This is a genomic window from Flavobacterium sp. C3NV (genome assembly GCF_046825355.2).
GTDB lineage: Bacteria > Bacteroidota > Bacteroidia > Flavobacteriales > Flavobacteriaceae > Flavobacterium.
Genome location: NZ_JBKQBJ020000014.1, coordinates 1 through 57,671 on the forward strand (window position 1 = coordinate 1; position 57,671 = coordinate 57,671).

The following is a 57,671-nucleotide window of genomic DNA, read 5'->3' on the forward strand; positions in this document are numbered from 1 at the left end:
AGTATCCTGTACGAGATTAAAAATGTAGTATTTTATACTTAATTTTCTGGTTTTTAAAAACTTAATACATTCAAAAAAGCTTCAAAAACGTCTAATACTGACTAATTTAAAATCAGATATGTAATTCCCAGATTATAAATGACTTTCTGAAATTATAAATTTTTATAAGAAAAATAATAGCAATTGTACCAATAGGAAAATAAGGGATTAGGGACGAAAAAAGTATGAGATTTGTAAAATTTTCGCATAAAAGCTTAATTGTTAGTTATTTACTACAAATATTTTCTTATTTTTATTGTGTTAATATTTATTAGAAAAAAATAGATCAGCTATTATTTTATCTGTATTCAGTAGAATTATTATGGGATAATGCCCGCAAAGGGCTAGTAATCTGTAAAACTCTCATCTTAAAAAGAATGCAATTTGCTATTTGTTGAAACTGCTTGATTTTTAGGTGGTTATTGTTTGTTGGTATTAAGGATAAGAATGTCTTTTAATATGATATATATCATATTTTGTAAGAATCTAACGGTCTAATTTTGCTTTATAATTGAGGAAGTAAGTACTCATTAATAATTAAAATTAGATATTTTAATATTTTTATATGAATAATCTATCTCAATCTCACAAAATTTTATTTTTAAATACACTGGCTTTTTCAGTGTGTTTTGCCTGTTGGACACTAAATGGTGTTCTGGTTACTTATCTTGTAGATAAAGGAATCTTCAACTGGACGGTTGTCGAAACAGGCTGGTTACTAGGAATCCCTATTTTATCAGGTTCTGTTTTTAGACTTCCCATTGGAATTTTAACAGATAAATATGGTGGTAAAATTATATTTTCTGTGTTGTTGTTATTATGTTCCATTCCGCTTTTTCTTCTTCCTTTCGCTAACTCTTTTTGGAGTTTTGCTGTTCTAAGTTTTTTCTTCGGCTTAGTAGGTACAAGCTTTGCTGTCGGAATTGGATATACCTCTATATGGTATCCCAAAAATTGGCAGGGTAGGGCTTTAGGTATTTTTGGAATGGGAAATGCAGGTGCTGCAATTACCACTTTTATTGCGCCCACTTTATTAAATAATTTTTCAGAGACAGATCCTGTTAATGGCTGGAAAATGCTACCGGTTATTTATGCCTCTGTATTAGTACTTATAGGATTGCTTTTTATTGTTTTTGCTAAAAACAAAGTCAATACCGGTGTTTCAAAAACAATGACAGAGTTAATGTCTCCCCTTAAAAACATGAGAGTTTGGAGATTTGGAGCTTATTATTTTTTAGTCTTTGGATGTTTTGTGGCGTATTCGCAATGGCTAGTGCCAAATTTCATGAACGTTTATCATACTTCACTAGTGATGGGAGGAATGTTTGCAACCATGTTTAGCTTACCATCCGGAATTGTGAGAGCATTTGGAGGATATTTATCAGACAAGTTTGGAGCACGAAAAGTAATGTATTGGGTGTTGGGATCATCAATAGTGATTAGTTTTTTACTAATGTTCCCTAAAATGGAAATCTTTACGGCAGGACCCGGAGTTCTGGCAACTAATAATGGAGTAGTGACTGAAATTGCTGCAGATGCCATAGTTGTAAATGGTAAAGTGCATAAAATCAATCAAAAAGAAACTTCAGAAGATCACGAAACAGCTATTTTCCCAGTAAAAAACTCATGGCAGGAAATTGTTGTAAAACAAAATCAGGAAGTAAAAAAGAAAGAACTATTAGCTCAGGGTATAACACAAATCAAATTTAGCGCTAATCTATGGGTGTATGTTATTTTGGTAATTCTCATTGGTATTTCCTGGGGAATTGGTAAAGCGGCTGTTTACAAACATATACCGGAATATTTTCCCAATGAAGTAGGTGTAGTAGGAGGAATGGTTGGTTTAATAGGTGGTTTGGGCGGATTTGTAGGTCCTATCATCTTTGGTTACTTACTTAATTATACTGGCCTCTGGACCAGCTCATGGATATTTATTTTCGTCATTTCTGTTCTTTGTTTGCTTTGGATGCACAGAACAATTATAAATGTAATGCGAACAAAATCTCCCAATTTCAACAGACATATAGAAGACAATCATTAATAACAAATAATTTAATAAATATACAAATATGAAAACTTGGTTAGACAAATGGGACCCCGAAGATGATGTATTTTGGAGTTCTACCGGAAGTAAAATTGCCTGGAAAACTTTAACAATCACAACAATAACATTATTACTATCATTTGCCTCTTGGTTTATGATGAGTGTAATAGCCGTTAAATTGCCAGGACTAGGATTTAATTTTTCTAAAGATCAACTTTTTTGGTTAACAGCAATTCCTGGTTTATCAGCAGGTTTTCTGAGAATCATACACACTTTTATATTGCCAATTTTTGGTACGCGACATGTAGTTTCTTTTGCTACAGCAATTAAATTAATTCCTGTAATAGGTATTGGTTTTGCCGTTATGGATGTAAATACTCCGTTTTGGGTATTTGCAGTATTAGCTTTTACAACTGGTTTTGGTGGAGGGGATTTTTCTTCTTACATGCCAAGTACAAGTTTATTCTTTCCTAAAAGACTTAAAGGTACAGCACTTGGAATACAAGCCGGAATTGGAAATTTTGGGGTTTCAGTAGCTCAGTTTGTTACTCCACTTGTTCTTAGTGTTGGTATTTATGGAGCAGCTTCAGTTTTTACAAGCATTGATCCTAAAGAAACAATAACTGTTTTCCAAAATACAAGTATCGAAAAACAAAAAGAAGTTTTTGCAGCTCTTAATGCCGAGGTTCAGACTAAGATTTTATCAAACGTAAAGAAAAACGTAATTGACTCAGTTACAACATCAATACAATCTGATGATAAAGTAGCTCTTTTTACCGCATTGCCAGTAAAAGCTAAGGCTAAAGCGATTGCAAATGCAAACCCAAAAATGGCTGAGAAAATATTAAATGATCTTAGTCCTGATAATACTGCAGTTAAAAACAAAGAAATATACTTGCAATCTGCAGCATTCTGGTTTGCGCCATTTTTAATTATATTATCTATTATAAGTTGGTTCTATTTAAGAAGTATTCCAATGAAAGCTTCTATTAAAGAACAAATGGATATTTTCTCTAATAAACACACTTGGTATTGTACGATTACTTATGTAATGACTTTTGGAACATTTGCAGGTTTATCTGCAGCTTTTCCTTTGATGATTAAGTTCTTGTACGGAGATTTCCCTAATGCACCGGATCCTTTAGTATATGCATTCTACGGTCCTCTTATTGGATCTGCAAGTAGAATTGCTTTTGGTTTTGTGGCTGATAAAGTTGGTGGAGCTATCCTTACTACCATTACTGGTTTAGGAATTTTAGCAGGTTCAGTTCTTTTAGTTACACAAGGATTGGTAGCCCCAACAAGTATGGATCAGTTCCCGATGTTTGTAGCTGTAATTTTGGGAATGTTCTTCTTTACAGGAATTGGAAATGCGGGAACATTTAGACAATACCCAATTATTTTTGCTGAAAACCAACGTCAGGCAGCTGGAGTTATCGGATGGACAGCAGCAATTGCAGCATTTGGACCGTTTATATTCTCTAAACTAATTGGAAATAATCTTTCTGCTAATGGTACTGTAAATCAATTCTTTATTGGTGTTGCTATTTTTACTATATTAGCTACAGGTATCAATTGGTGGTTCTATAATCGTAAAGGTTGTGAGAAACCAAGTTAAGAAGTAATCATTAAATAAAAATTAAGGATGAAAAATAAAACATTTAATACCAAAGCTTTACTTGTTGCAACTCTTGTATCTGCATTAACTATAGTGCTTGTGTTTTACGGATCCCGACAATTGCAAAATTTTGATGCGGCTCTTGTAACTTATCTATTCGGAACTGTATTTGCTTTCTTCGGGATAGTGTATCGTTACTCTGTTTGGCTGCAGCGTCCGCCAACATGGATGTATTTCAAACGTAGTATTAAATTTCTGTTTACGGGAAAAATATTTTCTCATATGTGGTTTTTAGGTAAAGAAACTGTTGGGAATATTGTAGTGCAAAAATTCATTTATCCCAGAAGTAAATACCGTTGGGCAGCACACTTTTGTATTGCGTTAGGCTGTTTATCTGCCTTTGCAATAACAATCCCGCTTACGTTTGGATGGATTCATTTTACATTGGCACAAGATTCAATATCGGTTTATGAAGCTCATTTTTTTGGATTTAAAATGATGGATTTCCAAATTGGATCTGTAATGGCTTTTTTGATTTTTCACGCCTTAAACTGGTCTTCATGGCTGGTGATATTCGGATCTGTTTATTATTTAAGAAGAAGATTGACGAATCCAGGTTTAATCGCAACCCAAACCTTTGAAGGAGATTTATTGCCTCTAATTTTATTGATTGCAATATCAGTTACCGGATTGTGTCTTACTTATTCTTATCAGTTTATGAAAGGATTTGCGTATGACTTCTTAGCTGTAATTCATGCTGTAACGGTAATTATGTTTTTGATCTGGATTCCGTTTGGAAAATTCTTCCACATCATTCAGCGTCCGGCACAGATTGGAGCGCATATTTATAAAAAAGAAGGAATGAAAATGGGAATGGCAGTTTGTCCTCATACAGGAGAAGAATTTGCGACCAAACTTCATATTGATGATTTAAAAATTGTGACCAAACAATTAGGTTTTGATTTTACACATGAAGATGGTACATCACACCTTGATTTAAGTCCTGAAGGAAAAAGATCACGCTTAGCTAAAGCACACCTAAAAGCAAGATTAGATAGTGGCGGAAGCTTATTTGGATAAAAAATAGAAAGTTTTCAGTCTCAGTTTTTCAGTCACAGTAAAACTTGAAACCTGAAACAAAAGAAACTTGAAACAAAATAAAGACATGGCAAAATTACCCGTATCAACCGAAAAGATTATTGAAGATTTTGGACCGCATTTAAATTATGCACCAAAAGATGGTTACGTAGGTAGAGACGAACCAGATGACGTAGTAAAAACACATTGTTGTTTTTGCGGAATGCAATGTGGTATTCAATTATTGGTGAAAGAAAATAAAGTAGTAGGTTTCGAACCCTGGATGGAGTTTCCTTTTAATGAAGGACGTTTATGTCCAAAAGGGGTACAGCGTTATCTGCAAAACAATCACCCTGACCGTCTTTTACATCCTTTAAAAAGAGTAGAAGGAAAAGGTTTTGAGAAAACTACCTGGGATGAAGCAATGGACAAAACCGTATCTGAAATCAAAAGAATTCAGGAAAAATACGGTAAGCATGCGTTTGGAATGCTATCAGGAGTATCGCTAACAAATGAAAAAAGTTATCTGGTAGGAAAATTTGCCCGTGTTGCATTAAAAACTAGAAATCTGGATTATAACGGAAGACTTTGCATGGTAAGTGCGGGTGCCGGAAATAAAAAAGCTTTTGGTTTAGATCGTGCTTCAAACAATTATTCAGATTTAGAACATGCTGAGGTAATTATAGTTGCCGGAGCAAATATTAGTGAAACTTTTCCAACATTAACACATTGGATCTGGAAAGCCAGAGATCGCGGAGCAAAATTAATTGTTATCGATCCAAGGATGATTCCACTGGCAAGAACTGCTGATATTCACCTTGATGTAAAACCCGGAACAGATTCTGCTTTATATGGTGCTATGCTTAAATATCTCGTAGATCACGATATGCTGGATCACGATTTTATAGACAATTATACTTCAGGTTTTCAGGAAACAATTGATGCTGTAAAAGACAACACTTTAGAATGGGCAGAAGAAATTACGGGTATTGATAAAGAAAAGATTAAAGCTGCTGCCGAATTATGGGGGAAAGCAAAAACGAGTTTCTTACTTCACGCACGCGGAATCGAACAACATACTAAAGGAGTTGATAATGTAGTAGGCTGTATCAATTTAGTTCTGGCAACAGGCAGATTAGGTAAACCGTATTGCGGATATGCCACAATAACAGGACAAGGAAACGGACAAGGAGGAAGAGAGCACGGACATAAGTGCGATCAATTGCCTGGTAACAGAGATATCGAAAATCCGGAACATCGTAAATACATATCAGATGTTTGGGGTATCGACGAAAAAGATTTGCCTGGAAAAGGCCTGTCGGCTTATGAAATTATTGATGCCATTCATCGAGGAGAAATCAAAGGTTTACTTTCTATTTGTTTCAACCCGTTAGTATCATTACCTAACAACAGTTATGTGCGTGAAGCACTTGAAAAACTGGAATTTTATGTTTGTATTGATTTCTTTTTGAATGAAACTGCCCGCCATGCAGATATTGTTCTTGCAGGATCTTTACAGGAAGAAGAAGAAGGAACGACAACTTCAGCAGAAGGACGTGTGATTCGAATTCGTCAGGCTGTTACTCCTCCGGGAGATGCCAGAACAGATACCTCTATCTTTTTAGAATTAGCTAAAAGATTGGGAGAAGAAGATAAATTTACATACGAAAATAGTGAAGCGATATTCAATGAATTACGTGTCGCTTCTAAAGGTGGAACAGCAAATTATTTTGGAATATCTTATAAAAAGATAGAAGATAATATGGGTGTTTTCTGGCCATGTCCTACAGACGATCATCCGGGAACACCTAGATTATGGGAAGACAAAGTATTTTGTACTCCGGATAAGAAAGCGCATTTTAATCCGGCACCTTACAGATTGCCAAGTGAGGTTACAGATGACGAATACCCAATAACCCTTACTACGGGACGCGTTGTTTCTCAATATTTAAGCGGAACACAAACCCGAAGAATTGGTAAACTCGTAGATCAGTTTCCTGAACCAATGGTAGAAATTCATCCCGAACTTGCTGCTAAATACGGAATCAAACAACGAGAATTAGTTCGTGTCGCAACAAGAAGAGGTGAAGGTCTTTTCCCAGCGAATATTGTTGAAACTATACGAAAAGATACCGTTTTTATTCCTTACCACTGGCCAGGGATTAAATCGGCAAATCAACTAACAATAGGCACTTTAGATCCGGTTTCTAAAATGCCGGAGTTTAAAGTTTGTGCGTGTGCATTACATCCGCAAGGAACAATAGCACCGCCATCTAATGAATCTGAAGCTTATGCAAGTGTTTAATCTATAAAAAAATGACACGATGAATTTAACTAATTTCAATAAAAACGAAGAGTTTTTTGTAGACCTGCAACGCTGCATTGGCTGCAAAGCTTGTGAAATGGCTTGTGCAGAATGCGAAACGAATGGACAGGAATCATTAATAAGCGTGAATTATGTAGAACGTTCTTCAACAATTCAGACAACTGTACAGGTTTGTATGCATTGTGAAGATCCGGTTTGTGCCAACGTTTGTCCTGCTGACGCTATTTCTCAGGACGAATTTGGAGTTGTTCATACGGCAAATACAGAAAGATGTATTGGTTGTTCAAATTGCGTAATGGCATGTCCGTTTGGAGTTCCTAAAAAAATGGAAGAGTACGATTTGATGATGAAATGTACCATGTGTTACGATAGAACAAGTGTGGGCAAAAAACCAATGTGTGCAACTGTTTGTCCTAGTGGCGCTTTGTTTTACGGAACAAGAGCAGAAATCGAAGAAATGAGACCCAATAGTTCGCCTGTCAATACATTTATTTTTGGTAAAGAAACAGTCAATACCAAAGTGAATATTATGATGCCTAAAGGAAGTAAAGAATTAAGAATATATTAAATCTATATCCATGTCAAAAGAAGATAATTTAAATGAAAACTGGAAAAAAGATTTCCCAATAAAAAAACTCGAATCTACTCAGGTAAGCCGACGCGATTTTGCTAAGTTCCTGACCTTTGTTTCAGGAGGATTAATGGTAGGAAGCGGATTCGTTGCTGCCAAAGCTTATTTGTTACCAAAAGAAGGTGTTCAGGGAGAACATTTTATTTGTAATAAAGATGAAATTCCAGTAGGAGGAACAAGAGGATTCGTAATCGAAGGAAGTACAATTCCGTACATATTGATTCATTTAGAAAGTGGAGATTTCAGGGCTTATGAGCAAAAATGTACGCATCTTTCCTGTTCTGTATTTTACAAACCGGGAACAGGAATCATTCATTGCCCATGTCATGAAGGTTCATTTGATGCCATGACCGGAGATGTAATTGCCGGGCCACCGCCAAGAGCGTTACCGCAACTGGAAGTGTTTTTTAAAGACAATGCCGTTTATGTAAAAGCAATGGTAGAAAAAAAAGACATTTATTTATAACCCTAAATTCAATAAGCTATGAGTACTTTTAGAAGAAGTCAGAATCGCGCTAATCCTAATAAGCTTAATAACATACTTTCGACACTCATTTTTGTTTTAATTTTAAATGTGAGTATTCAAATATGGTTACTTTATGCTTCCCTGAATAACGCTTTAGATAATAATAAAGAGATTTTATTACCTGCTTTTATAGCTTCTGCAGTCCTGTTTTTTATCGGATTTGCATGGATGTATTATTTGCCATCCGGAAATTTTAAAAGAAAAATAACGAAATAAAATTTATTAAACAGAATAACAAAGCTATTTGTCGTTTTTTCTGGAAGTATATGAAGAATTAAGCTTAAATTTATATTCTTTTAAAATTTTAGATTACTAATGATTTAAACTAAGTAAAAATACTTATATTTGTAATAAGTATTTTTTGCTTATATACAAAATAGCCAACATGATTCAAGTCGAAGAAGCCTTATCAATTATTGCAGAAAATAGCACGAACATGCCAGTTCAGAAAATTCAGGTGAGTAAATCACTGGGATATATTTTGGCAGAAACAGTTTATTCTCCAATTGCAATGCCGCCATTTCGTCAATCGGCAATGGATGGTTATGCATTTATTCATAGCGAAAAACATCAATATGATGTGGTAGGTATTGTACAGGCCGGAGATCATTCAAAAATAAAACTGAAAGAAAATGAAGCGGTGAGGATTTTTACAGGTGCTCATGTACCTGATAATGCCGATACTGTAATCATGCAGGAGCACGTAATGGCTACTGAAAGTTCCATTTTAATTACCAGAATGCCGGAACAATTTACTAATGTTCGGAATAAAGGAGAGCAAATTGGCGAAGAAGAAGTTGTTTTTAAGGCGAATACTTTAATTACACCTGCGGCTATTGGTTTTTTAGCCTGTTTAGGAATAACTGAAGTTGAGGTATATCAAAAGCCCAAAGTGGCAATTTTAGTAACCGGAAACGAATTAGTAAAACCTGGTAAGAAATTATCTAAAGGAAAAATTTACGAAAGCAATTCGGTGATGTTACAGGCTGCTCTTCAGACAATCGGAGTGAAGAAAACAAAAGTTTATAAAGTAAAGGATAATCTTAAGGCTACTAAAAAAGCATTAAAAGAAATTTTAAAGAAATACGATATCGTTTTAATATCAGGAGGAATCTCTGTTGGAGATTATGATTTTGTTAAAGAAGCGTTATTAGAAAACGGAGTACAGGAACTTTTTTATAAAATCAACCAGAAACCCGGAAAACCAATGTTTTTTGGATCTAAAAATGACACTTTAGTTTTTGCTTTACCCGGTAACCTGGCTTCATCATTAACTAATTTTTATATTTATGTATATCCTGCAATCAAAAACAGAATGGGATTTTCAGACATTCATTTAAAGAAAATGCTTCGAAAATTGAATGAGAATGTTACCAATACAACCGGAAAAACATTATTTTTAAAAGCTCTGTATGATGAAACCCATGTTACCGTTTTAGACGGACAGAGTTCAGCAATGCTAAATACTTTTGCAATCGCTAATAGTTTGTTGGTGGTTCCAAATGATGTAGAAAGTTTGAAAAAAGGGCAATTAGTTACTCTTTTGCCAATAGATTAGGTTTAGAGAATAGAATAAAGAGAATAGAATAAAGAGAATAGAGTAAAGAGAATAGAGTAAAGAGAATAGAGTAAAGAGAATAGAGTAAAGAGAATAGAATAAAGAGAATAGAATAAAGAGAATAGAATTTAGAAATTGATTAAAAAGTTTGAAATGCAGTATGTAAATTTAAACATACAGCATAAACCTGAAACAAGGAAAACTGGAAACTTTAAACAAAAAATAAAACCTGAAACAAAAATTATGAACCTTCTTAGTTCCGAAAATATTGTATTATTCAGCTTCGCTTTAATTGTGATTGCTTTTTTGTATTCTAGTGTAGGACATGGCGGCGCATCGGGTTATTTGGCTTTGATGACCATTTTTGCTTTTCCGGTGGCTATTATGAAACCTTCGGCGTTGCTTTTGAATTTATTCGTATCCAGTATTTCGTTTTTCTTTTATTACAGAATGAATTATTTCAAGCCAAAGCTTTTTTATCCGTTTGCGATTGCCTCGGTTCCGGCTGCATTTATTGGTGGTTTTGTGACTTTGGATAACACGATTTACAAAATCATTTTAGGCCTTGTATTAGTATTTGCTGCATTCAGATTGTTTGGATTATTTAGTTTTAAAGAAAAAGAAGTAGTTGAGATTAAATTGCCTTTTGCATTGGCAATAGGATTTATAATAGGTTTATTGTCTGGAATGTTAGGAATTGGCGGTGGAATTATTCTGAGCCCAATTTTATTATTTTTAGGTTGGGCAACGGTAAAAGAGTCTGCAGCAATATCAAGTTTATTCATTTTTGTGAATTCATTTGCTGGTATGTTAGGCTTCTTTTTAGGAGGAAAAACAATCCCGATGGAGAGTTTTTATTTGGTTCCGATTGCAGTTATTGGAGGAGTTTTAGGCGGATTTTACGGTAGTGGATATTTCTCTAATAAAACATTAAAATTTGTTTTAGGAACCGTGATTTTAATGGCAAGTATAAAATTGATTTTTCCATAAAAAAAATAAGTAACAATGGTAAAACCTGAAATGTAAAACAAAAAATTAACCGCAAAGTACGCAATGTTCTTTTGCCTAAGTAATTTATTGAAAACAGCAAAGTTCGCAAAGCTTTGTATTGATTCAGCTTTGTGAACTTTATTTTAAACTCAATAGAAAATAAAATCTTGGCGCTCTTTGCTGTAAAATTTTTATCATTTTAACCTGAAACAAAATTAGTCATGGAAGCTTTAACAGTATTTATTCTTTGTGGAGGAAAAAGTTCCCGAATGCAAGCTGAGAAAGGTTTAGTCCTGTTTCAGAATAAACCATTTATTGAGCATATTATTAAAGCAGTTTTACCCATTACATCGACTATAAAATTAATAACGAATAATAAAGAATACGATTATTTATTGTACCAAAAAATACCCGACATAATAACTGATAAAGGACCTTTGGGAGGAATTTACACAGCGTTGACCAATTCTGAAACAGAATTCAATTTGATTCTGAGTTGTGATATTCCGTTAATTTCGACCGAATTATTATTAGAATTAATTTCGAAACACAATCAGGAAGCTGAAATTACCGTTTTTTCTTCGGAAAGCAGAATGCATCCCTTAATTGGAATTTATTCTAAGAAAGTATTACCCATTATCAAAAGCGCAATTGATAATGACGATTTAAAAATGATGAATTTAATAGCGAAAATTCCGCATCAAATCATCACGATAGAAGAGAGTGAAAATTTTCATTTGACTAACATTAATTCTGTTGACGAATTAAACGACCTGAATATCAATTTAAGTTAAAAACTATGCGAAATTTAAAAACACCAAAATTAACTGTTGTAGGCGCAGGTCCTGGCGATGCCGAATTAATTACATTAAAAGCAATAAAAGCTTTAGAGAATGCTGATGTTGTTTTATACGATGCGCTTGTCAATGAAGAGTTATTACAATATGCAACAAAGGCAGAAATTGTTTTTGTGGGTAAAAGATTAGGCTGCCACGCTTATACGCAGGATCAGATTAACGAATTGATTGTTTCGATGGCAAATCGTTATGGTCATGTAGTACGCTTAAAAGGCGGTGATCCGTTTATTTTTGGAAGAGGAAGTGAAGAAATAGAATATGCAGAACAATTTGGGTTAGCAACCAATATTGTTCCGGGAATTTCATCTGCTCTTGGAGTTCCGGCTTCGGTTGGAATAAGTCTGACGCAACGACAAATTGCCGAAAGTTTTTGGGTAATTACAGGAACAACTTCTAATCACGAATTGTCTAAAGATGTTCATTTAGCTTCAAAATCGAATGCGACGGTGGTTATTTTGATGGGAATGCATAAATTAGAGGAAATCATTGCGATCTATCAGCAAAATAGGGAAGACGATTTGCCTATAGCGATTATTCAGAACGGTACTAAAAATACCGAACAAAAAGTAGTAGGAACGATAAGTTCAATTAGTAAATTAGTAGCTGAAAATAAAATTTCGTCGCCGGCAATTATTGTAATTGGTGAAGTAGTAAAAAATACTTCAAGTCTGACGTCTTATTTTCAGGAACATTTTGAAGATGAATTTATTTTTCAGAATTTAAATTTAAAATAATGATTGAGATTAAATATTTTGGTGCTGTGGCTGAAAAAACGAAATGTAGTTTCGAAAAGATAGCTTCTTCTGAGGTATCACTGCAGGATTTATTGCAGGATCTGGAGGAGAAATATCGATTTGAATCTATCTCTTTTAGCGTGGCAGTAAACCAAAAAATTGTACCAAAAGCAACAGATTACAAGTTACAAACAAGTGATATTGTGGCCTTATTACCGCCTTTTGCAGGAGGATAAATTGAGTTTGTATGAATACAACAGCACGTTATAACAGACAAATAATCCTTCCTGAAATAGGAGAGGACGGTCAGGATAAATTATCTAAAGGCAAAGTTCTGGTTATTGGAGCAGGAGGTTTGGGCGCGTCGATATTGCCATATTTGGCTGCTTGTGGCGTTGGCGAAATAGGGATTGTTGATGATGATGTTATCGAAATTTCGAATTTGCATCGTCAGGTGATTTATAAAAGCTCGGCTGTTGGAAAATATAAAGCAGAGGAAGCAAAAGCGATGATTGCCGAATTGAATCCGCTTGTAAAAGTGAAGGCAGTTACAGAGAAATTATCCGGAAAAAATGCCATTTCCTTATTTGAAAATTATGATATTATTGTTGATGCAACGGATAATATTGCAATTAAATATCTCATAAACGATGCGTGTTTAATAACTAACAAACCAATGGTTTACGGATCTATTTTTAGATTTCAAGGCCAGGTTTCGGTTTTTAATTATCAAAACGGACCTACTTACAGATGTTTATATCCGGATGAAAATACACAATCAGCCAGTTGTGAAGATGCTGGAGTAATTGGAATAACGGTTGGAATTATCGGAATGCTTCAGGCAAATGAAGTTATCAAAATGATTCTGGAAATTGGAGAAGTTTTGAATGGTAAAATTCTAGTGTATAATATTTTGAATAATGACCAGCAGAAATATGACTTTGATAAAAGCGATGTTCAATTGATGAACAAAGAAATTTTTGATAAAAAATATAAAGAAGAAAATCAGATTGAAGAGGTAAATTTTGATTCGGTTTTAGATGAAATCAATAATGATGAGGTTTTATTTCTAGACGTTAGAAATAGTGACGAATCGCCAAAAATCAATTTGAAGAATCAAATCCAGATTCCTTTAATGAATTTAGAAAATCAAATTGAAAAACTGGATAAAGACCAAACAATTTACATTTTCTGTCAATCCGGAATCAGAAGTAAAATAGCTGTTGAATTGCTTGAGAAACATCAATTTAAAAATATAAAAAGTATTGCTGGCGGAGCTTTGGCAATCAAACAATTATTAAAAGAAAAATCTACTATTTAAATTTAATACTTTAACTGTATGAAGAAAATATTGGTTGGATTGTTTATATTTTTTTGTTTTACTCAATTTGGGTTTTCTCAAAAACATGTTGATTATACTGGTGAAACAGATCTTTATGTGGCTTATGAAAAAGCCGATAAGCAATTGAATACAACGTATAATCAATTAAAAAAGAAATTAGGAGCAAAAGATCAAACCAATTTGGTGAACTCCCAAAAAGACTGGATAAAATTTAGAGATTCAAATTGTAAATTTAAAAGTTATCCTGAAGGCGAAGGTGGCGTGATAGCAAATAAAATGTATGCTGATTGCAGAACACAAATAACAATAAGCAGAACTAAAGAATTACAAAGCTTAATGAATGGTTTTTAAAAGTGATTTCGTAAGGTTTGAATCTTTATGAGATTAAAATTCCGGATGTTTAATTCGTGAATTCGTGATAGAAAAAAATCATTTTAATCTTTTAATCTGTGGCAAAAAAAACATAAAAAATGAGTAAAAATGTATTTGTAGAAGGGCCAATTGCTCCTGAATTTATAGCGGAATCAATTGCTAAACATCAATCAAAACATACGATTGGGGCGCATAATATTTTTTTAGGACAAGTTCGTGCCGATGTTATTCACGATAATACGGTTGTCGCGATCGATTATTCAGCTTATACTGATATGGCAAACGAAGCTTTACATGCTATTCGCGAAAAAGCTTTTGCAAAATTCGACTTAACCTGCATGCATATTTATCATAGTTTAGGCGTGGTAAAAGCAGGTGAAATTTGTTTATTCGTATTTGTTTCGGCAACGCGACGCAAACAAGTTTATGAAGCGACGGAAGCTATTGTAAACTGGATAAAAACCGATGTGCCAATTTTTGGTAAAGAAATGTTTGAAAACGATACATTCACCTGGAAACAAAATACTAATGGTTGATATTACGCATAAAATAAACACCTTAAGAGATGCAACAGCAACAGCAATCGTCAAAGTAAGTAAACAAGAAACAATTGATGCTGTGGTGAATAATCTGGTGCCAAAAGGGAATGTGTTCGAAATGGCGAAAACTGCCGGATTATTTGCAGTAAAAAACACGCATTTATCGATTCCGGATTGTCATCCCATTCCAATTGAGTTTACTTCAGTTGACTATAAAATTGAAGGTTTAACGATCGAAATTATCTTTAATGTAAAAACAGTTTACAAAACAGGAGTAGAGGTTGAAGCCATGCACGGAGCATCGATAGTTGCGTTGACGATGTACGATATGCTGAAACCGATTGATAAAGAAATCGAAATTTCGACTATTAAATTAATTAATAAAGATGGCGGAAAATCATCTTTCAAAAATAAATTTTCAAGTGTAATTAAGGCAGCAGTTTTTGTTTGCTCTGATTCTATTTTTGCGGGTGATAAAGAAGATCGTTCGGGAAAAATCATCGTAGAAAAATTGAATGCCTGCGGAGTAGAAACGGCGCATTATGAAATTATTCCTGACGAATTAGATATTATTCAGGAAAAAACTAAGGCTTTCGCCAAAGAACATCAGTTGGTTATTTTTACGGGAGGAACGGGATTATCACCAAGAGATGTTACACCCGAAGCTTTATCGCCATTACTGGAAAGCAGAATTCCGGGAATTGAAGAAGCGATTCGCAATTATGGTCAGCAAAGAATGCCGTATGCGATGTTGTCCAGAACAGTTGCAGGAACATTAGGAAAAAGTTTGGTTTTGGCTTTGCCGGGATCAACAAACGGAGCCAGAGAATCTATGGACGCGATTTTCCCTCATGTATTGCATGTTTTTCATATTTTAAAAGGAAAAAATCATGATACCCTCTAAAACCATTTTAACGGATGATTTTGGGCGAAAACACAATTATTTGCGTATTTCGCTGTTAGAGAAATGCAATTTGCGTTGTACGTATTGCATGCCTGCTGACGGAATCGCATTATCTCCAAAAGCCAGTTTAATGACGGCCGATGAGATTTTTTCGATCGCCCACACTTTCGTAGAAAATGGTGTTGATAAAATAAGGTTAACAGGAGGAGAACCGCTTTTGCGAAAAGATTTCCCTGAAATTGCCTCCAAATTAGCCACGCTTGGAGTTTCTCTTTCGATTACTACAAATGGTATTTTGATTGATCGCCATATTGATGTTTTAAAGCAAAACAAAATTAATAAAATCAATTTGAGTCTGGATACGCTGGTTGCTTCCAAATTTCATTCTGTAACGCTTAGAAATCAGTTTGAGAAAGTAGTTGATAATTTGCATTTGCTTTTGAATAATGATTTTAAGGTAAAAGTAAATGTAGTTTTGATGAAGGGTTTTAATGAAAATGAAATTGTAGATTTTGTCAAATTAACGCAGCATTTGCCTTTATCAGTTCGTTTTATCGAATTTATGCCTTTTGCCGGAAACGAGTGGGACAGGAGTAAAATGATTTCTCAAAACGAGATTTTATCAGAACTGGAGAAAACTTTCTCTTCTGAAGAAATTCAGAAACTCGAAGACGAAAAAAACTTCACGGCGAGAACTTATAGAATAAAAGATTTTCAGGGCGATTTTGGAATCATAAGTTCGATTACAAATCCGTTTTGTGATGGCTGTAATAGAATCCGCCTTACGGCAAACGGTAAAATCAAAAATTGTCTTTTCTCTAATTCCGAAACCGATTTACTTACTGCTTTAAGAAATGGTGAATCGATTACTAATTTGATTTCTGATTCTATAAAAAGTAAAAAGAAAGTCAGAGCAGGAATGGTTACGCTCGAAGAAATAGACGATCCTAAACTTCATTTTGATAATCGTAGTATGATTGCGATTGGAGGATAGTCCTTCGACTCCGCTCAGGATGACACTCGTTTGTCAGGCTGAGCGGAGTCGAAGCCTTTGCACAAAACGAGCATAAAAAAAGGTTCAACTTACAGTCAAACCTTCTTTCTAAATTATTTCTTCTTTTTAGCTTTATCTTTTTTCTTAGATTTCGCTTTCTTTTTGGCTATTTTTTTAGCTTTTGCTTTTTCCTTAGCTTTTTTTGCTTTTTCTTTTTTCTTAGCAGCAGCTTTTTGTTTTGCTTTTTTAGCTTTTTCTTTCTTTTTGTCTTTTTTAGCCTGATCTTTTTTCTTCGCTAATTTCTTTTTCTCTTTTTCCTTGTCTTTGTCTTTCACTTTTTTCTTCTTTTTATCTGTTGATTTATCTTTTTTACCTTCTCCTTTTGTTGCAACCGCGGCATCAGCTTTACTGTCTGATGATTCTTTTTTTACTGGTTCCTTGATTGTCACTTTTGGAGTTGTTATTTCTTCTGTTTTTTCAATAGCAGCCGGAGTAATTTTTCTTGCCGGAGCTCTTCTGGTTGCAGGTTTTGGTGAAGTTGTTGCTGCAGTTTTTGTTGTCGCTTTTGGCGTGGTAGTTGTTGGAGTAGCAGGTTTTGCAGCCGTTGTTGGTTTAACTGGTGCAGCTCTGCGAACTGGTGTTTTTGTAGCCGGTGTATTTACTGTTTTTTTATTTTCTGTAACAGGCTGGGTATTTTCAGGTGTTGGTGAATCAGTTTTTTCTGGGGTAATTTTTTCGTTCTCGTTTTCCATATTGATGCGTTTTTAGATGAGTAATTACTACAATGTAACTAAATTGTTAATTAACAGTTAAGTAAAGATAAACATAAAACAAGTCCGCCAATGTTAAGTTTTTACTTAAAAATTAACGATAACGTACTTATTTTTAATAGATTGAGTTTTTGGTGGAAATTTAAAACTAAAATCTCTTAACAATTCTACTTGAGAAATAATGTAAATTACTTTGTAAAGATGAAAGAATGGTAAGTGATAGTTTCACTTGATTTTTCTTTTGAAAACGAGTGCCCTAGCCCAGATGGAAGCGGCATCCTTTTACTTTTTTCTTTAAAAAGTAAAAGATATAGCGGACAGCTGGATTAGCTCCTGAAAATACTAATGAAAGAAAGTTGTTTAATTCTCGACAATTTCCAGAATCTTAAAATTACTCTTTGGAGCTTCGCATAAAGAACAACAATAACTTTCTGCTAAATCGGTAAATAAAATCCCTTTTGGAATTCCCTGACTTTCATCTCCATATTCAGATTTATAAAGCGTTAAACATTCCTGACATTGGTAAATGTCTAATTGTGGTTTTTCTTTTTTCTGTGGATTTTCTGTTGTCTCAGGAACAGAATTCCCAAGTTCTTCGAAATATTTCCGACTCAGCTCAATTAATATGGTAGGGAGTTCGAGTTTGTCGATATCTTGCGAATGCACCACGTATTCGCGTGTATTGGCGTCGAAGTTCTTTGCGTATAAAACATTATAAGTATCTCTGATTTTAATGGATTCCAGATCCTTAGGTAATTCATTTTTCTCGACTACAATCGATGTAAAATAATGTCCGTCGCGATTGTATTCTGATATGCCAAAAGTGAGTCCGTAAGTACTGATATCAAATTGATCAAGTGTTCGAACAAGATATGTTTTAAGATTCAGAGCCCATTCTACCGCTACAGGCAAATGCCAATTGAGTTCTAATAAAGAATGGCGGACATTGATGCCTCGCTTACCCAGGAATTTTTCCCATTCGAGTTTTCGGTCTTTCGGAATTCCTTTTACAATAAATGATTTCCAGGGCGTAATACATATTTTCCCAATTTTGCAATCAAAACACAAATCACACATTTCTTTCAGGAAACCAAGATCATATAAATTATTTCTCCAATACAAACCCAGCCAATATTGGTCGATTCCCATTCTATTCATACCTTCATAATAAGGAAATGGATAAAACGGAATATTCAATGGCTTATCAATTGTTCTATTATTGGTGTCTAAAGCTTCGCTAACAAGCGCAAATATCATATCGATACCAATAGATTCTTCGGCTGTAATTTTTTCGATTTCATAGTAAAATTGCGCAATATCCCAACTGTAAATCAGGATGGGATAGACTTCCATACGTTCCCAATTGGGCAAACGAATGTATAAATACCAATAATCTTCATGCTCTGAAGCAATAAAATTAAGATGTCCGGTAAACAAAGGAACGAGCTGTTGTTTCGGATCATTGATGTTGACTTTTAATCGTGGCTGCTCTTTAAATTGCTCCAGAATGTACAAAAACTTATTGCCGGTAAGCCAATTGGTATTCCTGAAAATATCTGTAGAAACATAAGAAGAAACAATATTATTGCCGCTTTTTTGCTCTGGAAAAACAAAGTGATGTTTGCCCAGTTTTTCTTTGTCTAAAGTTTTAAATCCTTTTGGAAAAATAATATCCTGCCTTGAACCAAAGGAAATAGAATCTAAACCCTGATCCATCGCCATATTGACTACTTCTCTTAACTCTCCCGGCGAAATAACGCCTCCTTTTACTATTAATCTTGTTAGTTCCATATCTTTATTTTGTTTCAGGTTTCAGGTTTGTTTTAGGTTATTGGATTGTGTTGATTTAACCGAAGAGTTCGCAAAGTTTTTTCGCAAAGTTTCGCAAAGATTTTTTAGTTTGTGTTTAATAGGTAGTCAAAGTTCGCAAAGCTTTGGGGAAAAATTTTAGCATATAGCTTTGTGAACTTTTTTCGAGAGAAAAGAAATTTACAACTTAATCCTTTGCGAAACTTTGCGAAAAAACTTTGTGACCTCTGTGGTAAAATTTATGTTCAAAGTAACTTGAAACTTGAAAAACTAAACTTTACACTTCGCCAATATCTCCTTAACCTCAGTTTTACAGCTACCGCAGCCTAATCCTGCGCCTGTATTTTTGCATAAATCCGTAAAATTGTTGACGCCGCTTTTTATGGTTTCTTCTATATTTCCGGCTCCGACCTGACTGCAGGAACAAACTAATTTTCCCAGAACAGGTTTTGCCGTTGAGTTTCCTCTAAGTAATAAATTTCGCTTGTCTGATAATTCGATTTTGCTTTCGATCATGGTTTTAAACTCGGCAAATTCATTTTTATCTCCCATTAAAATAGCACCAACCAGCAAATCATCCTTTACGATACATTTTTTGTAATAGCGTTTTTTAAGATCGGCAAAAATAATTTCTTCGTACGAATCGTCGTTTTCCGGAATTTCGATATCACCAATGCTACACAGGTTAATATCTTCCAGTTTCAGAATATTCATTAAAATAGAACCTTTGTAAAAACTGCTAATATCACCTGCTAAAAAGTTAGCCAGAATATCAGCTTGTTCTTCGGCAGCAGAAGTAATTCCGAATAATTTATTGTTGAATTCGGCTATTTCTCCAATAGCAAATATATCAGGGTTTGAGGTCTGCAAATACTGGTTTACTTTTACACCGCGTCCGCAAGCAAGTCCGCTTTCTCGCGCGATTTCGATATTTGGAATTGTTCCAATCGTATAAACAATGGCATTTGCTGTGATGATTCGGCCACTTTTTAGGGCAATTTCGATTTCATTCGAATTATCGGTTTCAAAAACAGTACTGACCTCATTATCAAAGTAAATCTGAATATCACGAAGCTGAACTTCCTCTGCTAATAATTTACTAGAAATTCGGTCTAGTTGACGTTCCATCAAGCGGGACGCTCTTTGAACAATGGTCGTTTTAACTTTTTTATGTTTTAGGGCAGCGGCCAGTTCTAAACCTAATAGACCTCCGCCAATGATAACAACATGTTGTTCTTCGGGTGGTAAATTTGTGCTGTCAAGATGTTTTTTTAAGCGATCTGCATCTTCTTTGCGTCTTACGGTAAATCTGCCCGGAAGATGTAATTGTGCATTTTCAGGCACAAAAGGACGGCTTCCCGTTGCCATGATCAAAGCATCATAAGTATGTATTTCGCCTAAACTATCTGTTATTGTTTTTTTGCTGGAATCAATTTTCGTGATTGCCACATTGGCATTCATCGTGATTTTTAATTTATTTAAAGCTTCACCATCTTTTACCTTTAGCAATTGTTCCCAGCTAAATTCGCCAGTCATATATTCCGGAAGTAAAACCCTGTTGTAAAATGGATTTACTTCATTCGAAAAAACTACAATCTCGTCTGTTTGATTGAACTCACGATAATTCTGAATAAATCTAAAAGAAGCTGCTCCGGCGCCCATAATAGCAATTTTCTGGAACGGTTTTACATATTTGGTAATATTGACTGTGGTGTATTTAAAATCAGGTTCTTTAGAAACCGGATCAACTACCGTATTGGTCAAATTATTAGTTCTGTTCAGGTCATTTTCTAGTTGTTTTCCCCAGTGCATTGGCAGAAAAAGGACTTTTTCTTTGATAGTATCTGTTACTTTTGCTTTTACGCGAACTTCACCATTTTTGCTGCTTACAATAACAATATCTCCATTTTTAATATCATTTTTAAAAGCATCGATTGGGTTTATTTCTAAAACCGGACTAGGCGTATGCGTCATCAATCTCGATACTTTTCCGGTTTTGGTCATCGTATGCCATTGATCGCGAACTCGTCCTGTAGTTAAAATAAACGGAAACTGAGGATTAGGCTGTTCTGATGTGTTTTCTATCGCCGTTGGTAAATTGAAAATCGCTTTTTGCGATGGTGTATAGAATTTTTTATCCGTAAAAAGTCGGGGAGTACCTGGATGTCCATAATCCGGAACTGGCCATTGAAAAGTACCTTCGGTTTTTAAGCGATGATAATTTAAGAATGAAATATCTATGTTCGTATTTTTAGTCAGCGCGCAATGTTCTTTATAAATTTCTTCGGCACTATTAAAATTAAAACCGTTGAAATTCATTTTTTTAGCAAAGCGAATTAAAATTTCAATGTCCGAAAGTGCTTCGCCGGGAGCATTGATTCCTTTTGGCAAATAAGAAATTCGACGTTCAGAATTGGTCATTGTTCCTTCTTTTTCTAACCAACCAGCGGCAGGCAATAATAAATCGGCATATTTTGAAGTATCTGCATTATGCGAAATATCCTGAACCACTACAAATTTGGCATTTTGCAATGCTTTTTCGATTCGGCGGGAATCTGGTAAACTCACTAACGGATTGGTGCAGATAATCCAGACGGCCTTCATTTTTCCAGATTCCAAAGCTTCAAACATTTCAGTTGCTGTTAAACCCGGTTTGTCTGATATTGCATCGACGCCCCAAAAATCGGCTACTTCTTTTCGATGTTCCGGATTCGCAATGTCTTTATGCGCCGCCAGAAGTGTCGCCATTCCGCCAACTTCTCGTCCGCCCATTGCGTTAGGTTGTCCTGTTAACGAAAATGGGCCTGAACCCGGTTTGCCTATTTGTCCCGTTAATAAAGACAAATTCAATAAAGCGGTATTTTTATCAACGCCAACAGCGCTTTGGTTCAGGCCCATTGCCCAAAGTGAAATAAAACCTTTGGCTTTGCCAATAATATCGGCAGCAAGTTTAATATCATTAACCGAAATACCACAAATTTTGGAAGCTTTTTCTAAAGAAGTACTTAAAACTAAGTCTTTGTATTGTTTAAAATTTTCAGCATTGTTTTTTACAAAATCATGATCGACGTAGCCTTTTTCGATGATACGTTTGGCGATGGCATGGTATAAAATAATATCAGATCCCGGAATAATCTGCAAATGCAAATCGGCAAAAGCAGCTGTATCCGTGCGTCTTGGATCAATAACAATGATTTTTATTTTAGGATTTTTCTCTTTGTGTTTTTCTATTCTTCTAAATAAAATAGGATGACACCAAGCCGGGTTTGCACCCGTAATAAGGAAAGTATCCGCAAGTTCAATATCATCATAAGCAATGGGTACAGAATCTTCGCCAAAAGTTTTTTTATACCCCACAACGGCTGAACTCATGCACAAACGCGAATTTGTATCGATGTTATTGGTTTTCAAAAAGCCTTTTACCAATTTATTTACCAGATAATATTCTTCGGTTAAACATTGACCGGAAATGTAAAATCCAACGCTGTCGGGACCGTGTTTTTTTATGATAGAAGTAAATACAGCTGCAGCGCGATCAAGTGCAGTATCCCAACTTACTCGTTCCAGCGGATAGGATTTACTGCCACGCATTTCGGGATATAAAATCCGGTCTGATGTATCATTGACTACGTAGTGCAAATTCATTCCTTTAGAACATAACATTCCTTTGTTTACAGGATGGTCTTTGTCGCCCGTAACCATTACGCCATTTTTGGCATCGTTGGTTACGATTATGCCACAGCCAACGCCACAATAGGAACACGTAGTTTTGATTTTGGTATTTTGCATCACAGCTTTTTTTAAGTAATAACTAATGAAATCTGTTTAGATCTAAATAATTCACTTATTTATTCTTAAACAAAAATAAGTATTTTTACGTATAAATACTTATTTTTGTAATTTATTTTTCTACTTTTGATTCAAATAAAAGAGGAACAACAATTTAGAGTACCATGCATAAAATTTGAACTCATGAAAGAAGAGCAACCTATTTGTTATACCTGTATCAACGAAAACTGTTTTATTAAAAAACATTTGCACTTAGAACAGATGAAAGAATATGTTTTAAGGAAAGAAACCTTTGTTTGTAAAAAATCGAATTCTTTTATTAAAGAAGGTGATCTCATAAAAGGATTGTATTTTATTTGTTCAGGTAAAGTCAAAACAATAAAAACAGGCATAAACGGAAGAGAGCAAATTGTTCGCTTAACAAAAAACGGAGACACAATAGGTTTTCGCGGATTTGGAACGAGCAGTAGATATTTGATTGGTGCCTCTGCCTTAGAAGATACTGTTTTATGTAATTTTAGTAATGAAACGATGTTGGAAATTCTTCAGAAGATTCCTGAATTTACCTATGCTTTAATGTTGTTTTATGCCGATGAACTTAATAAAAGTGAGAACAACATTCGTAAAATTGCCCATATGAATGTGCGCGAACGTGTAATCGATTTGTTGCTGTACATCCATCGTAAATTTGGTCAAATTGACGGTTTAATAGATATTGAACTTTCCAGGAAAGAGATTGCTGATTTTGCAGGAACTACAGAAGAGCAGGCTATTCGTGTACTTTCGAATCTGAAAAAAGAAATGCTCATTAAAACCATTGGTAAAAAAATAGGGATTTTGGTTGTGCCTAAATTACGTTCTGAAATTATGGAACATAAATATTTTACTATTTAAATGGATTAAGTACTATTACTTATAATTTTAGAGACGCACAATAATGTATTTCTTTTGTACGTCTCTTTTGATGAGATTTATAAATTAGAATACCAATTTAGTATATAATCTGCTATTTCTTCCCAGCCTTTTTCGCCACAAATAAAATGACTTTTGGTATCATAGATTTTTATATCAACTCTGCTGTTGGGATCTTTGTATTGGGTGGCATTTTTTTTGGTTAGTGCCGGCGGAAATATATTATCATTTCCTCCGCCAATAAATAAAATTGGCTGATGTGGTTTTTTGAAATCGGCATTTGAAAAAGATTTCAATAGGGTTTCCCTACCAATTTTTCTGCTTTCGGGAACAGCAATCAGGTCGTAAGCTTTGTCTTGTTCAGGTTTTGGTAATGTATTAAAAAAGGCACGATTGTACCAGTCTCTTGATCCTAAATAATAGCCTTTACTGGAAAAGAAGTTTACTGCCGGCCATACAATTTTTACTGTTGAAAATGGAGGTAAAACATTTTTGGGAGGTGCTCCATTGATGCTTACTGCGGCATCGGCTTTGCCTAAATCAATCAGTTTTTGTACCGCTAATCCCGCCATCGAATGCCCAATGACAAGTGGTTTCTCGGGTAAGGTATCGATCAGTTTTGCAATATTCTGTACCACATCTATAAAGCCTGTATCTACAAGTTCCGGATGTATATTTTCCCGAAGTGCTGCAGGATCGCCATCGTGTCCCGGATTTGCAGGAGCATATACCGTATATCCTTTTTGCTCATAGTAATTTTTCCATTCTGACCAGGTACTATCATTCACGAACATCCCGTGTACTAATACAATTGTTTTTGATTTTGCCATTATTAAGGTTATTTAAAATTGATACTAATTTTAGAATAGGGCAATGCAAAATGAGAAACAACCTTTTTAATTGAGGTTGCCGCTTGTAGATAGTTTCTTTTTTTTGTACTAAAATACAAATAAAAGTTTTTATTTTAACAATTGATTTTAATTTAAATAACTGTATTGTAGTTAGTTATTGTTTTTGAGGGGGGAATGGTGTAGAGATGTACAGTAATAATTTTTTTGTACATCTCTACGAAACGTTTTTAGAAAGCTTATTTTTTCTTTCCAATAAATCGAATAACAGAACCTTTCCCGTTATGGAATAAACCTTCGTTTAATTCGATTTCTTTTTCTTCTAACTGAATGATTTCATAATCAGGAAAATCAGATTGTATTTCTTCAATAGAAAATAGGGATTCAATATCTTTTGGTCCGCCAACTTTATCGTTTATAGCCAGATATTCTAAATGTTTTTTGCTGAAAGCTTCAAAAATGATATATCCGTCTTTGCGCAAATAAGTATCTAATGTTTTGTGAATAGATGATTTAATGGCTGCAGGAAAGTGTGCATAAATTAATGCCATCGCATCAAATTGTTTAGCTGGATAATTAAGGGTTTCCAGTTCTCCAACTTGGTAATCAATTTCGACATTATTTGCTTCGGCTAGTTTAAGAGCTTTGTTTTTTCCTTCGGCACTAATATCAAATGCGGAGACTTTCCAACCTAATTGGGCTGCGAAAACAGCATTTCTACCTTCGCCTTCAGCCGGGAAAAGAATACTTCCGGGGTTTAGTTTCTCTAATTGTTCTTTTAAAAAATTGTTGGGCGCTGTGCCGTAAGCAAATTCTTCGCTGCTGTAACGGTCGTTCCATCTCTCTGTCCAGGTGTCTTTCATTGTTATAAATTGAATTTAATTATTAAAGGTTTATGATCGCTGTGCAAAATCCAATCCTGATAATTTCCTATTTCAACATTTTCTAAAGCTTCAATGAAATCATTTGAGGCAAAACAATAATCAATATGATACGGTTTGTTTTCATGACGATACATATATAAAGTTGGATGTTGCTCTTTTCCTTGTACTTGATTGTGAAATTTATGATAAGTACTAAAGATCTTTTTTGATTCTAATTTGTTGACAACGGTAGAGTGATTTCCTTCTCTTCGAGGTTTGTCCCAAATGGTATTACTATTAAAATCGCCAATTAAAATTGTTCCTGTTTCCTTAATAAGATCTTCATAAAAATTAATGGCTTTCCAAACCTGAGTTACATAAGCTCCGTCCTTGTCTCCTGGATTATTTGCCCAAACAGCAAATAGAGTAAAATCTATTTTTCCGCCAGTAACGGCAATGGGCAAAATATTTTTGAAATCAGGATTATGATAATCCAGCAATTGAAATCTATAATCGTTATAAGAGAAAATACCAAGTCCTTTATGCGGATTTGTGCCGTACCAGAGAATATCTGTTGGTAATTGTATCCCGTCAGGGAATTTGAGTTTTTCGGGATTTTCACACTCAGAAATTACGGCAATATCAGGATTGTAAGCTAAAATGAATTCGGCTTTTTTTCTGAATGCCATGTTACAATTCCAAGCTATGATTTTCATTGTGGTGAAGGAATTTTAGTATTGGATTTAACTGTATTTAGCAGGATGATACTTGCTATAAGTTTAGAAAAAGAATCAATAAAATCTAAATCAAATATACCAAAAGAATCTCTTATTGGTCTAAAAAAAAATACCCTTTTTCTAAAAGAGAAAAAGGGTAAATTGTCTTGTTGTTATTAGAGTTTAACTATTTCTTCCAGCTAAAAATTCTAGGGTTTACAGAAATCATTAACCATGCCCAGTTGTTGGTATGTCCTGCATATCCAGGAGTTTTAAGAACTTCTAAAGTTTTGGTACCAAACATTTGAGAATATCCTCCTGTAAGTGTAATATCTTTTTTGAAATTGAATCCGGCTGTAAAGTCAACCTCAGTTCCTAAATAAGAATCCATTTTTTTGTTTGCTACCACTACATCAGCAGCAGATAAGAATACGTGCGGCATTAATGCAAATTGCCATTTTTTTACATTGTAGTTGAATTTCAAAGAAGCGTCTTGTAAACCAACACTGTTTTGATGACCACCGCCAACATAGAAATAATCCATGTAACCGTTGAATGCGTGGTTAGTACCAAAAATAGGATTGAATGATTTGATTACTGTACTTCCGTCATTTGTATCTTTTCCTGATAAATATTCGTAACCAATACCTGCTTTAAATGAATCTGTTATAGCATATGCAAAGTTTATTGCACCATCCCATGCACTAACCTGATTGTCTGTACTTTTTCCGGTTTGACCGTAGAAACTTAAGTTACTGTCAATTTTTTTGGTTTTGTAAGTCAGGTAAGTTCCAAAAGTTTGTTTGTAATCAACTAGTAGTTTTTGTGCAGGATTAGCATATTCATAACCTGTATTCAAAACTAATAAACTAATACCTAATTTGTCTACATTAGTATGGTACCATGCGTATTGCATCGCTTTGTAATTACCTACTTTGTAAGGAGTTTGAAAATTGTTTTCGGCATCAGAGTTATACGCTAATCCCATATCAAGCTGGTGATTTTTTGGGTGGAAAGAGACCATTAAGGCATCGTGGCTTTGTCCTTGTTGTAACCAGTCAATTTCTCCCATAATACGTTGGTTGTCATAAGAAAGTACTTGACGACCTGCTCTTGCGCTCCATTTTTCGGATATATCATATTGTGCCCAAGCTTCAAAAACGGCAATGCCATTTTTGTCCGAAGTTGCAGTTGTACCTACATCTCCCCATGTTCTGACATTCTGTAAAGTTAATTTTGCAGATAATTGATCTTGTTTGTAATTAAAGTTTAATCTTGAACGTTGTGAGATTTGAGAAGTTGCTTCTGTTCCTTCAGGTATAAGTGTTTTGTATCCGTTACGGTATTCAAAACGTGGTCTTAATTGCAAATTTACGTCTAATTCCTGCGCTTGAATGTCAAGGCTTATTCCTACTAATAATAAGAATAGAATTACTTTAAGTTTTTTCATAATTGGTTTCTTTAAATATCAGCAAAATTATAAGAAAAATAGCTCATTGTATATGATAAAAATCATATTAATGCATATTTTTTGGTCTAAAAGTTTTATTTAATCTATTGTATGTCAATTACTTTTGCAAATATAGGTGATTTTTCTTTCATAATTTTACTTATGGTATAATGCATCCAAATCAGGCAGATAGCAGAAAAAATGAGAATAAAAATCCATGAACTGGACCAGATACCGGTTGCTGTTAAAATATATCCAAAAATGATTGGCCCGAAGAAACCGCCCAAACCGCCAATCATACCTACCATACCGCCAACAACACCAACCTCGGTAGGGAAATATTCCGGAATATGTTTGTAAACTGCCGCTTTTCCTATTCCCCACGAAATACCAATTAGGATCACTAAAACCAGAAAAACCCACATGTTAGCATCGAATTTGATCACTGTAATTCCTTTGGCCAGAAGTTCTTTTTTCTTGACAGTTTGGTTTTGTTCGACTACGACTTGCTGCCAGGATGTACTGGTTGGAAAGATCGAGCTTTCGCTTACATCTTCTTTTTTTTGCGCAACGGTAAAATCTGTTTCCCCAATCTTAATGTTACTATTGGAAACCGAAGTTACAGTACCTTTTTTAGTAGCTAAAACGCCTGGGCCAGTAGTGGTAATTTCCATTTTTGGAATCATTAAAAGAGCGCTTAAAATTACTGATGAACTCAAAACCCAATACATCACTTTTCTGGCTCCGAATTTATCTGATAAATAGCCTCCAAAAGCCCGAATCACGCCAGATGGCAAACTGAAAAGAGTGGCAAATAAACCGCCCATAACTAAACTGGTTTGATAGACATTCATGAAATTTGGTAATAACCATTGCGAATAAGCCACAAAACATCCGAATACTAAAAAGTAATAGGCTCCAAAACGCCAGACTCTAGCTGATTTTAAAGAACCCAGCATTTGAGAAACGCTTTTTGTATTGTTTTCTATTTTTTTATTTTTGGCGAAAATCAAAAAGGCGACTCCAATTACTAATAAAGAAATGGCATAAATAACAGGCAATATTTTCCAGCCGTTTTGAGGATCATCAACAGAGAAATGATTTAATAAGGAAGGTGCCAAAAAAGTAGTTATTGCGGCTCCGGCGTTCCCCATCCCGAAGATTCCCAGGGCACGGCCTTGCCATTCTTTTGGATACCAAATCGAGGTATATCCAATCCCGACGGCAAAACTTGTTCCGACCATTCCGAAGAAAAAACTCAATAAAGCAAACATAAAAAAACTGTCGGCGTAAGGAAGCAGAAATAAAGGAATCGAGCAGAGGAGAAGTAAAAGTGAAAAAACGTATTTTCCGCCATATTTATCCGTTAGAATTCCAATTGGCAGACGCATTATAGAACCAGTTAATATGGGAATACCCAGAAGCCAGCCCACCTGAACAACGCTCCAGTGAAAAATTCCGTTATCGACTAAAAAAGTTACTAAAACACCGTTTAGTGTCCAGCAGGCAAAACACACTGTAAATGCCAATGTGTTCAAAATTAAAATTTTGTGAGATTCAGATAATGGGTTTGTAGTTTTCATAGCACTTATAATTTTTGATAAAAATAAGTACTATAACTTAGTTAAAAACTGCCAAAACGCAGTTTTCGAAAAATAATTACGTATTTATACGTAATTTATAGTAACGAATACTCAGTCGCTTTATTCGAAAGTTCCATTAAATTTTTAACTTTTAACTTTTTCATTAAGTTAAAACGATGTACTTCGGCAGTACGCTTACTGATATCAAGTGCTTCAGCGATTTCTTTGTTTCCTTTTCCGGACAATAAAAGTGTGAGGATTTCTTTTTCTCTTTTGGTAATCATCATTTCTTCGGACAAGCTTTGTTTCGGTTCTAATGATGTCGAAGAGTTAGTTAATTGGCTAATTAAGATAGACGAAATATCACCGCTAAAATATTTCCCGCCGGCAGCAACGGTATGCAGTGCTTTTAGGAATTCTTCTTTGCTTGATCCTTTTAATAAATAACCATCGGCTCCGGCTTTTATAGACTTTAATACGTATTCTTCAGACTCGTGCATAGAAAGCATGATGATTTTTACGTTATTATTTTCGCCTCTAAGTTTTTCTACTACCTCGATACCGGTTAAGTTAGGCATACGAATATCTACTATAAGTAAATCAGGTTTGCTGGCTGCAACCACTTCAAGAGCATCTGCACCATCGATTGCTTCTCCTACAACCTCGATGTTTGCTTCGTTTTCAAGTAATGATTTAATTCCATCTCTTACAAAAACATGATCATCTGCCAGTACTACACGAATGATATTACTCATAATTTACTTAAATTTTATTTTGGATTTTTACGTATATTCATCTACAAAGAAGACGCTAATATACGTAATTTTTAGATTTTAATTTCTAATTTTTTAAAATTGCAAATTCTAATATTAAAGCCAACATTAAAATATCATTAAAAAATGAATCATATTATAAGTTATATGTTGCTATTTGAGAATGGTCTTGGGTTGAACTTTGTCAAAGTTCTAAACTTTGACAAAGTTTGCTGCGAATTACATTATTCATTTATTTAAGTTTAGTGATTATAATTGCGGTCCTTCGACTTCGCTCAGGATGACAACATTGAGAATCGTCTTTGCTGCGAGAGGGATAGGAGAACGTTACCTTGTAACGCGGATAGCCCGACAGCATGCCGGTAAGAGGGCGAATAAGCGCAAAGTAAATTTGCCCTCTTATCGGGATGGTGTCTCGCCCAAATTATTATTATTTGATAGCTTTTACATTGCTAAGCTTCGACTTCGCTCAGCCTGACAAGATTGTGTGTAATTGGAATTTGGAATTTATTTTTTGAAGATTCCTATTGGTTAGGAATTTTAAAATTCGGAATTTCCTTTTTCTAAATCGGAATATTAAAAGTAATTCTCGTTCCTTCGCCCGGAATAGAATTAATAAATACGCGACCGTTTACGTATTGAATTCGCTCTTTCATAAACAATAATCCCATTCCGGATTCGCTGTTGCGTTTTTTGTCTACGGCGTGAATGTCAAAGCCTTTTCCGTTGTCGTCTACGATAATGCTTAACAAAGTATTACTGTGCGAAAGCTGGACGATTATATGCGATGATTCGGCGTATTTTATGGCATTATTGATGGCTTCCTGCGTTAGTCGGTAAATGTTGATTTCGATTAGAGAATCTAAACGTTGATTAAAGTCGGTTTTGTTGTAAAATAGAATTTCTTTTCCGGTTAGTTTAGAAAGTTCCTGGGTAAGTTTTGCCAAAGAGGAAACGATGCCGTGATCGCTGAGTTCCGGAGGCATCAGGTTGAAAGTGGCGGTGCGAACGCCTTTTATAATATCGAGTGATAACTTTTTTAGATATTCTATTTTTTGAGCTGATTTTTCTTTGTCTTCGAGATTGATACTTTCGAGACTAAATTTTAATCCGGTAAGCATTTGCCCAATTCCGTCGTGAATTTCTTTCGCGATTCGGTTTTGTTCGTTTTCCTGATTTTCAACAATTTTACTCGAAATAATCTTTTGCTGATTGATTTTCTCGGTGCTGTTTTCGATATTCAGGCGTTCGACTTCTCGTTGTGCTTTTTTACGCTCGGTAATATTGAAACAGATTATTAAAAGTTCTGATTCTTCTTTTTTGATCGTTACCGGAACCATCGATAAATCGAGCCAAAAAGTCTGGGATTCTTTGTTGATGATTTTAATTTCGCCCTGCCAGCCACTTCTGTGTTTCTCAAAAATGATTCGGTCAATATTGAGTTGTTCCTTCTCGTCGGTTGTTAGAACCTCAGAGAATTTTTTATCAGAGGAAAATCGGGTGTAATTTAAGAGTTTGGCAAATTTTTCTCCAATATGAATGATCGAACCATCGGGCGCAATACGGCAATACAGCAACGTATTTTCCATGGCATAATTCAGCGATTTTAATTCTTTTACGGAGTTTTCTTTTATTTCGCTAATAATTTCAGTGTCGTAAGCGAGTTTTAAAGCTTTCTTTTCAGAAGATAAAAGTTTGGCAATCAGTTTTTCTATTTTTTTGTTGGTAGGTTTGAAGATGAAGAAAAACTCCATTAGTAAAACGAAAAGTGTAAAGGCAAAAATCCAATATTCTATTTTGCGTTGTTCGGTAACTTTTTCGTGGGCTTCAAGATCGTACTGACTTACAATTCGATTCATTTTTGAAAGGAAAATGCCTTCGTTTTTCAGGATCGTCTGAACCAGTTTTTGATTCTGGGCTAAGTTGCTTTTTTGTTTTAAGTTTAATAGAAAAGAATCGGTTGATTGGCTGATAGTACTGAAAACAGGATTGATTTCGGCATACAATTTATTGAGAGTTTCGCTTTTTTCTTTAGGGAAAGCCAAACTGTCGTTGCCATTTTCAAGCGCGTTTTGAGTGGTTTTCCAGAGTTCGAGAACATCTTTTAAATGCGAAATCTGTTTTTGGGAAACGGTGTCTGAAACATAATTTAAAATCAAAACTTCTTTTACAATTTTCTGGCTCAGCATTCGCTGTTTACCTGAAATGTTTATGATTTTAGAATCGCTTAACTGTTGTTTTAAATTGTACTGAACCAGTATCTGACTTAGAATGACGGTTATAGCAATAGTCCAAAGTGCAAAAAAATACCAACGGCGTAAATTTTTGAAATTGATTTTTTCTGCAGCTTCCTGATTGCTTTTTTTCATTCGAAGTGAATATTTGTCTTTTATCTTAAAATGAAATTTGTTTTAAATGTATTCCATCTATGAGATTACAATCCTAAAGAGGCTTTTATTAAGTTGAGATTTTCTTGAGAATAATTAATTTTTAAGGCTTCCTGATGTCCTTTGTCAGACATTTTATCCCAGGTTTTTTTGATGATGTTTTTTAGTTTTTCATCATCGTGTTTGTGCACAAACGGATCCAGATAATATTCTAAAAATACCAGACAAATAATATCTTCGAGCAATTGTGTTTCGGCATCTTTTTTCAATAATTTCTTTTCGATTAAAAAAGAAACGCGATCGATAAAATCCTGATTATATCCTGCTTTTTCTAAAATTTCGGCAGTAGTTTTAGCATGAAATTTTTTCAGGTCTTCTCGCCATCTTAAATAGCCCACACGATCCATTGGGTAGGATTCGCGCGCGACTTTCCATCGGCAAATGTGTTGTGCTTTTGAGGCAATCTGAATTTGTTCTGAAGCTTCGGGTTCAAACTGCATCAGTCTTTCGTACATTCTGTTCGAATATAATAATTCCTTTGGATATTCGGTATTTTGATCGATTTCGATATTCGGATCCTGTGCGTTTTCAGCATCAATCCACTCGCTTGCTTTTTGAAAAGGTGTAGTCATTGTTGGTAAGATAATAGATTTCAAAGATACATAATTAACTAATAAGGCTTAATTTTTAAACACATAGAAACATAGGTTTTTGGCTTTTTAGAAAAAAGAAAATTGGAAAGAAACTGGTTTCTAACACATAGCTATGTTTGTTAATGCAAGTGAAACGCCTTCTTAGGGTCTCTAAAAGCTATGTTCCTATGTGTTTAAATTGTTTTAGAGTAGAAATTTATTAATCTATAAAACCTACAAATACTTCGTTTTCAATAACTTTAATAGGATAGGTTGCAATTTTAAAATCATCGCCGTTTAGGTTAGAACCATCAACCAGCGAAAAAGTTTTCTTATGCATTGGGCAGGCAATTTTTGGGATATCATCTGTCGAACCTGTCATTCCTCTTGCGAGAACCATTTCCATTTTATGCGGACAGGCGTTTTGGCAAGCGTACCATTCGTTACGGCGTGCGAAATTGAAAATGGCAATTTGTTTGTTTTTGTATTTGATGCAGCCGCCACGATTGGTGGGGAAATCTTCTACTTTTCCGGCTTTGAACCAAATTGTTGCATCGTTTGGATGAACTGTTTCGTATTGATTTAAGATTTCTTCCATTTTGATAAGTTTTGTGTTTCTGTTTCTTATCCCTCTTTTTACAATCAAGAGAGTTTGATGGCGCAGTAAAAAAGAGGGTAAGAGGACAGCAAACGTTTTTGTGATATTTTTTTTCTTTTTTTTTGGAGCTGAATTGTTTAATTAAAAATTGAGAATTAAAAATTAAAAATCTTTGAAAGCAATGTGTGTTTAAATAATTATGTATAAAGCTTTACGACCAGGCTTTTGGTGCTTTTTGATCTCTTAACGGAACAAAAACAACATTATCATCTTTCTCTTCAGAGTTTACAAAGTGATTGAAACGTTTTAATAATCTTGGTTTTTCGAGTACTTGTTTCCATTCGCATTCAAAAGTATTTACCAGAGTCTGCATTTCGGCTTCAAGGGTTTCGCAGATTCCTAAACTGTCTTCGATGATTACTTCTTTTAAATATTCTAAACCTCCATCTAGTTTATCCAACCAGGTTGCAGTTCTGATTAGCGGGCCGGCAGTACGGATGTAATACATTAAAAAGCGATCGAGATATTTAATAACAGTTTCTTTGTCGATTTTTTCAGCCAATAAAACGGCGTGTTTTGGGTTCGCACCGCCATTTCCTGCGATGTATAAATTCCATCCACCTTCAACGGCAATTAATCCGAAATCTTTTCCGCGGGCTTCGGCGCATTCGCGAATGCAGGCCGAAACGCCACCTTTTAGTTTGTGCGGAGAACGAATTCCTTTGTATCTGTTTTCGAGTTCGATGGCAAATCCTGCGCTGTCATCCATTCCGTAACGACACCACGCATTTCCAACGCAGCTTTTTACGGCGCGAAGCGATTTTCCGTAAGCGTGACCACTTTCGAAACCATTATCGATTAAGATTTTCCAGATTTTTGGCAAGTCACTCAAATGCGCTCCAAATAAATCGACACGTTGCGCTCCGGTAATTTTGGTGTATAAATCAAATTGTTTGGCCACTTCGCCAATTACGATTAGTTTTTCGGCTGTAATTTCACCTCCGGCAACTCTTGGAACTACAGAATAAGTTCCGTTACGCTGAATATTGGCCAAAAATCTATCGTTTGTATCTTGAGTTGTTACGTGTTTATTGGCAGTATCATTATAAATACTAGAGAAGATAGAAGCCACAACAGGCTTACAAACTTCGCAGCCATCGCCTTTGCCATGATGATCGATTACTTCATAAAAATTCTCGTATTTATTGATTTTAACCAAATCGTATAATTCCTGACGTGTGTAGCTAAAGTGTTCACAAATAACATCTTTGACTTCTTTACCAAGAGATTTTTGAGTGGCTTTTACCAAATCAGAAACCATTGGTTTACAGCCGCCACAACCCGAAGTTGCTTTGGTATGTTTGACAACATCTGAAAAGTTAGAACAAGTTTCATCTAAAAGTGAACAGCAAATGGCGCCTTTGGTAACATTTTCGCAAGAACAAATTACTGCAGTATCAGGTAGATCAAGAACGCTTCCTAAACTAGAACCTTCAGATCCGTCTCTTGAACCTAAAATCAAATCTTCAGGATTTTTTGGCAGTGCCATGGCATTACTAAAAATTTGAAAAAGAGAATTGTAATCGCTGGAATCTCCAACTAAAATCCCGCCCAATAAGGTTTTAGAATCTTTGGTAACGTTGATTCTTTTGTAAATTCCGCTTAATTTATTTTCATAAATAATGGCAGTTACATCATTATTTTCTACGAAAGGATCACCAAAACTTGCCACTTCAACGCCAATTAATTTTAATTGTGTCGACATGTCGATAGTTTCTCTCATGGTTTTAGAACCATTTAAGATTTGCTCAGCGGCAACATCGGCCATTTCATAACCCGGAGCAACAAGTCCGTAAATGTTTTGGTTATAAAGTGCTACTTCGCCAATTGCAAAAATCGAAGGATCTGATGTTTGCATTTGATTGTTTACCACAACGCCGCCTCGTAAACCCACTTCAAGTCCTGAAACTCTAGCCAGTTCATCACGAGGTTTTATTCCGGCAGAAATAACCAACATGTCAACTTTTAACAATTCGTTTTCTGCAAACATCATTCCCGTTATACATGTTTCTCCGTCGATATATTGTGTTGCTTTATTAAGATGAATACCAATATTTAACTCTTCGATTTTAGATTGCAGCATATCGCTTGCACCTTTGTCTAATTGTCTCGGCATCAAACGGGGAGCAAATTCTACAACATGCGGATTTAAGCCTAAATCACGAACGGCTTTCGCAGCTTCAAGTCCTAATAATCCTCCGCCTAAAACTGCTGCTTCTGTGGCACCTTTTTGCTTTATTTTTTTGGCGTAAGCCATAATTGCATCCAGATCTTCGATAGTTCTGTACACAAAAACACCTTCTTTTTCAACTCCGTCAATAGGAGGAACGAATGCCGAAGATCCTGTTGCCAAAACTAAGTAATCGTACGTATGAGTTTTTTCTAAATGGGTATGTATTGTTTTTTCTGAGCGATTAATATCTGTAATTAATTCAGAAGTGTTTAGAGTAATATTATTTTCTAAGTACCATTCGGTTGTTGAGAGTGATAAATCGTCAGCTGTTTTTCCTCCAAAGTATTCACTTAAGTGAACACGATCGTAGGCACGCCTTGGTTCTTCACCAAAAACGGTTATCTGATACTTTTCCTGTCCTGATTTTGCAATGAATTTTTCGCAAAATTTATAACCAACCATGCCGTTTCCAACTACTATTACTCTTATCATGATTTCTTTAATTAAGTATTACTACGCAAATATAAGTATTTATACGTATTAAAATACGTAATACTTTTATTTTGTTAGAATTAAAGTGGATTATTTATTACGTATTTTATCGTAATCTTTTACGTAGCGGGGGTTTTGAAAGAATTCAGAAACTTATAGTTTTATAAATTTGAAAAGATTCTAAATAAGGATTTCAAAAAAATGTTGTAAATTCATAAGAATTTTATATATGTTTTATTTAAATAGAATATTCTTAACATAAAGTCTATGAAAAAATCACTTTCGTTTTTGCTATTACTTTTATTAATAGTAGGTTGTAAATCTACAACAGGCAAAACTTCAGATACAAAAAGCACTACTTCTGAATATGGAGCTCAGGAAGATCAAATGAAATATTACTTTACTGGAACCGGAAACGAACCTTTTTGGGGTATAAAAATGGGAACTGAGAATATTGAATTCACCTCTTTAATTTCCGGAAAAGAAAAACTTACTTTCCCTGCAACCGAAGCCATAAAAGCAATGGATGCTAATATAAAAATGTATAAAGTAAGTAATGAAACATCAAGTGCGACAATTACGATTCAGCAATTAGAATGTCAAAATTCGATGTCGGGCGCAATTTCTCCCTATAAAGTTTCAGTTGAAATTAAAAATAACAGCGAACTTACTGATACAAAATTAAGCGGATGCGGAAATTATAATACTGATTATCGTCTGCACGATATTTGGGTGCTAGAAGAACTAAACGGATTCAAAGTTTTTATAACCGATTTTCAAAAGGAATTACCAAGAATTGAAATCAATTCGTCAGAAAATAAATTTATGGGTTACGGAGGATGTAATGCGATTAGTGGCAGTATTTTTTATGAAAAAGATTTACTCCGATTTTCTAAGGTAGTGGCTACGATGATGGCTTGTGCGCCGGGAAATAAAGAAGATCAATTTATAAAAGCACTGCAAAGTACGACTACGTATTCTATTGGAGATAATAGATTAACGCTTTCTAATCCGTCTGGAAAACTTTTGGTGTTTAGAAAAGTAGATTAATTTTGGATATAAATATGTCTTAAAATGCTTAAAAAATAATTTTTTAGGATCTCTATTTCTTAACGAATAAAATAATTTTGTAAATTAAAACTTATAAAATTATTATTTTTCATGAAAAGGATTTTAATGTTATTTATCGCTTTATCATTGGCATATAGTTGTAAATCTACGAAAGACGGAAATTCAACAAGTGTTAATTCAAAGACAATTGAAAAGAAGTTACAGCAAACGTGGACTCTGGAAGAATTAAACGGAAAGAAAATAGGTTCAGTCGATTTTCAGAAAAGTGTTCCAAACATTGAAGTGAAATCTTCAACTTTTAGGGGCTCTACCGGATGTAATACAATCAACGGAAATTTATTTTCTAAAGGCTCGAAAGAAATTCAGTTTCTTAATCTTACATCTGAAACTAAAAAATGCCCGACGGCTAAAAAAGAAGAAGAGTTTTTGAAGTTATTGAAAACAACAACAAATTACTCAATTGATAATGAAAGATTATCACTTTCTAACCAGTTTGGACCAACGATGGTTTTCAAAAAAGTAAATTAAAATTAAAAGGCTTCGACTAATTAATAGCGAAGCCTTTTTGCTGTAGTTTTGTCATCCTGACGTAGGAAGGATCACACCAGGAGTTCGACAAAGATTTACGATTTTCTTTACGGAGCTTCGCGTGTGATCCTTCCTCCGTCAGGATGACAAGATTGCGTAAATTCTGTATATGGTTTTGCTTCGTTCCTCGCAATGACAAACGTTGCGAAAAAAAAAAACAAAATCCGTGCAAATCTGCGTTTTCGCGTTAGCGAATCCGTTTAATCTGCGTGCCATTTCGCATTGTTATTCCAATTCTTTAAGATCTTCTTTATCTTCTTCAATAAAATCTAATTCTAAAGCTCTTACAGTTTGAACAGCATTTCCGGCAATACCACGAATAGAACCGTACATTCCTAACGTATTATGAACTACTTTTTCGATTTGTTTTTCGCGTTGTTTCCAGATACGCTGCATCGCTCTTTTTTCGGCATCAAGATCACCTTGCATTTGCGTAAAGCCTTCTACAATTCCTTCAATCTGTAAACGGAATTCGTTGCTGGTTAAGAAATCATACAACATCGACATTTTATCGCCTTTGTTTTCCTGCGCCTGAACAGCCTGACTAATCTGAATTAACGATTGGCGTAAAACAGCGCTTAAACCTTTAAACTCTTCATAGGTACAAATCCAGATCCCGTCACGCATTCCCATTCTGTCCATTCCCGCAGGCATAACTTCGGTAACCAAAACGCCAATATTCGCTCTTTTTGTTCTAATATCATTTTTGAATTTCTCAATCCACGCGGGTTGAAACGCTTTTGTACGCTTGCTTTCGTAATAAATTGAACCACAATTTTGAAGTTCGCGAGTATTTACAATCTGAAGACAATCAGCTCCGTTTGCACCTTTTTTAATTTCATCAATACTATCAAGCGGAAAGTTATTGGCCAGCCATTCTTCAATCGCCAATTCCATCACTTCGCCTTGCAATTGCATAGAACCTTGTTCCTGCTTGCGTTTCATTTCTTCAATCAGCTTTTTTTGATCGTCAGATTGTTTTTGGTATTCTTTTATTTTAAGCTCGTTTTTTTCTTCTTCCTGTTTGCGAATTTTATCACGTTCTAAAACTAAAGTCTCATTCAACTGTTTTTGAGCTTGAGCTTCGATGGCGTCCTTCATCTCCAGTTTTTCACGTTGGAGTTTCGCAATTTCGCCTTCCATTTTATTTAATTCACGAAGTTTTTCTGATTTTTCAGAAAGTTCCTTTTCCATCGCAACCAAACGATCTTTGTTTTCTTCGTCGAGTTTAGTTTTTACTTTTTCGGTAATTTCTTTTTCGGCAACCTTTTTTTCACGTTCTAAACGTTCTGCAAAAAGTTCATTTTCCTGTTTCTTTTTGGCTTCAAATTCGGTTTTTGCTTTTTCGAATTGTTCATTTTTAAGTTCCAGCTCTTTGGCCTGAGCATTTGCCTTTTGTTGAAATTCTTTACGAATACTATCTTCCAATTGATGTTTTAGAATATCATTTACATCGATTGTAGTTCCGCAATTTGGGCACTGAATTGAAGATTGCTCTGCCATTTTTATTGATTTTATTTAGGTAATGTAATAATCTGCTAAGGTATTTAAAAGTTCGTTGTTTTCAGGAAAATTACTTGTGATAAATTGTAACTTTTTTGCCACGAATTGCGCGAATTTTCACTAATTACTTTGTGTTTCGATGTGCAATTTAATTCCTTTAAGTTTTTATTTTTTACGGATTTCCACAATTTAAATTAATCTCGCAAAGTCGCAGAGTCGCAAAGTTTATTTTAAAGTACTGGTTAATCGTGCTGTTTGTTATTTCTAGTTCCTCAAAATGACAAGATTGGGGTTACTTTGCGTTTCAAGGGATTAAAATCCCTCGCTACAAAATAAATCATTCCTACAGAATTTTATAAAGAGTTCCGGAGGAACGGATCATATTTTAGGGATGGATTTTAATCTATTCTACACATGCTAAATCTCCAATCTTTGTCGAGCTTCTCGCGAAGATTTCTCCTTCGTTGAAATGACATAAAAGGAGAAAAAACTTTGCGACTCTACGACTTTGCGAGATTGTTTTTAAGCCAAACTTAGCGCGAAACTCTTGTGATTACTTTTTAAAATTCAATAAAAAAGCCACCGCAGATTTTGTGATTTCAGAATCGTCTTCTTTTGAAGTAATCAATGAAACATCAGTATATAAATTAACTTTTTTTAATTCGATAAAACCAATTTCAGAATCCTTATTATTTCTCGCAATATTAGACGGAACAATCGAAATCCCTAATGCGTTTTTGACCAGTTGTACAATTGAGTTGATGTTGTTGGATTCGTGAACAACTTTTGGCGTAAAGCCATAAAATGCACAAAGTTCCAGTAAAACTTCATGATAATGCGGCGCGTAATCTTTATTGAAAAACACAAAAGTTTCGTCCTTTAAATTCGGGATTTCTTTTTCAGAATTAATTTGAATTAAACTCTTATTATAGACAACCGAAAATCCGTCCTGAAACCACAATTGCGATTTTATTTTAGGTGATTTTATGGGAGAACGAATAATTCCCAATTCGATTTTTCCTTGTTCTAAAGCATCGATTTGTTTGGTTGTTGAAACTTCAAAAAGCTTGAAATTGACATACGGAAATTGATCTTTTAAATGTTTAATCAATTCTGAAATTACAGAAGAATAAATCGAACTGATATAAGCGATTCTAAATTCGCCGGAAACATTCTCTGCTATTTTTTTTGTTTTAATTGTAATGCGTTCCAGATTCTGAAAAAGTGCTTTTACTTCTTTTTCGAAATATTTTCCGGCTTCGGTTAATTCGACTTTTTTATTATTTCTAATGAATAAGCGTGCCTGGATTTCTTCTTCTAATTCGATAATCTGGCGACTCAAAGGCGGTTGCGAAATAAAGAGTTTCTCAGCGGCTTTGGTAAAGTTTAATTCTTCGGCTACAGCCAAAAAATATTTCAAGTGTCGTAATTCCATAAATACTTATTAGGTATTAATAATTGACAAAATAAGTATTTTTGAAGTATATATCAAAATACTAGTTTTGATAAAAAATTGTTTCACGCAGATTTTGGCAGATTTAAGCTGATTAACACAAATTTATTTTTAATTGTGCCGATTTGAAAATAAAAGATCATTTTAAATCTGCTTTAATCTTTTTTAAATCTGCGTGAAACCAAAAAACAAACAAAAACTATGAAAAAATCAACTATTACAGAAATCAGAGAACGTTTCGATAATGATGTCGAAAGATTTTCAAACTTAGAAACCGGACAAGTCGCGACAATCGACGCTACTATTTCTTTAGAATTAATTACGGAAGCTTCTAAAAGGATTGTTCCTAATGCGAAAAACGTTCTGGATATTGGCTGTGGAGCAGGAAATTATACTTTAAAAATGCTTTCGAAAGTTCCTAACTTGAATTGCACTTTGGTCGATTTGAGTTTGCCAATGTTAAACAGGGCTTTTGAAAGAGTATCAGAAGCAACGAATGGAAGAGTAGAAGTGAAGCAAGGTGATATTCGCGAAGTAGATTTGCCGGAAAATCATTTTGACATTATTTTGGCCGGCGCGGTTTTGCATCATTTACGTGATGATCAGGATTGGGAAACGACTTTTGCTAAAATATTCAAATTACTGAAACCCGGAGGATGTTTTATGATTTCGGATTTGATTACGCAGGATACCGAATTGTTGAACGAATATACCTGGCAGCGTTATGGCGATTATTTAGAAGGAATTGGCGGGGCAGAATATCGCCAGAAAGTTTTCGATTATGTAGAAAAAGAAGACACGCCAAGATCTATGAATTACCAATTGGATTTAATGAAAAAAGTGGGTTTTACAAGTGTTGAAATTTTACACAAGAATATGTGCTTTGGCGCTTTCGGCGGGATTAAATAATAGTTTGCCACGAATTACACGAATTTGCACTAATTTTAAAGCATCAAGAGTAAATAAATTCGTGTTGATTAGTGTAATTCGTGGCAAAAAAAACTTAAACGATATCTACAACAATTTTACCAATTGCAGAACCATCACTTACGGCTTTATGAGCTTCGATAGCGTTGTCTAAAGTGAATTTTCTTGGGTCGATTAAAGGTTTTAATTTTCCTTCTTCGATCAGTCTAGTGGTTTGTTTTAGAATATCTCCGTGGTGTTTTCTTCCTTCATTTTCATTACCAATCATGGCGCGTAAAACAAAAACACCATGAATACTGGCAGAACGAAGCGAACTTGTTGCTAAAGTATGTGTCCCGAAAGCGTAGCAACTCGCAATTTGCCCGTAATGACGAATGGCTTTGAAAGAATCATCAAGTGATTGACCACCAAGGGTGTCGTAAATAAGATCAAATCCTTTTCCGTCTGTATATTGATTTACATAATCCTCAACGGGAGTGTTTTTATCAATTGGTGTTGCTCCAAATCCTTTTACAATTGCTGATTTTTGCTCAGAAACGGTTGCATAAACATCGGCACCAAAAATTTTAGCAAGCTGAACGACCATATGACCAACGCCGCCAGCTCCGGCATGCACCAAAACTTTGTCGCCTTTTTGTACTTTGGCTCTGTCAATCAGACCTTCCCAAGCGGTAAGTAAGACTAGCGGAATTGCAGCGGCTTCTTTCATGCTTAGGTTTTTTGGTTTTATGGCCAATAAATCAGCATCAACAGCTGTGTATTCGGCTAAAGTTCCCTGAACTCCAAGAACGCCTCCGGCAAGTCCGTAGACTTCGTCGCCAACTTTAAAATTAGTAACGCCTTCGCCAATTGCTTCGATAACTCCGGCAAGATCTGTTCCTAATATGGCAGGTAAAACGGGCGATGCGTAAGGAGAAAGTCCTAATCTGATTTTGTTATCGATTGGGTTAACGCCGCTTGCGTGGATTTTTATTAAAACTTCTCCTTTTTTTGGAGTTGGTTTTGCTGTTTCTGTGGTTACAAAATCAGATTCGTATGTGTTTGTGAAAAGTGCTTTCATTTTTTGAATTATAATATTTGAACCGTTTTGTAAACCTGAATAGGTGCTGAAACTAAACTTTCGCTTTTGGCGATAAAATCTAATAAATAGGGTTGATTATTATGAATGTCTAGTCCTGATTGATCCTGCCATTCTTCCCAAATGATAAAAACATTTTCAGAATGATGAAGGTCGTAACGTACACAAGCTGCTTCTTTTCTGGTTTCGGTGACCAAATGATTTAACATGCTTTGTAGTTGTTCTTTATTTTCTGGTTTACTTTTGAATAGTGCTGTAATTGAGATCATAATAGTGAAAAGTTAAAGGTTAGAAGTTAAAAGTTTTTTCTAAGTGTTTGGTGTAATTTTCTTTAAAGATGTCAATGTTTTCTGCAGTTGCACCTTTTTCAACGTCATGAAAATGGAAACCGTCTAATTTTTCCATACCTGTAAATTTATTCATTTTATGGAAACCAAACATCGCTCCATCATCTACAGATGTTTCTTCGAAAAATTCTCCCGGAAGTGTAAAAGCGGTTGCAGGCGCATTCCAGCTTGTGGTAAGCATGTATTTGCGTCCGTGTAATTGTCCACCGGTTCCGTAATTAATGTCCGGATTTGTTCTGGTTCTTCCGTCGCTTTTGTAAATTCCTTTGTTGTGTCCGGCTGTAAAAACGTCGTCGATGTATTTTTTGAAAAGATTGGGTAACTGAAACCACCAAACTGGTGTGTGATAAATGATAACATCTGCCCAAACGAATTTTTCGACTTCTTCGTCTAAGTCAAAATCTTGTTTGATGTCGGTTGTTTTTATTTCGAATTGTTTGGTGTTGGTTAAGTATTCGATTGTCCAGTCAGTAACGGTTTCGTTGAATTTTCCGCCTGAATGCGCGAAATTTTGACTTCCGTTGATGATAAATATTTTTTTCATTTTCTTGTTTTCTTATGAATTCGTGAGTGTGAGGGATAGCAGTGGAAATCCTTTTGTGCCGGGGTTCGGCATAAAAGATTGCAACGAATAGCCCGACCCGCTTTTTCTGCGGGTCACACCCTAATTATTTTTATTGTTTTTTATTTATGCGTAGAATTTTAAACACATAGAAACATAGGTTTTGAACTGATTTCTCAAACACTGTTCTCTCAGTTTGTCATTCCGAGGAACGAGGAATCTTCACAAGTAACTCCGTACAGTAAATTACCAATCTTTGTAGAGTTTCTCACGAAGATTCCTCGTTCCTCGGAATGACAAAATTGTGCTGACTATGTGTATTTAGACAAGTGAAACGCCTTTTTACATTCCTAATGGCTATGTTTCTATGTGTTTAAATATTTTTTAAGAATTCGATTATTTTACTTTTGAAATAGCCTGATTGATAAAATCTAATTCTAAAATTGATAAATCAAAATCCATTGCTTTTGCGTTCGAAATGGCTTGTTCTGCGTTTCTGGCTCCGGCTAAAACAATCGTGATTCCTTTTTGTAAAGTGGTCCAGCGTAACACCAATTGTGAGATTGTGATGTGTTTTGCGTTTGCTAATGAACTTAATTCTTCGACCAAAGTTTTTACTTTTTGAAGATCGAACTGACCGAAATATCCGTTTCTGTGATCGTTGTCTTTTAGTTTGCTGTCGGTAAAATATTTTCCGGTTAATAAACCTCTTTCCATCGGGCTGTAAGCGATGATTCCGATGTTTTCTTTTAGTGTAAGCGGAATTAAATCGGTTTCTATTTTGCGATTTAGCATGCTAAACGGAACCTGATTTGAGGCTAATTGTATTGTTTTTTGCGCTTCCTGAATTTGTTCTGCACTATAATTACTAACTCCGGCTGTTCTGATTTTTCCTTGTTGAATTAAGGTTTCCAAAGCTTCCATTGTTTCGCTTATTGGTGTTGTAGCGTCTGGCCAGTGAATTTGCAATAAGTCGATATAATCGGTTTGAAGACGTTTTAAGCTATCTTCGACTTCTTTGATGATGTTGCTTTTTGAAGCGTATTTGTAAACCGGAATTTCTTTTCCGTTGTCTTCGGCATTAAAAAAGAATTCTCCTTTTCCGTTATTGCTTCCGTCCCAAACTAAACCAAATTTGGTTAATAGTTGAACTTTTGATCTGTCTTGTGTTTTTAATGCTTCGCCAATCATTTCTTCGCTTAAACCGAATCCGTAAAAAGGAGCGGTGTCGATTGTGGTCACGCCGTGATCGATTGAAGCGTGAATAGAATCGATTGAATCTTTCTTTTCGTTTCCGCCCCACATGTTTCCGCCAATGGCAAATGCACCGTATGTAATAGTTGATAATTCAAGTTCAGTGTTACCTAATTTTCTATATTCCATAATATTATATTTTTGATCCTTAAAATTTGTTTGGCAAAATTATACCATTTTTAAGAGTCTTAAGTTGTATATATTTGTCTTTTTTATGTAAATTTGTAGCCGAATTAATAAAGACTATTATGAAAAAAGAAAATTTATACGAGCCGTTTACGGTTTCTTTTGAAACCCTGGATGAATATCCGGATGTGGGAGATCGTCATAATTTCTTTGAATTGGTGTATATTTTAGAGGGTACGGGAAGGCAATGTATCAATAAAAATATTTTTGAATATGATGCCGGACATATGTTTTTATTGACGCCTGAGGATTGTCATAATTTTACAATTGAAACGGAAACAAAGTTTTTCTTTTTGAGGTTTAATGATATTTATTTGAAGAATTCGAGTTTGCAGAATGAGAATATTCAGCGTTTAGAATATATTCTACAAAATGCGAATCATCAGCCGGGTTGTATTTTAAAGAATCAAGCTGATAAATGTTTGGTAAAAGTGATGGTAGAAGCGATTATTCGCGAACGTCAGGACAAGGATGTTTATAATAAAGAATTGATTCAGCAATTGGTGAATACCCTGATTATTGTGGTTGCGAGAAATATTGCGAAGTATTTACCGGAACAGGTAAATATTGGTTGCGAGGCTAAAGCGATGGATATTTTGCAATATATTCAGAACAATATTTATTATCCGGAAAGGATTAAAGCGGAATCTCTTAGTGAGTATTTTGGTATTTCGAATACATATTTAGGCCGTTATTTTAAGAAACATGCTAATGAAACCATGCAGCAATATATTAGCAATTATAAAACGAAACTGATTGAACATCGACTTCAATTTAGTGACAAACGTATTAACGAAATTGCGTATGAATTTGGCTTTACAGATGAAAGTCACTTTAATAAATTTTTTAAGAAACAGAGAGGGAATAGTCCTTCGGAATTTAGGAAAGTGATACGTGTTAGTGCGTGATGAATTGGCACGCGAATGACACGGATTCGCAAGCGAAAACACGGATTATCGCGGATTTTTTTAGCCACTGATTCCACTGATTAACACAGATTTTAAAATCATTTTTAATCCTATAATCTGGGGCTAAAAAAAAATATTTTTTTAATCTATTTCTTCTTTGCCGATTATAAAATCGAAATGCTGGTTTTTGCCGGTTTTCAGGTTATTGATTTCGTTTTTTAGAAGCTCTTCTAAAGATTCAGCCACGATGTTTCGTTCCCAGGATTCGTTTTGAAGTTCTATGATTTGGCCGAATTTTCCTTTTTCCGCCGGATCTGTATCGTAGAGTAAGTAATCTCCATTTCGTCCTGTTGCAAACGGAATCCATTTTGGATTTGCGTAATTGTCTGTCTTGATTTTTTCTAAGTCTATTTCTAATTCGGGAAGATCGTCTTCGTCAAATTGTAAATCTTGTATCGAATTCCATTCTTCTGCAATATCTTCAAAAGGAATAAGATCGTATGTCCAATTGCTTATCAAAAACTGAAAAGCAGAAGTTACGGCATCGTATTCTACATTTTGAACTTTGTAAAAATTTTGAAGTGCGGGCGGAATGGTGTTTTTATCTTCTAAGACTGAATGTTGTTCTAATTCTTCTGGAGAAATACCGTTTGTAAGATTGTAATAATCATTATCAGTTGCAACGATTTTATTAATTTCAGTAATCCATTCCTGCCATAATGATTCAAATTGCTTAAATTCGGGATCAATAGGTGTTTTGGCTTTCTTTTCTTTTTCCTCGTATGCAGCAATGTCAATAGCTGTTATTTTATCATCTTCTTTATTGAACCACACACTTATGCCATTAAGAATAAAAGCACCGCTATCATCTCCCTTGTAAAGTTTTACGAGTTGATTTTTATTGGATTGATAAAATTGAAATAGTTCTTGATTTTCAAAAATGAATTGACCTGTAAATGGGTTTTTCGAACAAAAATCGTAATTACCATAATTCAGATCGAGTAATAAATTTTCTGCTTTTACTCCTTCTTTAGAAAATGCAATAATGCCAAAATCGTCCCAGGTATAAATATGGTTATGTTGTTTTTTTAAATGTCGGCAATCTCCCAAAATCTTTTTTAAGCTATCTATATCAATCGGAAATTGAATTGTAACATCATTAATTGTAAAATCTGTTTTAGAAAGTGAAAGCTTTGTCAAAGTATTATTTCTTTAAGGGATTACTAAGAAAATTAAATGATCTTTTTAATAACACGTAGTTTGTGAGTGTGTTTGTTTAATTCAGGATTGTAAATTCCTAAGTGGTCTAAACGGTCAATGCGGACTTTTCCACTTGCGTGAATGATGTAATTGTTGTCCATAATGATGCCTACGTGAATGATGTTTCCTTCGTCATTGTCAAAAAAGGCTAAATCTCCCGGCTCGCTTTCTTCAATAAAACTTAAAGGTTCTCCTTCAAGCGCTTGCTGTGAGGCATCGCGGTGAATTTTGTAGCCGTTTAGTTTGTATACCATTTGGGTAAAACCGGAACAGTCGATTCCAAAAGGTGTTTTTCCGCCCCAAAGATAAGGTGCGTTTAAGTACATGAAAGCGGTGTTTATTAAAGCATTTTTAGGTTTTACGCCACTTGTTTTTGTGCCTTCGAATTCGAAATTAGCAGTGTTGATTTCGTTATTATTCAAAAAAGATAAAGATGCACCAAGCGGAATTGGTAATAATAAATTTTCTGGTGCGCTGATATAATCAATCAAATCGGCATTCAAAATAATGGCTTCATTGCTTAGCTGATTATAATTTGCTTCTGAAATTACCTGATATTGTTTCGAATCTACCCAACCTACGTAGTCATCGAATTGCATTTTTATTCGGGCCCATTGATTTTGGCGTTCTAAAATCTCGATGTGTTCGCCAAACAAAAGTTGTGTCACGATTTCACTTCTGTCACTTGGCTCAGATCGAACGGGTACTATGGCTAGATTGCAAATTCCGAACATTTAGGGTAATTTATTAGTTTAAAATTTGGAGTTATTTTTTTTGTAAATAACTCCAAATTTAATATTATTTAAGCTCTTTCGATAACAATTGCTGATGCACCGCCACCACCGTTGCAAATTGCAGCAGCTCCGGTTTTGGCATTGTTTTGTTCTAAAACATTTAGTAAAGTTACGATGATTCTGGCTCCCGAACATCCTAGTGGATGACCTAATGAAACAGCTCCACCATTTACGTTTACTTTATTGTTATCAAGACCAAGGATTTTTGAATTGGCTAATCCAACAACGGCAAATGCTTCGTTGAATTCGAAATAATCAACATCGCCAATTGCAATTCCTGCTTTATCTAAGGCTTTTGGTAATGCTTTTGCAGGGCTCGTTGTAAACCATTTTGGTTCCTGAGCAGCATCGGCATAACTTTTTATGTAGGCTAGGGGTTTAAGCCCTAATGCGATTGCTTTTTCTTCAGACATTAAAACCAACGCTGCAGCTCCGTCATTGATTGTCGAGGCATTTGCGGCAGTAACAGTTCCGTCTTTTGTAAAAACAGCTGCTAATGAAGGGATTTTATCCAATTTTACATTAGTGTATTCTTCGTCTTTAGAAACGATGATTGGTTCACCACGTCTTTGCGGAACTTCTACAGGAACAATTTCGTTGTCGAATTTTCCGGCATCCCATGCTTTTGCACTTCTTTCGTAAGACTGAATAGCAAAATTGTCTTGTTCTTCACGGCTAATGTTGTATTCAGATGCACATAAATCAGCGCAAACTCCCATTGCGTTGTTATCGTAAGCATCTGTCAAACCATCTTTTTGCATTCCGTCAAGCATTGTTGCAGGGCCAAATTTAGTTCCGTTACGCATTTGCACGTAATGCGGAATCAAACTCATGTTTTCCATTCCACCGGCAACGACAATTTCGGCATCGCCACAAGCGATGGCCTGAGCAGCAAACATTACTGCTTTCATTCCAGAGGCACAAACTTTGTTTACTGTTGTTGCAGCAACTTCTTCAGAGAGACCTGCGAAAAGTGCAGCCTGGCGTGCTGGAGCTTGTCCAACTCCTGCTTGTACCACATTCCCCATGAATACTTCATCAACTAATTTTGGGTCAAGGTTAATTTTTTGAAGTGCGCCTTTAATAGCGGCAGCACCTAATTTTGGTGCGGGTACGGTAGATAAACCTCCCATGAAACTTCCGATAGGTGTTCTAACGGCAGAAACGATAACAACTCTTTTGTTCATTTTCTGTTAATATTAGTTAATCAAGCAAATTTACTCTTTATTTGAATAAATTCAAATTTTGGGGCAATTCGATTGGATTTTAAATTTAATATGAAATTTTTGTTAATTCTATTTGTTTGATTGTTAAGTGTTTTAAAAAAAAGATTGAAAAAAGATTAAAAAAAGCGCAGAAATAGTTGTGAGATATGGAATGTTGTCTTACATTTGCAACCGCAAAACAGAACACGTTTCTTGAGCTTGGAGAGGTGCCAGAGCGGTAATGGAGCAGATTGCTAATCTGTCGACGGGTAACCGTCGCCAGGGTTCGAGTCCCTGTCTCTCCGCTTAATAATTTGCTTATTGAGTATTGAAGAAATTCGATTATCGTGTTCCAATTAAAAATTGGGAAGAGCACAGAAAGAATTTTCGGGGTGTAGCGTAGCCCGGTTATCGCGCCTGCTTTGGGAGCAGGAGGCCGCAGGTTCGAATCCTGCCACCCCGACGAAAACTTTGCCATAAAGTTTTAAAACAAATGGACGCATAGCTCAGCTGGATAGAGCACCTGCCTTCTAAGCAGGCGGTCGAAGGTTCGAATCCTTCTGCGTTCACGAAAAGCCATTCAATCGAGTGGCTTTTTTGTTTTTATTAGAATGGACGCATAGCTCAGCTGGATAGAGCATCCCGATTTTGAATCGGGACGGTCAGAAGGTTAAGTTTTAAAATAAATGGACGCATAGCTCAGCTGGATAGAGCATCCCGATTTTCAATCGGGACGGTCAGAAGGTTAAGTTTTAAAATAAATGGACGCATAGCTCAGCTGGATAGAGCACCTGCCTTCTAAGCAGGCGGTCGAAGGTTCGAATCCTTCTGCGTTCACATAAAAATACCACTCAATTTGAGTGGTATTTTTGTTTTATATCTAAATGGTTTAAGTGCGTAGCTCAGCTTGATAGAGCATCCCGATTTTCAATCGGGACGATCGAAGGTTCGAATCCTTCTGCGTTCACATAAAAATACCACTCAAATTGAGTGGTATTTTTGTTTTATATCGAAATGGTTTAGTGCAGAGCTCAGCTTGATAGAGCATCCCGATTTTCAATCGGGACGATCGAAGGTTCGAATCCTTCTGCGTTCACATAAAATACCACTCAAATTGAGTGGTATTTTTGTTTTATATCGAAATGGTTTAGTGCAGAGCTCAGCTTGATAGAGAACAAAGCGCTTTTTAATTAACTAAAAAGCGCTTAAATTAATCCTTAAAATTCTAATTATGGGATGTCTCTTTTCTGAATAATATTCAGTTCCTTATTAAATGAACTTCTATATTTTTTGATATACTCCGAAGGTTTCATGCCAAACAATTTAACGAATTGCTGACGGAAATAACGCTGATCTTCTATACCAACCTGCGGGCCGACCTGCGCGATATTAATATTTTCGGTAAGCATAATTACGGCAGCTCTGCGGATTCTGATCGATCGGATGAAAACATTTACGGTTTGTCCTGAAATGGCTTTAATCTTTTTGTAAAGACTGGAATGACTCATTCCCATTGCAGCAGAAAAAGTCTTTAGGTTAAAGTCACTATTTTCAAGATTGGCTTCGACGATTTCGATGCATTTATCAAGAAACTCTTTGTACTCAGTAGGAACTTTATTGACATTTTCACGAAGTGTAATACTGTCCAGGAAGTACTTGCGCAATTGTCCTCTGTTTCGAAGAACAGCATCTACACGCGCCAGAAGTATTTCACTGTCAAAAGGTTTGGTAACATAATCGTCTGCACCTTCGGTAATACTTTGCAAATGAATATCGTTGCTGGTTGTGGCCGTGAGCAATATCACCGGAATATGGCTGAAATCATCGTTTTGTTTGATTTTTTTGCATAAATCCAAACCGTTCATGCCTTCCATAGAAATATCGCTTAATACAATATCGGGCATGTGTTTTTCGACAAGTTTCAGGCCTTCAATTCCATTTGCTGCCGAATACACAATATAATTTTTCGTGAAAAGCTGTACGAGATAATGATTCATTTCCGGATTATCTTCAACAATAAGGAGCACTTTTTTTGTACTGATTAATGCTGACTGTATCGTTTCAGGATTTGAGGGTTGATCTTCACTTTTAGCTGTATTTTGATTGTCTGCCGGCATTCCTTCCAGAAGTTCGCCAACAAGAGGCGACATTTGAGGATGATTTTCATTGATGCTCATTGCTGCAAAATGACTTTTCCCTTTTGGAAGCGTAATAGTAAACGAAGTACCTTTTCCAACTTCACTTTTGCACGTTATTTCGCCATGATGTTTAGTCACAAAATATTTCGCTACATAAAGTCCTATTCCAAAACCATTGCTGGCTTTAGACTGACCTTGCTTGAATTCTTCAAAAATAGTATCAATATCATTCTCGTCAATTCCGCTTCCGGTGTCCGATATAATAATAGAAACATCGGCAGTTTTCTCGATAATTTCAATACTTATAGTTCCTTTATTTGGCGTGAATTTGAAAGCATTCGAGATTAAATTAAAAAGCGTAATCTCTATTTTTTCATAATCGCCATATATTTCGGCTGGTGTTTCTTCTTCAATAAACTGATAATTTAAACTTTTAACGGCTGCCATTTGCGTAAAGCTTTCGTAGATTTCGCGACACAAACTGTTTAGATTAATCTTAGAAATTTTGAGTTCATCAAGATCAGTTTCGGCTTTTCTAAACAACAATAACTGATCTGTAAGACTCAATAATCTTTTGGCATTTTTATAGGCAAGATTAATGTCGAGATCATCTTCAGAACGTTTTTTTCTGTCAATGGCGCTCTTTAGCGGATTTATAATCAAAGATAGGGGAGTACGCAATTCATGCGCCATATACGTAAACATAGAAAACTGCTTTTCAGCATGTTCCTTGTCTTTTTTATGCTCCATTCTGGCCAGTTTTATTTCGTAGCGCAATCTTTCCTTATTTTTATGATACCCTACGTAGGCATAAATGGCACCGACAGCAGCGATTAAATAAAACAGATAAGCCCACCATGTTCTGTACCAGGGAGGAAGGATTTTTACCGTTGCCAATGTTACTTCGTTTGTCCAGTTTCCAAAAACATCGGTTGTTTTTACTTTAAAAACATACGTTCCTTCTGTCAATCGGGAATAATTTGCACGGTTGTTTTTTGAGGTATAGTTCCAGTCTTTGTCCCATCCTTCAAGAAAATAAGCCGTATTTATTTTTTCGGAATTGACATAATCAAGATAAACAAAATCAAAACTCACTGCTGACTTTTCATAAGGAAGCTCGGCAGCGCTTATCATTTCGAGTTTTTTTTCTGTGATATACGGACTGTCTAATTTTAAGGACTGATTGTTTACCAGCAAATCATTCAATAAAAATTTCCCCGTATTTTTTTTGTCTTTTATATTGTCAGGATCAAAAACATTGAATCCGTTGATACCGCCAAAAATAAATTCTCCTGTCGAAAGTTCAGTTCCTGCATTCCAGCTAAACTGACTGCCCTGAAGTCCGTCAGAAACACCAAAGTTTCTGAAAGTATTATTCTTCGGATTCAATCTTGAAATTCCGTGATAGGTACTCATCCATAAATTTCCTTTTTTGTCTTCAAGAAGGCGAAGGATGGTATTGCTCGAAAGGCCATTTTGTGTGGTATATTTTTTGAAAGTGCCTGTTTTTCTATTGAATAAAAGCAAACCGCCTTCGACAGTACCAATCCAAAGATTTTTGTTTCGATCTTCGGTTATACATCTAATAGTATATTCTGAATGGTAGTTTTTTACTTTTTTTGTAGTGGGATTTATTTCAAAAAAAGAATTGAAAGTTCCGCCCCAGATTTTTCCGTCCTGAGTTTCATAAAGACAAGTAACATCGCGCAAAGTGGTGCTATAACAGATAAATTTATTTTGTTTTTTATCAAATTGATACAATGCTCCGCCATTAGTAACGGCGAGCCACAGCGTTTTTTTCGAATCTATAAATAACAGCCAGGATTCCTGTTCTGCTTTTTTTGTAATTTGATTGTAAATAGAGAAATTCTGAATTGCTTTTGATTTAGGATCAATTCGGCAAACTCCGCCTTTCCACATCGCCACCCAAATGGCATTATCATCATCTCTGACGATACTTGTAACAAAATTGCTCTGAATTTTTCTGCCTGCAGATGAGGTGGTCGAGTAAACATCGTAAGTATTTTGTTTCCTGTTCCAATATCGCATTCCGGCGCCATCAGTACCAATCCATATGTTTTTCTTTTCATCTTCGCAAAAAGAAAGCATGAAGTTTGCGGCAGGATCTTCGTCTTCTTTATTAGTCTGGGGATCTTTACTTTTAAAATGATTAAAATCAAGCGGATTTTTCCCCATCATGCTTACGCCGCCACGCAGGGTTCCAAACCACATTTCTCCGTTTTTACTTTCGAATATATCATACAAAGATTTACTGTTAAGCAATGAAACCGGACCGCTGGCGCGATACAAAACCGGAGTAGATTGATTTTTGGTAATCGTATAGAGTCCTGCACCGTCAGTAGCAATCCAGAGTCTGTTTTCTTGCTGATAAAAATCACGTACAACTGTTTTTTCAGAAAAGTAATTTTTAGAATACGTATTCAGATTGTCATTATATAAGTAAGCGCCTTCGTCTGAACCAATCCAAAGTCCTTCATTTGTCAACTTAATGCAATTTGCGCCTGTAATGGTATTGTTGAGAAGCGTTAACTTTTTTGATTTAATATCATATTGGCAAAGACCTGTTCCAGTTATAAAAACATAGAAGATTTGCTTTTTCGAATTATAAGCTATTGATCTTGCGATGTAATTTAATTTTCCGTTGAAAGGGATCGCTGTTCCAATTTTTTCACCTTCTTTATAAATAACGATTGCTTCTTTTGTAGCAACGAGAATAATATGTAAAGAATGTACTGCAATGATTTCATAGGCAGTAAAATTGACAGGTTTTATTTTTTTGTCAATATCATAATATTTCAACGGAGCAAAAGAAGATCGTTCGGCATTAAAAACCACTGGTCCGGCAGTTGTTCCTATCCACAAATTATTTTCAAAATCACCTTCGATACAACTAATGGCATTTCCCTGAATCGAATTTGGATCGGTATGAATGTGGCGATAAATCTTAAAATCATTTCCATCGTATCGGTTTAGTCCATCAAAAGTTCCGAACCACATATACCCATTTTGATCTTGATATATAGAGGCAACAGAATTGTTCGAAAGTCCCGATGAAATATCAAGATGTCTTATCGGGTAATTTTGTCCGGATGCATTTATGTGCAGAAGACTAACAACAAGAAAGAACATTAACTTATTCATAGAAAATTTTTTAAAAGCGTGCTGTTCTTTGATATACGAAAAAATGATAGGGATGTAATCAGAAAGCGGAATCAATTTTTTATGTGAATATATTTGAAATCTATATACTTTGCGAAATTAACACAATTATTAAGTAATGTTTAAAAACACTACCGGTTTTTTTAGATTAACGATAACTTGTTTTGTTGGTTATAAAAAAAAATAATTAAACCAGTTTAATCAGTAAAGTAATTAGAAAAATCCGTTTTTATCAGCGTTTTCGCTTTAGCGAATCAGTAAAATCAGCATCTAATTTTGACGCGGATAAAACAGATTTACTTCGTAAAAACGCGGATAAAAACGGATTTTATTTTCTAAAAGCTTACTGTTTTTTACCGCAGAGAACGCAAAGATTTTATTTAAGATTGCTTTAAAAAACACAGAGTTCGCAAAGCTAAATGAAGACAAAGCTTTGCGAACTTTGTGTTTTTACTAAACTTAGCATATTAAAAAAACTTAGCGTTCTCTGCGGTAATTTTTTCTTTTTCCAAAGGTTTTTAGGTTGATCTACTAATTGTTTTTTTACCGCAGAGAACGCAAAGATTTTTATTTAAGATTGCTTTAAAAAAACACAGAGTTCACAAAGCTAAATCAATACAAAGCTTTGCGAACTTTGTGTTTTTATTAGACTTAGCATATTAAAATAACTTAGCGCTCTTTGCGGTAAAATTTTTTTCTTTTCGATAGTTTTCTTGAGAATATACCGATTAAAAAATACATGCGCTTGGATTATTAAATCGATTATTTTAAAGCTTAATTATTGATGTTTTGATTTTTTTTAAACCAAAAAAATAGATAATATGTTTTTATGAAGTGTTGTAGAGACACTTTTACGAAATTGTCCCCTTTTATAAATGAATTTTTCCCTGTCTAAATAGCTTGCTCTGTATTTAATTTGCAGAGTCAGTTGATAAGCTATAACGTTTGAGTAATACTACTTTATTTTTCGACCATAGCAAGTCAACCAAAACAAACTAACCAATTATCGTAACCAAAAACAATTTAAACATGACCAACACTTCAATTACAATTTACGAAGGGAAACACTTTCCTAAACACTTTCCTAAACACTAGACTTATTTTAAAAAGCAGATTATAGTCTTGACTTATATATTTCTGCAATCATTTTGTAACCAACACTAACTTAAACCAACCCAATTAAAAAAGTATGAAAAGAATTAAATCCAAATTTTTACTTTTATTACTCTTACTTCCTTTTTGTGTTTTTGCTCAGAACACCATTAGCGGTGTTGTTTTGGAACAAGGATCCAAACAGCCCATACCGGGAGTAAACATAAAAGTATCAGGGGCAAACATTAGTACCTCTACCGACTTTGATGGAAAATTTAAATTATCCGGAGTAAAAGCAGATAGCCAGATTACGTTTTCTTATACTGGTTATTCCAATCAGACTATTCCGGTTGCCGGACAAAAAAACATCACCGTATATCTCGAAGAAGACACTAACTTACTAAAAGAAGTAGTGGTTCAGGTAGGTTACGGAAGTGTGAAAAAGAAAGATGCGACAGGATCTGTTGTCGCACTTACGACCAAAGACTTTAACAAAGGAAATAATATTACGACCGAAAACCTGCTTAACGGTAGAGTTGCCGGTTTAACAGTAAATTCAACAGGCGCGCCGGGTTCCAGTTCTCAAATCAGAATTCGAGGAGGAAGTTCGCTTTTTGCAAGTAATGATCCGCTTATTGTTATCGACGGATTACCGCTTGATAATACTACAAATACAGGATCTTCTTCGTTTTTAGCTTCACTAAACCCTGCAACTGTAGAATCTATTACGGTTTTAAAAGATGCATCGGCTTCTGCAATTTATGGTTCACGCGCTTCAAATGGTGTTATTATCATCACGACTAAAAAAGGAAGCAAAACATTATCTGTAGATTATAATGTACAATATGCTGCAGGAACGCTCACTAAAACGGTAGATGTTTTTAGTGCAGATGAGTTTAGAAGTGTTATCGCCGACAGAAGAAGCGATGATTTAAGTAAACTGGGAACTGCAAATACAGATTGGCAAAAAGCAATTTACAGAAACACCGGAACAATCGATCAAAGTTTAGCCATTAGAGGAAGTTTATTCAATATTATTCCAACGAGTTTGACTTTAGGAAATACAGATCAGCAAGGTCTGCGTTTGACGAATAATTTCAAAAGAAATACGGTTGGTTTAGTCATGAATCCTGCTTTCCTTGACAATCATTTAAAATTAAGACTTTCGGCGAATTATACCAACGAAAAAAACAGATTTACAGATGCTGTTGAAGGAGCTGCTATTGGTTTTGACCCAACTCAGCCCATAAAAGTTGACGGTGCGCCTTATGGAGGTTATTTTGAATATACTACCGGAATTGATTCCAACGGAAATTATCCTTTAGTTTCAACTGCAGCCAGAAATCCTGTTTCGCAATTGTTGAACACCAATGACAGAGGAACGAATGACAGAATTTTTGGAAATTTCGAAATTGATTATAAATTCCATTTTTTACCTGCTTTAAGAGCCGTTGTAAATGTTGGTTATGATGAATCGAATGGAGACAGAAGAAGACTGGTTAGTGCCGATGCAGGTTCTGCTCCGTCAAACAATAACATTCCGTATGGTACAGATGAATATACAGAAGCAACGAGAAAAAATAAATTATTAGATACTTATTTAGTCTATAATAAAACGTTCAAATCATTGAATTTTGAGGCGACAGCGGGTTATTCGTATCAAAAATTTCAAAGTTCAAAATTTGAAACTGGTAATATTTTAAATCCGGATTTACCATC

46 protein-coding genes and 6 tRNA genes (1 of these 52 running past the window's edge) are annotated in these 57,671 nt (G+C 35.0%); 29 read left to right on the forward strand and 23 right to left on the reverse strand.

Going from position 1 to position 57,671, the window contains the following annotated elements:
* Positions 1 to 604: 604 nt before the first annotated feature.
* The 17 genes from ACIDC4_RS18285 (at position 605) to moaA (ending at position 16,551) form a co-directional block, all read left to right on the forward strand.
* Positions 605 to 2,080, forward strand: coding sequence for an MFS transporter (locus tag ACIDC4_RS18285; protein WP_412042408.1), 1,476 nt, complete (start codon positions 605 to 607; stop codon positions 2,078 to 2,080).
* Between the two features lie 28 nt (positions 2,081 to 2,108).
* Positions 2,109 to 3,701, forward strand: coding sequence for a magnesium transporter MgtE N-terminal domain-containing protein (locus ACIDC4_RS18290; protein WP_412042407.1), 1,593 nt, complete (start codon positions 2,109 to 2,111; stop codon positions 3,699 to 3,701).
* A gap of 27 nt (positions 3,702 to 3,728) precedes the next feature.
* Complete coding sequence (locus ACIDC4_RS18295) at positions 3,729 to 4,781, forward strand: MFS transporter (RefSeq protein WP_412042406.1); 1,053 nt, start codon at positions 3,729 to 3,731, stop codon at positions 4,779 to 4,781.
* An 85-nt stretch (positions 4,782 to 4,866) separates the two neighbouring features.
* The gene (locus ACIDC4_RS18300) at positions 4,867 to 7,083 is read left to right on the forward strand and encodes a molybdopterin oxidoreductase family protein (protein ID WP_412042405.1); all 2,217 of its coding nucleotides are present in this window, start codon (positions 4,867 to 4,869) and stop codon (positions 7,081 to 7,083) included.
* A gap of 19 nt (positions 7,084 to 7,102) precedes the next feature.
* Positions 7,103 to 7,672, forward strand: a complete 570-nt coding sequence (locus tag ACIDC4_RS18305) for a 4Fe-4S dicluster domain-containing protein (RefSeq protein ID WP_230039817.1) — start codon at positions 7,103 to 7,105, stop codon at positions 7,670 to 7,672.
* 10 nt (positions 7,673 to 7,682) lie between these two features.
* Positions 7,683 to 8,201 (forward strand): QcrA and Rieske domain-containing protein, encoded by a 519-nt coding sequence (locus tag ACIDC4_RS18310; RefSeq protein WP_412042404.1) that lies wholly within the window; start codon positions 7,683 to 7,685, stop codon positions 8,199 to 8,201.
* 18 nt (positions 8,202 to 8,219) lie between these two features.
* A complete protein-coding gene (locus tag ACIDC4_RS18315) occupies positions 8,220 to 8,477 on the forward strand; it encodes a DUF6755 family protein (RefSeq protein ID WP_230039812.1) in 258 nt (85 codons plus the stop codon).
* A gap of 169 nt (positions 8,478 to 8,646) precedes the next feature.
* Entirely contained in the window at positions 8,647 to 9,819 is a 1,173-nt protein-coding gene (locus ACIDC4_RS18320; protein ID WP_412042403.1) for a molybdopterin molybdotransferase MoeA, read from the forward strand.
* 243 nt (positions 9,820 to 10,062) lie between these two features.
* The gene (locus ACIDC4_RS18325; protein WP_412042402.1) at positions 10,063 to 10,809 is read left to right on the forward strand and encodes a sulfite exporter TauE/SafE family protein; all 747 of its coding nucleotides are present in this window, start codon (positions 10,063 to 10,065) and stop codon (positions 10,807 to 10,809) included.
* 221 nt (positions 10,810 to 11,030) lie between these two features.
* On the forward strand, positions 11,031 to 11,603 hold the full coding sequence (locus tag ACIDC4_RS18330; protein WP_412042401.1) for a molybdenum cofactor guanylyltransferase: 573 nt from the start codon (positions 11,031 to 11,033) through the stop codon (positions 11,601 to 11,603).
* Positions 11,604 to 11,608: 5 nt separating this feature from the next.
* Positions 11,609 to 12,400: a uroporphyrinogen-III C-methyltransferase gene (gene cobA / locus ACIDC4_RS18335; protein WP_412042400.1), complete on the forward strand. Its 792-nt coding sequence runs from the start codon at positions 11,609 to 11,611 to the stop codon at positions 12,398 to 12,400.
* The gene (locus ACIDC4_RS18340) at positions 12,400 to 12,636 is read left to right on the forward strand and encodes a MoaD/ThiS family protein (protein WP_412042399.1); all 237 of its coding nucleotides are present in this window, start codon (positions 12,400 to 12,402) and stop codon (positions 12,634 to 12,636) included. The genes cobA and ACIDC4_RS18340 overlap by 1 nt, the downstream gene beginning before the upstream one ends.
* An 11-nt stretch (positions 12,637 to 12,647) precedes the next feature.
* Positions 12,648 to 13,721: a molybdopterin-synthase adenylyltransferase MoeB gene (gene moeB, locus ACIDC4_RS18345; RefSeq protein WP_412042398.1), complete on the forward strand. Its 1,074-nt coding sequence runs from the start codon at positions 12,648 to 12,650 to the stop codon at positions 13,719 to 13,721.
* A gap of 18 nt (positions 13,722 to 13,739) precedes the next feature.
* A complete protein-coding gene (locus ACIDC4_RS18350) occupies positions 13,740 to 14,093 on the forward strand; it encodes a lysozyme inhibitor LprI family protein (protein WP_412042397.1) in 354 nt (117 codons plus the stop codon).
* Positions 14,094 to 14,212: 119 nt separating this feature from the next.
* Complete coding sequence (locus ACIDC4_RS18355) at positions 14,213 to 14,650, forward strand: molybdenum cofactor biosynthesis protein MoaE (RefSeq protein WP_072972525.1); 438 nt, start codon at positions 14,213 to 14,215, stop codon at positions 14,648 to 14,650.
* Complete coding sequence (gene moaCB / locus ACIDC4_RS18360; protein ID WP_412042396.1) at positions 14,643 to 15,557, forward strand: bifunctional molybdenum cofactor biosynthesis protein MoaC/MoaB; 915 nt, start codon at positions 14,643 to 14,645, stop codon at positions 15,555 to 15,557. Before ACIDC4_RS18355 ends, moaCB begins: the two co-directional genes overlap by 8 nt.
* A complete protein-coding gene (moaA, locus tag ACIDC4_RS18365; RefSeq protein WP_412042395.1) occupies positions 15,544 to 16,551 on the forward strand; it encodes a GTP 3',8-cyclase MoaA in 1,008 nt (335 codons plus the stop codon). Before moaCB ends, moaA begins: the two co-directional genes overlap by 14 nt.
* Before the next feature lie 113 nt (positions 16,552 to 16,664).
* Here the strand turns inward: moaA and ACIDC4_RS18370 are convergent, their stop codons facing one another.
* The 3 genes from ACIDC4_RS18370 to ACIDC4_RS18380 form a co-directional block, all read right to left on the reverse strand.
* The gene (locus ACIDC4_RS18370; protein ID WP_412042394.1) at positions 16,665 to 17,303 is read right to left on the reverse strand and encodes a hypothetical protein; all 639 of its coding nucleotides are present in this window, start codon (positions 17,301 to 17,303) and stop codon (positions 16,665 to 16,667) included.
* 378 nt (positions 17,304 to 17,681) lie between these two features.
* Positions 17,682 to 19,112 (reverse strand): rubredoxin, encoded by a 1,431-nt coding sequence (locus ACIDC4_RS18375; protein ID WP_412042393.1) that lies wholly within the window; start codon positions 19,110 to 19,112, stop codon positions 17,682 to 17,684.
* A gap of 288 nt (positions 19,113 to 19,400) precedes the next feature.
* Positions 19,401 to 22,919: a molybdopterin-dependent oxidoreductase gene (locus ACIDC4_RS18380; protein ID WP_412042392.1), complete on the reverse strand. Its 3,519-nt coding sequence runs from the start codon at positions 22,917 to 22,919 to the stop codon at positions 19,401 to 19,403.
* A gap of 183 nt (positions 22,920 to 23,102) precedes the next feature.
* Here ACIDC4_RS18380 and ACIDC4_RS18385 point away from each other — a divergent pair, with 183 nt between their 5' ends.
* Complete coding sequence (locus ACIDC4_RS18385) at positions 23,103 to 23,813, forward strand: Crp/Fnr family transcriptional regulator (protein ID WP_412042391.1); 711 nt, start codon at positions 23,103 to 23,105, stop codon at positions 23,811 to 23,813.
* A gap of 77 nt (positions 23,814 to 23,890) precedes the next feature.
* Here ACIDC4_RS18385 and ACIDC4_RS18390 read toward each other — a convergent pair whose 3' ends face one another.
* The 10 genes from ACIDC4_RS18390 to nirB all read right to left on the reverse strand — a co-directional run bounded on the left by ACIDC4_RS18390 (position 23,891) and on the right by nirB (position 36,406).
* Positions 23,891 to 24,661 (reverse strand): alpha/beta hydrolase, encoded by a 771-nt coding sequence (locus tag ACIDC4_RS18390; protein WP_412042390.1) that lies wholly within the window; start codon positions 24,659 to 24,661, stop codon positions 23,891 to 23,893.
* A gap of 257 nt (positions 24,662 to 24,918) precedes the next feature.
* Positions 24,919 to 25,542, reverse strand: coding sequence for a class I SAM-dependent methyltransferase (locus tag ACIDC4_RS18395; RefSeq protein ID WP_412042389.1), 624 nt, complete (start codon positions 25,540 to 25,542; stop codon positions 24,919 to 24,921).
* A gap of 2 nt (positions 25,543 to 25,544) precedes the next feature.
* Complete coding sequence (locus tag ACIDC4_RS18400) at positions 25,545 to 26,258, reverse strand: exonuclease/endonuclease/phosphatase family protein (protein WP_412042388.1); 714 nt, start codon at positions 26,256 to 26,258, stop codon at positions 25,545 to 25,547.
* 187 nt (positions 26,259 to 26,445) lie between these two features.
* On the reverse strand, positions 26,446 to 27,708 hold the full coding sequence (locus tag ACIDC4_RS18405; protein WP_412042387.1) for an alginate export family protein: 1,263 nt from the start codon (positions 27,706 to 27,708) through the stop codon (positions 26,446 to 26,448).
* A 104-nt stretch (positions 27,709 to 27,812) separates the two neighbouring features.
* Positions 27,813 to 29,291 (reverse strand): MFS transporter, encoded by a 1,479-nt coding sequence (locus tag ACIDC4_RS18410; protein WP_412042386.1) that lies wholly within the window; start codon positions 29,289 to 29,291, stop codon positions 27,813 to 27,815.
* Between the two features lie 95 nt (positions 29,292 to 29,386).
* Positions 29,387 to 30,046, reverse strand: coding sequence for a response regulator transcription factor (locus ACIDC4_RS18415; RefSeq protein WP_230039780.1), 660 nt, complete (start codon positions 30,044 to 30,046; stop codon positions 29,387 to 29,389).
* Positions 30,047 to 30,627: 581 nt separating this feature from the next.
* A complete protein-coding gene (locus ACIDC4_RS18420; protein WP_412042385.1) occupies positions 30,628 to 32,433 on the reverse strand; it encodes a PAS domain-containing sensor histidine kinase in 1,806 nt (601 codons plus the stop codon).
* Between the two features lie 65 nt (positions 32,434 to 32,498).
* Entirely contained in the window at positions 32,499 to 33,083 is a 585-nt protein-coding gene (locus ACIDC4_RS18425; protein WP_412042384.1) for a DUF4202 domain-containing protein, read from the reverse strand.
* A 220-nt stretch (positions 33,084 to 33,303) separates the two neighbouring features.
* Positions 33,304 to 33,681 (reverse strand): nitrite reductase small subunit NirD, encoded by a 378-nt coding sequence (nirD, locus tag ACIDC4_RS18430; protein ID WP_412042383.1) that lies wholly within the window; start codon positions 33,679 to 33,681, stop codon positions 33,304 to 33,306.
* Between the two features lie 211 nt (positions 33,682 to 33,892).
* Positions 33,893 to 36,406, reverse strand: coding sequence for a nitrite reductase large subunit NirB (nirB, locus tag ACIDC4_RS18435; protein ID WP_412042382.1), 2,514 nt, complete (start codon positions 36,404 to 36,406; stop codon positions 33,893 to 33,895).
* 267 nt (positions 36,407 to 36,673) lie between these two features.
* On the opposite strand from nirB, the gene ACIDC4_RS18440 reads away from it, so the two are divergent.
* Positions 36,674 to 37,456, forward strand: a complete 783-nt coding sequence (locus ACIDC4_RS18440) for an META domain-containing protein (RefSeq protein WP_412042381.1) — start codon at positions 36,674 to 36,676, stop codon at positions 37,454 to 37,456.
* A gap of 111 nt (positions 37,457 to 37,567) precedes the next feature.
* Positions 37,568 to 38,005 (forward strand): META domain-containing protein, encoded by a 438-nt coding sequence (locus ACIDC4_RS18445; protein WP_412042380.1) that lies wholly within the window; start codon positions 37,568 to 37,570, stop codon positions 38,003 to 38,005.
* 285 nt (positions 38,006 to 38,290) lie between these two features.
* Here ACIDC4_RS18445 and ACIDC4_RS18450 read toward each other — a convergent pair whose 3' ends face one another.
* Positions 38,291 to 39,568: a DUF2130 domain-containing protein gene (locus ACIDC4_RS18450; protein ID WP_230039775.1), complete on the reverse strand. Its 1,278-nt coding sequence runs from the start codon at positions 39,566 to 39,568 to the stop codon at positions 38,291 to 38,293.
* Between the two features lie 553 nt (positions 39,569 to 40,121).
* Positions 40,122 to 41,003 (reverse strand): LysR family transcriptional regulator, encoded by an 882-nt coding sequence (locus ACIDC4_RS18455; protein WP_412042379.1) that lies wholly within the window; start codon positions 41,001 to 41,003, stop codon positions 40,122 to 40,124.
* A gap of 219 nt (positions 41,004 to 41,222) precedes the next feature.
* Here ACIDC4_RS18455 and ACIDC4_RS18460 point away from each other — a divergent pair, with 219 nt between their 5' ends.
* Positions 41,223 to 41,930: a class I SAM-dependent methyltransferase gene (locus ACIDC4_RS18460; RefSeq protein WP_412042378.1), complete on the forward strand. Its 708-nt coding sequence runs from the start codon at positions 41,223 to 41,225 to the stop codon at positions 41,928 to 41,930.
* A gap of 94 nt (positions 41,931 to 42,024) precedes the next feature.
* Here the strand turns inward: ACIDC4_RS18460 and ACIDC4_RS18465 are convergent, their stop codons facing one another.
* The 4 genes from ACIDC4_RS18465 to ACIDC4_RS18480 form a co-directional block, all read right to left on the reverse strand.
* A complete protein-coding gene (locus ACIDC4_RS18465) occupies positions 42,025 to 43,008 on the reverse strand; it encodes a zinc-dependent alcohol dehydrogenase family protein (protein WP_488381157.1) in 984 nt (327 codons plus the stop codon).
* Positions 43,009 to 43,016: 8 nt separating this feature from the next.
* A complete protein-coding gene (locus ACIDC4_RS18470) occupies positions 43,017 to 43,295 on the reverse strand; it encodes a putative quinol monooxygenase (RefSeq protein WP_412042377.1) in 279 nt (92 codons plus the stop codon).
* Between the two features lie 19 nt (positions 43,296 to 43,314).
* Positions 43,315 to 43,917, reverse strand: coding sequence for an NAD(P)H-dependent oxidoreductase (locus tag ACIDC4_RS18475; protein ID WP_230039766.1), 603 nt, complete (start codon positions 43,915 to 43,917; stop codon positions 43,315 to 43,317).
* A 414-nt stretch (positions 43,918 to 44,331) separates the two neighbouring features.
* Positions 44,332 to 45,318 (reverse strand): aldo/keto reductase, encoded by a 987-nt coding sequence (locus ACIDC4_RS18480; RefSeq protein ID WP_412042376.1) that lies wholly within the window; start codon positions 45,316 to 45,318, stop codon positions 44,332 to 44,334.
* A 119-nt stretch (positions 45,319 to 45,437) separates the two neighbouring features.
* On the opposite strand from ACIDC4_RS18480, the gene ACIDC4_RS18485 reads away from it, so the two are divergent.
* Positions 45,438 to 46,283: an AraC family transcriptional regulator gene (locus tag ACIDC4_RS18485; protein ID WP_230039761.1), complete on the forward strand. Its 846-nt coding sequence runs from the start codon at positions 45,438 to 45,440 to the stop codon at positions 46,281 to 46,283.
* Positions 46,284 to 46,424: 141 nt separating this feature from the next.
* Here ACIDC4_RS18485 and ACIDC4_RS18490 read toward each other — a convergent pair whose 3' ends face one another.
* The 3 genes from ACIDC4_RS18490 to ACIDC4_RS18500 all read right to left on the reverse strand — a co-directional run bounded on the left by ACIDC4_RS18490 (position 46,425) and on the right by ACIDC4_RS18500 (position 49,524).
* Entirely contained in the window at positions 46,425 to 47,483 is a 1,059-nt protein-coding gene (locus ACIDC4_RS18490; RefSeq protein ID WP_412042375.1) for an SMI1/KNR4 family protein, read from the reverse strand.
* Positions 47,484 to 47,515: 32 nt separating this feature from the next.
* Complete coding sequence (locus tag ACIDC4_RS18495) at positions 47,516 to 48,277, reverse strand: C40 family peptidase (RefSeq protein WP_412042374.1); 762 nt, start codon at positions 48,275 to 48,277, stop codon at positions 47,516 to 47,518.
* Between the two features lie 68 nt (positions 48,278 to 48,345).
* The gene (locus ACIDC4_RS18500; protein WP_412042373.1) at positions 48,346 to 49,524 is read right to left on the reverse strand and encodes an acetyl-CoA C-acyltransferase; all 1,179 of its coding nucleotides are present in this window, start codon (positions 49,522 to 49,524) and stop codon (positions 48,346 to 48,348) included.
* Between the two features lie 239 nt (positions 49,525 to 49,763).
* On the opposite strand from ACIDC4_RS18500, the gene ACIDC4_RS18505 reads away from it, so the two are divergent.
* The 6 genes from ACIDC4_RS18505 to ACIDC4_RS18530 all read left to right on the forward strand — a co-directional run bounded on the left by ACIDC4_RS18505 (position 49,764) and on the right by ACIDC4_RS18530 (position 50,638).
* A tRNA-Ser gene (locus ACIDC4_RS18505) sits at positions 49,764 to 49,847 on the forward strand.
* A gap of 83 nt (positions 49,848 to 49,930) precedes the next feature.
* Positions 49,931 to 50,005 (forward strand) — tRNA-Pro (locus ACIDC4_RS18510).
* Positions 50,006 to 50,037: 32 nt separating this feature from the next.
* Positions 50,038 to 50,111: transfer RNA gene (locus ACIDC4_RS18515), tRNA-Arg, on the forward strand.
* Positions 50,112 to 50,305: 194 nt separating this feature from the next.
* Positions 50,306 to 50,379: transfer RNA gene (locus tag ACIDC4_RS18520), tRNA-Arg, on the forward strand.
* A gap of 54 nt (positions 50,380 to 50,433) precedes the next feature.
* Positions 50,434 to 50,506, forward strand: a tRNA-Glu gene (locus tag ACIDC4_RS18525).
* 57 nt (positions 50,507 to 50,563) lie between these two features.
* Positions 50,564 to 50,638 (forward strand) — tRNA-Glu (locus tag ACIDC4_RS18530).
* Positions 50,639 to 50,771: 133 nt separating this feature from the next.
* Here ACIDC4_RS18530 and ACIDC4_RS18535 read toward each other — a convergent pair.
* The gene (locus ACIDC4_RS18535) at positions 50,772 to 54,842 is read right to left on the reverse strand and encodes a hybrid sensor histidine kinase/response regulator transcription factor (protein ID WP_412044934.1); all 4,071 of its coding nucleotides are present in this window, start codon (positions 54,840 to 54,842) and stop codon (positions 50,772 to 50,774) included.
* Between the two features lie 1,207 nt (positions 54,843 to 56,049).
* Here ACIDC4_RS18535 and ACIDC4_RS18540 point away from each other — a divergent pair.
* Positions 56,050 to 57,671 carry the 5' portion of a SusC/RagA family TonB-linked outer membrane protein gene (locus ACIDC4_RS18540; protein WP_412044933.1) on the forward strand. The gene runs 1,321 nt beyond the window's last position, so the window shows 1,622 of its 2,943 coding nt (coding positions 1-1,622); it begins with the start codon at positions 56,050 to 56,052; its stop codon lies beyond the right edge, outside the window.

Coding starts and splice junctions, on each gene's coding strand:
- ACIDC4_RS18455 (WP_412042379.1), bottom strand. CDS start 41,003: ATGGAATTACGACACTTGAAATATTTTTTGGCTGTAGCCGAAGAATTA.
- ACIDC4_RS18485 (WP_230039761.1), top strand. CDS start 45,438: ATGAAAAAAGAAAATTTATACGAGCCGTTTACGGTTTCTTTTGAAACC.
- ACIDC4_RS18445 (WP_412042380.1), top strand. CDS start 37,568: ATGAAAAGGATTTTAATGTTATTTATCGCTTTATCATTGGCATATAGT.
- ACIDC4_RS18470 (WP_412042377.1), bottom strand. CDS start 43,295: ATGATCTCAATTACAGCACTATTCAAAAGTAAACCAGAAAATAAAGAA.
- nirD (WP_412042383.1), bottom strand. CDS start 33,681: ATGGAAGAAATCTTAAATCAATACGAAACAGTTCATCCAAACGATGCA.
- ACIDC4_RS18375 (WP_412042393.1), bottom strand. CDS start 19,112: ATGGAACTAACAAGATTAATAGTAAAAGGAGGCGTTATTTCGCCGGGA.
- ACIDC4_RS18320 (WP_412042403.1), top strand. CDS start 8,647: ATGATTCAAGTCGAAGAAGCCTTATCAATTATTGCAGAAAATAGCACG.
- ACIDC4_RS18400 (WP_412042388.1), bottom strand. CDS start 26,258: ATGAAAATCATAGCTTGGAATTGTAACATGGCATTCAGAAAAAAAGCC.
- ACIDC4_RS18500 (WP_412042373.1), bottom strand. CDS start 49,524: ATGAACAAAAGAGTTGTTATCGTTTCTGCCGTTAGAACACCTATCGGA.
- ACIDC4_RS18405 (WP_412042387.1), bottom strand. CDS start 27,708: ATGAAAAAACTTAAAGTAATTCTATTCTTATTATTAGTAGGAATAAGC.
- ACIDC4_RS18295 (WP_412042406.1), top strand. CDS start 3,729: ATGAAAAATAAAACATTTAATACCAAAGCTTTACTTGTTGCAACTCTT.
- ACIDC4_RS18425 (WP_412042384.1), bottom strand. CDS start 33,083: ATGACTACACCTTTTCAAAAAGCAAGCGAGTGGATTGATGCTGAAAAC.
- ACIDC4_RS18350 (WP_412042397.1), top strand. CDS start 13,740: ATGAAGAAAATATTGGTTGGATTGTTTATATTTTTTTGTTTTACTCAA.
- nirB (WP_412042382.1), bottom strand. CDS start 36,406: ATGATAAGAGTAATAGTAGTTGGAAACGGCATGGTTGGTTATAAATTT.
- ACIDC4_RS18440 (WP_412042381.1), top strand. CDS start 36,674: ATGAAAAAATCACTTTCGTTTTTGCTATTACTTTTATTAATAGTAGGT.
- moaCB (WP_412042396.1), top strand. CDS start 14,643: ATGGTTGATATTACGCATAAAATAAACACCTTAAGAGATGCAACAGCA.
- ACIDC4_RS18420 (WP_412042385.1), bottom strand. CDS start 32,433: ATGAAAAAAAGCAATCAGGAAGCTGCAGAAAAAATCAATTTCAAAAAT.
- ACIDC4_RS18410 (WP_412042386.1), bottom strand. CDS start 29,291: ATGAAAACTACAAACCCATTATCTGAATCTCACAAAATTTTAATTTTG.
- ACIDC4_RS18370 (WP_412042394.1), bottom strand. CDS start 17,303: ATGGAAAACGAGAACGAAAAAATTACCCCAGAAAAAACTGATTCACCA.
- ACIDC4_RS18475 (WP_230039766.1), bottom strand. CDS start 43,917: ATGAAAAAAATATTTATCATCAACGGAAGTCAAAATTTCGCGCATTCA.
- ACIDC4_RS18385 (WP_412042391.1), top strand. CDS start 23,103: ATGAAAGAAGAGCAACCTATTTGTTATACCTGTATCAACGAAAACTGT.
- ACIDC4_RS18480 (WP_412042376.1), bottom strand. CDS start 45,318: ATGGAATATAGAAAATTAGGTAACACTGAACTTGAATTATCAACTATT.
- moaA (WP_412042395.1), top strand. CDS start 15,544: ATGATACCCTCTAAAACCATTTTAACGGATGATTTTGGGCGAAAACAC.
- ACIDC4_RS18460 (WP_412042378.1), top strand. CDS start 41,223: ATGAAAAAATCAACTATTACAGAAATCAGAGAACGTTTCGATAATGAT.
- ACIDC4_RS18305 (WP_230039817.1), top strand. CDS start 7,103: ATGAATTTAACTAATTTCAATAAAAACGAAGAGTTTTTTGTAGACCTG.
- cobA (WP_412042400.1), top strand. CDS start 11,609: ATGCGAAATTTAAAAACACCAAAATTAACTGTTGTAGGCGCAGGTCCT.
- ACIDC4_RS18495 (WP_412042374.1), bottom strand. CDS start 48,277: ATGTTCGGAATTTGCAATCTAGCCATAGTACCCGTTCGATCTGAGCCA.
- ACIDC4_RS18450 (WP_230039775.1), bottom strand. CDS start 39,568: ATGGCAGAGCAATCTTCAATTCAGTGCCCAAATTGCGGAACTACAATC.
- ACIDC4_RS18465 (WP_488381157.1), bottom strand. CDS start 43,008: ATGAAAGCACTTTTCACAAACACATACGAATCTGATTTTGTAACCACA.
- ACIDC4_RS18325 (WP_412042402.1), top strand. CDS start 10,063: ATGAACCTTCTTAGTTCCGAAAATATTGTATTATTCAGCTTCGCTTTA.
- ACIDC4_RS18290 (WP_412042407.1), top strand. CDS start 2,109: ATGAAAACTTGGTTAGACAAATGGGACCCCGAAGATGATGTATTTTGG.
- ACIDC4_RS18315 (WP_230039812.1), top strand. CDS start 8,220: ATGAGTACTTTTAGAAGAAGTCAGAATCGCGCTAATCCTAATAAGCTT.
- ACIDC4_RS18380 (WP_412042392.1), bottom strand. CDS start 22,919: ATGCAAAATACCAAAATCAAAACTACGTGTTCCTATTGTGGCGTTGGC.
- ACIDC4_RS18285 (WP_412042408.1), top strand. CDS start 605: ATGAATAATCTATCTCAATCTCACAAAATTTTATTTTTAAATACACTG.
- ACIDC4_RS18310 (WP_412042404.1), top strand. CDS start 7,683: ATGTCAAAAGAAGATAATTTAAATGAAAACTGGAAAAAAGATTTCCCA.
- ACIDC4_RS18340 (WP_412042399.1), top strand. CDS start 12,400: ATGATTGAGATTAAATATTTTGGTGCTGTGGCTGAAAAAACGAAATGT.
- ACIDC4_RS18355 (WP_072972525.1), top strand. CDS start 14,213: ATGAGTAAAAATGTATTTGTAGAAGGGCCAATTGCTCCTGAATTTATA.
- ACIDC4_RS18535 (WP_412044934.1), bottom strand. CDS start 54,842: ATGAATAAGTTAATGTTCTTTCTTGTTGTTAGTCTTCTGCACATAAAT.
- ACIDC4_RS18395 (WP_412042389.1), bottom strand. CDS start 25,542: ATGAAAGACACCTGGACAGAGAGATGGAACGACCGTTACAGCAGCGAA.
- ACIDC4_RS18330 (WP_412042401.1), top strand. CDS start 11,031: ATGGAAGCTTTAACAGTATTTATTCTTTGTGGAGGAAAAAGTTCCCGA.
- ACIDC4_RS18415 (WP_230039780.1), bottom strand. CDS start 30,046: ATGAGTAATATCATTCGTGTAGTACTGGCAGATGATCATGTTTTTGTA.
- moeB (WP_412042398.1), top strand. CDS start 12,648: ATGAATACAACAGCACGTTATAACAGACAAATAATCCTTCCTGAAATA.
- ACIDC4_RS18390 (WP_412042390.1), bottom strand. CDS start 24,661: ATGGCAAAATCAAAAACAATTGTATTAGTACACGGGATGTTCGTGAAT.
- ACIDC4_RS18300 (WP_412042405.1), top strand. CDS start 4,867: ATGGCAAAATTACCCGTATCAACCGAAAAGATTATTGAAGATTTTGGA.